This window comes from Methylobacterium thuringiense (assembly GCF_022179645.1).
In the GTDB taxonomy this organism is placed as follows: domain Bacteria; phylum Pseudomonadota; class Alphaproteobacteria; order Rhizobiales; family Beijerinckiaceae; genus Methylobacterium; species Methylobacterium thuringiense.
The window spans coordinates 1-40,839 of sequence record NZ_BPRA01000021.1 but is presented as its reverse complement, the minus strand read 5'-3'; the positions used below and the strand labels follow the sequence as shown (position 1 = coordinate 40,839).

The 40,839-nt window shown below is 63.2% G+C and carries 52 protein-coding genes and 1 pseudogene; 25 read left to right on the top strand and 28 right to left on the bottom strand.

The features are described from left to right. The 3 genes from MFF07_RS22785 to MFF07_RS19440 all read right to left on the bottom strand — a co-directional run. Nucleotides 1-593: DUF7146 domain-containing protein (locus tag MFF07_RS22785; protein WP_444543603.1), on the bottom strand; the 593-nt coding region annotated here is incomplete at its 3' end. Nucleotides 594-727: 134 nt separating this feature from the next. Then, a complete protein-coding gene (locus MFF07_RS19445; RefSeq protein ID WP_238232693.1) occupies nt 728-1,210 on the bottom strand; it encodes a hypothetical protein in 483 nt (160 codons plus the stop codon). Nucleotides 1,211-1,513: 303 nt separating this feature from the next. Next, complete coding sequence (locus tag MFF07_RS19440; RefSeq protein ID WP_238232692.1) at nt 1,514-1,786, bottom strand: hypothetical protein; 273 nt, start codon at nt 1,784-1,786, stop codon at nt 1,514-1,516. Nucleotides 1,787-1,951: 165 nt separating this feature from the next. On the opposite strand from MFF07_RS19440, the gene MFF07_RS19435 reads away from it, so the two are divergent. The 4 genes from MFF07_RS19435 to MFF07_RS19420 all read left to right on the top strand — a co-directional run bounded on the left by MFF07_RS19435 (nt 1,952) and on the right by MFF07_RS19420 (nt 8,138). Further along, nucleotides 1,952-2,548 (top strand): Arc family DNA-binding protein, encoded by a 597-nt coding sequence (locus MFF07_RS19435; protein ID WP_238232691.1) that lies wholly within the window; start codon nt 1,952-1,954, stop codon nt 2,546-2,548. A 315-nt stretch (nt 2,549-2,863) separates the two neighbouring features. Next, nucleotides 2,864-3,145 (top strand): hypothetical protein, encoded by a 282-nt coding sequence (locus MFF07_RS19430; RefSeq protein ID WP_238232690.1) that lies wholly within the window; start codon nt 2,864-2,866, stop codon nt 3,143-3,145. 554 nt (nt 3,146-3,699) lie between these two features. Next, on the top strand, nt 3,700-4,734 hold the full coding sequence (locus MFF07_RS19425; RefSeq protein ID WP_238232689.1) for a hypothetical protein: 1,035 nt from the start codon (nt 3,700-3,702) through the stop codon (nt 4,732-4,734). Then, a complete protein-coding gene (locus MFF07_RS19420; protein ID WP_238232688.1) occupies nt 4,731-8,138 on the top strand; it encodes a hypothetical protein in 3,408 nt (1,135 codons plus the stop codon). The genes MFF07_RS19425 and MFF07_RS19420 overlap by 4 nt, the downstream gene beginning before the upstream one ends. Nucleotides 8,139-8,434: 296 nt before the next feature. On the opposite strand, the gene MFF07_RS19415 is transcribed toward MFF07_RS19420, so the two are convergent. The 3 genes from MFF07_RS19415 to MFF07_RS19405 all read right to left on the bottom strand — a co-directional run bounded on the left by MFF07_RS19415 (nt 8,435) and on the right by MFF07_RS19405 (nt 10,349). Continuing rightward, nucleotides 8,435-8,935, bottom strand: coding sequence for a Ros/MucR family transcriptional regulator (locus MFF07_RS19415; protein WP_238232687.1), 501 nt, complete (start codon nt 8,933-8,935; stop codon nt 8,435-8,437). A 364-nt stretch (nt 8,936-9,299) separates the two neighbouring features. Continuing rightward, complete coding sequence (locus tag MFF07_RS19410) at nt 9,300-9,518, bottom strand: hypothetical protein (protein WP_238232686.1); 219 nt, start codon at nt 9,516-9,518, stop codon at nt 9,300-9,302. A gap of 108 nt (nt 9,519-9,626) precedes the next feature. Then, nucleotides 9,627-10,349 carry a Crp/Fnr family transcriptional regulator gene (locus MFF07_RS19405; RefSeq protein WP_238232685.1) on the bottom strand — a complete coding sequence of 241 codons (723 nt, stop codon included), beginning with the start codon at nt 10,347-10,349 and terminating at the stop codon, nt 9,627-9,629. 313 nt (nt 10,350-10,662) lie between these two features. On the opposite strand from MFF07_RS19405, the gene MFF07_RS19400 reads away from it, so the two are divergent. Next, nucleotides 10,663-10,800 carry a hypothetical protein gene (locus MFF07_RS19400; protein ID WP_238232684.1) on the top strand — a complete coding sequence of 46 codons (138 nt, stop codon included), beginning with the start codon at nt 10,663-10,665 and terminating at the stop codon, nt 10,798-10,800. Nucleotides 10,801-10,906: 106 nt separating this feature from the next. Here MFF07_RS19400 and MFF07_RS19395 read toward each other — a convergent pair whose 3' ends face one another. Continuing rightward, nucleotides 10,907-11,647 (bottom strand): hypothetical protein, encoded by a 741-nt coding sequence (locus tag MFF07_RS19395; protein WP_238232683.1) that lies wholly within the window; start codon nt 11,645-11,647, stop codon nt 10,907-10,909. Between the two features lie 386 nt (nt 11,648-12,033). Here MFF07_RS19395 and MFF07_RS19390 point away from each other — a divergent pair, with 386 nt between their 5' ends. Next, nucleotides 12,034-12,339, top strand: a complete 306-nt coding sequence (locus MFF07_RS19390; RefSeq protein ID WP_238232682.1) for a hypothetical protein — start codon at nt 12,034-12,036, stop codon at nt 12,337-12,339. Nucleotides 12,340-12,416: 77 nt separating this feature from the next. On the opposite strand, the gene MFF07_RS19385 is transcribed toward MFF07_RS19390, so the two are convergent. The 9 genes from MFF07_RS19385 to MFF07_RS19345 all read right to left on the bottom strand — a co-directional run bounded on the left by MFF07_RS19385 (nt 12,417) and on the right by MFF07_RS19345 (nt 18,034). Then, a complete protein-coding gene (locus MFF07_RS19385) occupies nt 12,417-12,860 on the bottom strand; it encodes a DUF6894 family protein (RefSeq protein WP_238232681.1) in 444 nt (147 codons plus the stop codon). A 266-nt stretch (nt 12,861-13,126) separates the two neighbouring features. Then, nucleotides 13,127-13,357: a hypothetical protein gene (locus MFF07_RS19380; RefSeq protein ID WP_238232680.1), complete on the bottom strand. Its 231-nt coding sequence runs from the start codon at nt 13,355-13,357 to the stop codon at nt 13,127-13,129. 139 nt (nt 13,358-13,496) lie between these two features. Then, nucleotides 13,497-13,877: an exopolysaccharide production protein YjbE gene (locus MFF07_RS19375; RefSeq protein WP_238232679.1), complete on the bottom strand. Its 381-nt coding sequence runs from the start codon at nt 13,875-13,877 to the stop codon at nt 13,497-13,499. Between the two features lie 161 nt (nt 13,878-14,038). Beyond that, entirely contained in the window at nt 14,039-14,548 is a 510-nt protein-coding gene (locus MFF07_RS19370; protein WP_238232678.1) for a ferritin-like domain-containing protein, read from the bottom strand. A gap of 984 nt (nt 14,549-15,532) precedes the next feature. Then, on the bottom strand, nt 15,533-15,784 hold the full coding sequence (locus tag MFF07_RS19365) for a 3',5'-cyclic-nucleotide phosphodiesterase (protein WP_238232677.1): 252 nt from the start codon (nt 15,782-15,784) through the stop codon (nt 15,533-15,535). Nucleotides 15,785-16,094: 310 nt separating this feature from the next. Further along, nucleotides 16,095-16,343: a hypothetical protein gene (locus MFF07_RS19360; RefSeq protein ID WP_238232694.1), complete on the bottom strand. Its 249-nt coding sequence runs from the start codon at nt 16,341-16,343 to the stop codon at nt 16,095-16,097. Between the two features lie 398 nt (nt 16,344-16,741). Continuing rightward, nucleotides 16,742-16,936: a hypothetical protein gene (locus MFF07_RS19355; protein WP_238232676.1), complete on the bottom strand. Its 195-nt coding sequence runs from the start codon at nt 16,934-16,936 to the stop codon at nt 16,742-16,744. A gap of 4 nt (nt 16,937-16,940) precedes the next feature. Continuing rightward, entirely contained in the window at nt 16,941-17,690 is a 750-nt protein-coding gene (locus MFF07_RS19350; RefSeq protein WP_238232675.1) for a TIGR02391 family protein, read from the bottom strand. Nucleotides 17,691-17,722: 32 nt separating this feature from the next. Beyond that, on the bottom strand, nt 17,723-18,034 hold the full coding sequence (locus tag MFF07_RS19345; RefSeq protein WP_238232674.1) for a helix-turn-helix domain-containing protein: 312 nt from the start codon (nt 18,032-18,034) through the stop codon (nt 17,723-17,725). Between the two features lie 102 nt (nt 18,035-18,136). On the opposite strand from MFF07_RS19345, the gene MFF07_RS19340 reads away from it, so the two are divergent. The 13 genes from MFF07_RS19340 (at nt 18,137) to MFF07_RS19280 (ending at nt 30,938) form a co-directional block, all read left to right on the top strand. Then, nucleotides 18,137-18,817, top strand: coding sequence for a hypothetical protein (locus tag MFF07_RS19340; RefSeq protein ID WP_238232673.1), 681 nt, complete (start codon nt 18,137-18,139; stop codon nt 18,815-18,817). A 97-nt stretch (nt 18,818-18,914) separates the two neighbouring features. Then, nucleotides 18,915-19,490 carry a hypothetical protein gene (locus MFF07_RS19335; RefSeq protein WP_238232672.1) on the top strand — a complete coding sequence of 192 codons (576 nt, stop codon included), beginning with the start codon at nt 18,915-18,917 and terminating at the stop codon, nt 19,488-19,490. 69 nt (nt 19,491-19,559) lie between these two features. Then, on the top strand, nt 19,560-20,681 hold the full coding sequence (locus tag MFF07_RS19330; RefSeq protein ID WP_238232671.1) for a hypothetical protein: 1,122 nt from the start codon (nt 19,560-19,562) through the stop codon (nt 20,679-20,681). Nucleotides 20,682-20,800: 119 nt separating this feature from the next. Beyond that, nucleotides 20,801-22,078, top strand: a complete 1,278-nt coding sequence (locus tag MFF07_RS19325) for a hypothetical protein (RefSeq protein ID WP_238232670.1) — start codon at nt 20,801-20,803, stop codon at nt 22,076-22,078. A 50-nt stretch (nt 22,079-22,128) separates the two neighbouring features. Continuing rightward, nucleotides 22,129-22,422 carry a hypothetical protein gene (locus tag MFF07_RS19320; RefSeq protein WP_238232669.1) on the top strand — a complete coding sequence of 98 codons (294 nt, stop codon included), beginning with the start codon at nt 22,129-22,131 and terminating at the stop codon, nt 22,420-22,422. A gap of 243 nt (nt 22,423-22,665) precedes the next feature. Continuing rightward, complete coding sequence (locus MFF07_RS19315) at nt 22,666-23,781, top strand: class I SAM-dependent methyltransferase (RefSeq protein WP_238232668.1); 1,116 nt, start codon at nt 22,666-22,668, stop codon at nt 23,779-23,781. Between the two features lie 113 nt (nt 23,782-23,894). Then, on the top strand, nt 23,895-24,917 hold the full coding sequence (locus MFF07_RS19310; RefSeq protein WP_238232667.1) for a hypothetical protein: 1,023 nt from the start codon (nt 23,895-23,897) through the stop codon (nt 24,915-24,917). Between the two features lie 485 nt (nt 24,918-25,402). Next, nucleotides 25,403-26,740: a DUF6492 family protein gene (locus tag MFF07_RS19305; RefSeq protein ID WP_238232666.1), complete on the top strand. Its 1,338-nt coding sequence runs from the start codon at nt 25,403-25,405 to the stop codon at nt 26,738-26,740. Between the two features lie 517 nt (nt 26,741-27,257). Then, nucleotides 27,258-27,911: an AAA family ATPase gene (locus tag MFF07_RS19300; protein ID WP_238232665.1), complete on the top strand. Its 654-nt coding sequence runs from the start codon at nt 27,258-27,260 to the stop codon at nt 27,909-27,911. Next, a complete protein-coding gene (locus MFF07_RS19295; protein ID WP_238232664.1) occupies nt 27,908-28,198 on the top strand; it encodes a hypothetical protein in 291 nt (96 codons plus the stop codon). The genes MFF07_RS19300 and MFF07_RS19295 overlap by 4 nt, the downstream gene beginning before the upstream one ends. A gap of 58 nt (nt 28,199-28,256) precedes the next feature. Continuing rightward, nucleotides 28,257-28,781 carry a hypothetical protein gene (locus tag MFF07_RS19290; RefSeq protein ID WP_238232663.1) on the top strand — a complete coding sequence of 175 codons (525 nt, stop codon included), beginning with the start codon at nt 28,257-28,259 and terminating at the stop codon, nt 28,779-28,781. Between the two features lie 368 nt (nt 28,782-29,149). After that, nucleotides 29,150-29,935 carry a DUF3102 domain-containing protein gene (locus MFF07_RS19285; protein WP_238232662.1) on the top strand — a complete coding sequence of 262 codons (786 nt, stop codon included), beginning with the start codon at nt 29,150-29,152 and terminating at the stop codon, nt 29,933-29,935. Beyond that, the gene (locus tag MFF07_RS19280) at nt 29,922-30,938 is read left to right on the top strand and encodes a site-specific integrase (RefSeq protein WP_238232661.1); all 1,017 of its coding nucleotides are present in this window, start codon (nt 29,922-29,924) and stop codon (nt 30,936-30,938) included. The genes MFF07_RS19285 and MFF07_RS19280 overlap by 14 nt, the downstream gene beginning before the upstream one ends. A 23-nt stretch (nt 30,939-30,961) precedes the next feature. On the opposite strand, the gene MFF07_RS19275 is transcribed toward MFF07_RS19280, so the two are convergent. After that, on the bottom strand, nt 30,962-31,366 hold the full coding sequence (locus MFF07_RS19275) for a flagellar biosynthesis repressor FlbT (protein ID WP_238232660.1): 405 nt from the start codon (nt 31,364-31,366) through the stop codon (nt 30,962-30,964). A 164-nt stretch (nt 31,367-31,530) separates the two neighbouring features. On the opposite strand from MFF07_RS19275, the gene MFF07_RS19270 reads away from it, so the two are divergent. Then, on the top strand, nt 31,531-32,367 hold the full coding sequence (locus MFF07_RS19270) for a flagellin N-terminal helical domain-containing protein (protein ID WP_238232659.1): 837 nt from the start codon (nt 31,531-31,533) through the stop codon (nt 32,365-32,367). Between the two features lie 156 nt (nt 32,368-32,523). Next, nucleotides 32,524-32,829, top strand: coding sequence for a flagellar biosynthesis repressor FlbT (locus MFF07_RS19265; RefSeq protein WP_238232658.1), 306 nt, complete (start codon nt 32,524-32,526; stop codon nt 32,827-32,829). A gap of 19 nt (nt 32,830-32,848) precedes the next feature. Here the strand turns inward: MFF07_RS19265 and MFF07_RS19260 are convergent, their stop codons facing one another. Then, nucleotides 32,849-33,043, bottom strand: a complete 195-nt coding sequence (locus tag MFF07_RS19260) for a hypothetical protein (RefSeq protein WP_238232657.1) — start codon at nt 33,041-33,043, stop codon at nt 32,849-32,851. Nucleotides 33,044-33,142: 99 nt separating this feature from the next. Here MFF07_RS19260 and MFF07_RS19255 point away from each other — a divergent pair, with 99 nt between their 5' ends. Both MFF07_RS19255 and MFF07_RS22580 read left to right on the top strand, forming a co-directional pair. Continuing rightward, complete coding sequence (locus tag MFF07_RS19255; RefSeq protein WP_238232656.1) at nt 33,143-33,766, top strand: hypothetical protein; 624 nt, start codon at nt 33,143-33,145, stop codon at nt 33,764-33,766. Nucleotides 33,767-33,774: 8 nt separating this feature from the next. After that, nucleotides 33,775-34,086, top strand: coding sequence for an HGGxSTG domain-containing protein (locus MFF07_RS22580; protein ID WP_283206833.1), 312 nt, complete (start codon nt 33,775-33,777; stop codon nt 34,084-34,086). Between the two features lie 18 nt (nt 34,087-34,104). On the opposite strand, the gene MFF07_RS19250 is transcribed toward MFF07_RS22580, so the two are convergent. Further along, nucleotides 34,105-34,857 carry a hypothetical protein gene (locus MFF07_RS19250; protein WP_238232655.1) on the bottom strand — a complete coding sequence of 251 codons (753 nt, stop codon included), beginning with the start codon at nt 34,855-34,857 and terminating at the stop codon, nt 34,105-34,107. 80 nt (nt 34,858-34,937) lie between these two features. On the opposite strand from MFF07_RS19250, the gene MFF07_RS19245 reads away from it, so the two are divergent. Further along, a complete protein-coding gene (locus MFF07_RS19245) occupies nt 34,938-35,663 on the top strand; it encodes a hypothetical protein (protein ID WP_238232654.1) in 726 nt (241 codons plus the stop codon). On the opposite strand, the gene MFF07_RS19240 is transcribed toward MFF07_RS19245, so the two are convergent. Next, the gene (locus tag MFF07_RS19240) at nt 35,638-35,829 is read right to left on the bottom strand and encodes a hypothetical protein (RefSeq protein WP_238232653.1); all 192 of its coding nucleotides are present in this window, start codon (nt 35,827-35,829) and stop codon (nt 35,638-35,640) included. The genes MFF07_RS19245 and MFF07_RS19240 overlap by 26 nt on opposite strands. A gap of 69 nt (nt 35,830-35,898) precedes the next feature. On the opposite strand from MFF07_RS19240, the gene MFF07_RS19235 reads away from it, so the two are divergent. Next, on the top strand, nt 35,899-36,171 hold the full coding sequence (locus MFF07_RS19235; RefSeq protein WP_238232652.1) for a PilZ domain-containing protein: 273 nt from the start codon (nt 35,899-35,901) through the stop codon (nt 36,169-36,171). Nucleotides 36,172-36,251: 80 nt separating this feature from the next. On the opposite strand, the gene MFF07_RS19230 is transcribed toward MFF07_RS19235, so the two are convergent. From MFF07_RS19230 to MFF07_RS19195, 8 genes and pseudogenes are all read right to left on the bottom strand, one after another. Further along, entirely contained in the window at nt 36,252-36,755 is a 504-nt protein-coding gene (locus MFF07_RS19230; RefSeq protein WP_238232651.1) for a DUF3429 domain-containing protein, read from the bottom strand. 69 nt (nt 36,756-36,824) lie between these two features. Continuing rightward, complete coding sequence (locus tag MFF07_RS19225; RefSeq protein ID WP_238232650.1) at nt 36,825-37,094, bottom strand: hypothetical protein; 270 nt, start codon at nt 37,092-37,094, stop codon at nt 36,825-36,827. After that, the gene (locus tag MFF07_RS19220) at nt 37,091-38,155 is read right to left on the bottom strand and encodes a hypothetical protein (RefSeq protein ID WP_238232649.1); all 1,065 of its coding nucleotides are present in this window, start codon (nt 38,153-38,155) and stop codon (nt 37,091-37,093) included. Before MFF07_RS19220 ends, MFF07_RS19225 begins: the two co-directional genes overlap by 4 nt. Beyond that, the gene (locus MFF07_RS19215) at nt 38,152-38,511 is read right to left on the bottom strand and encodes a hypothetical protein (RefSeq protein ID WP_238232648.1); all 360 of its coding nucleotides are present in this window, start codon (nt 38,509-38,511) and stop codon (nt 38,152-38,154) included. The genes MFF07_RS19220 and MFF07_RS19215 overlap by 4 nt, the downstream gene beginning before the upstream one ends. Before the next feature lie 13 nt (nt 38,512-38,524). After that, entirely contained in the window at nt 38,525-38,983 is a 459-nt protein-coding gene (locus MFF07_RS19210; RefSeq protein ID WP_238232647.1) for a hypothetical protein, read from the bottom strand. 16 nt (nt 38,984-38,999) lie between these two features. After that, nucleotides 39,000-39,254: a hypothetical protein gene (locus MFF07_RS19205; protein WP_238232646.1), complete on the bottom strand. Its 255-nt coding sequence runs from the start codon at nt 39,252-39,254 to the stop codon at nt 39,000-39,002. A 193-nt stretch (nt 39,255-39,447) separates the two neighbouring features. Then, the gene (locus MFF07_RS19200) at nt 39,448-40,659 is read right to left on the bottom strand and encodes an AAA family ATPase (protein WP_238232645.1); all 1,212 of its coding nucleotides are present in this window, start codon (nt 40,657-40,659) and stop codon (nt 39,448-39,450) included. Beyond that, a pseudogene (locus MFF07_RS19195) lies at nt 40,650-40,839 on the bottom strand (hypothetical protein); the annotation flags it as partial. The gene MFF07_RS19200 and the pseudogene MFF07_RS19195, both read right to left, overlap by 10 nt.

Genomic DNA, 40,839 nt, shown 5'->3' with positions numbered 1-40,839 from the left:
CCCGGTAGCACCGGGAACAGCGAGCCGAGCGCCCAGGCCGGCCTGATACCGAGTTGGCGCGCGGCAAGCACGGTCTCGATCCCCTCGCCGATCGCGAGCCCAGTGGTGATCTCCTCCTCGGCGTCGAGCATGACGGCGGCGCCGCCGGCCGTGCCGAACATCTTGCGTCCGAGCTTCGAGCCCTCGGGGGAGAGCGCCGTCCGGTGCACGGCGGTGATCGCGCCTGTCCGGACGCACCGCATGGCCGCGACCATGGCCGGCGCTGTGCCGGTCTCCCATGGGCAGCGCAGATGAAACCGGATCACGTCGCCGGCAACCTCCGGCGGCAGATCAAGGGCTCGAGATTTTAGGTAGCGCTCGACGACACTTCCAGCCGGATCGCCGGCCTCGTTCCAAATGGCGACGGCACGGCGCTGCAGGCGCGCCGTTTCATTTCGATCGCGGGCCTCAGCTCGCCTACGAGCCTCAAGGCGGCGCTCTACTTCGGCCTGGTCAGGCTCGCGTCGCTCCCGCCAACGATCCCGCGGCAGGCCAATCGCTTCGGCTACGAAATCTCGACAAATGCGGAAATCGTCGCCTGAGAAACTGTGCACCGTGAAGCCGTCCGAGGACGCCTCCGACAGTCGGATCGACAGGCTCCGATCCTTGCGGGAGTGACCGGGCCCAGGGGCTAGAACCTGCTGCCCAGCGATCTGCCCGTTCAAGGCTCGTGCGATTTCGGCAAGCGTTATTGCCACCAGTCACGTCCCTCATGTTCAAGGCGGGAGCAGATGTCGGCGAGCCAATCCCCTTGCCGGATCGACAGGCCCCGGCGCTCAGGCGCGATGCCATTGACGAAGGCGCGCTCGCGGTCGCTGAGCCGGGACGTCCGGCTCCGGCAGAAGGCGGCCATGTCCTCCTGGCGCGCTTCCTGGATGGGCGTGAATTTCCGGGGCCGGGCATCTCGAACCCAGGCGCCCCTCCAGTCGCCCCAGCGTGCCGGCCGCGGCGTCGAGGACCATGTCTCGCGGCGGTAGGGACGGTAGTCGCCGAGGCCGGGCTCCGGCTCCCGAGCCGGGATCGCGGCGGCGAGGTCGTAGTAGCTGGCGCCGCCGGCCTGCAGCACCCGCCCGATCGCGCGGGCGGCACCAAGTGCCTCCCCGTCGACCGGAGAGCCGAGCGTCGGAATGATCCGGCGGACCTTGTCGGGGATTGGCCGGGGCGCCGTCATGCTCGGCGCTCCAGCTTCTCCGGCACCGCGAACGCCAAGGCTGCGATTGTCGCGGCGAGCGCCGGGCTGCGAACCCGGCAGGAGACGCTGCGGAAGCGTAGATCTTCGGCGGCCGGGGCGTCGTAGCGGAGGGCGGGGACGGATTTCGATTGCCGATTATCGGCAGGTCGTGTAATTGAACGGGGCACAATTTAGACTTTCAATCGGCCCTTGCGCGACGGTCCTCCGTTGCCGGGGCCGTTCTTTTGCGCGGTGGGCTGGCTTCGGAAGCCAGCGGGCCGATGCCCGCCAGCGGTGGCGGGATCAGGCGGCGATTGGTTCGTCAGGGATGCCGAGCAGGCGACCCGCCACTCTGGCCGGAACGAGCACGGCCCGGCCGATCTTCACGGCCTCCACGTCCCCAGCCTCAATGGCTCCGTAGAGACCGCCACGGCTCATGCCGATGGCGTCTGCAAGCGCTGCGACGCGTACGTTTTTCCCTTCTCTGATCCTGCTCAGCAGCGCCGGCATCTCGTTGTGGCGCTCCCTCGCTTGAGGGGCGCGTGGCGGCGCCGTGGTTGTGTCCTGCATCTGCATGTCGGCCTCCGTCGGTCGGGCTGACGCAGGTTGTTTCACAGGGCGACAGGTAATGCAACCTATTATGCGACCATTATCCAACCAAGCTTGATTGACGGACGGCTGGGGGGTGCGCTACGGCTGTGGTCGCAAACGACAGAGACGACACGACGGACAGGAGTTGAGATGCCCGCGAAGCTGCCGGAAGGCGCTGGCAAGCGTCATGCAATCAATATTCGCACTACGCGCGAGCTTAAGGAGCGTATTGATAGGGCTGCCGCTAAGTCTGGCCGATCTGTTGCAAGTGAAGTAGAGGCGCGCGTCCAGCACAGTCTTTCTGTCGATGATTATGATGATGCGATAAACAATACTGAACTCGCCAATTCTATAGATGGTGAAACCGAAGAACTTATAAGCGCAATGAGAGCGGCTGCGGGTGCCGCTATGATGTATGTCGGAAATAAATGGAAGACCGATATATATGCCCGCGCCGCTGTCCGGGCGGCTCTTATAGCAGTAATGGATACTACTTTTACGAAGTATCCCTATAGCTCAGACCCGGATAAGATTGATATGCCGCGCGCATTGCAGGCGGATAAGTTCGGGCGTCTTGCCGGTAGAATGTTGTCGGCGGCTCAGAGTGATCCCGCTATGCGAGCTTGGGTTTCGGAAATGGCCGCAGCGTCCGAAGCGCTTGAGGGACTAAACGCGCATGACAATATGCCCGAAGGTGAGGAGCGTCGTTCTGTCGCACTAAAAGCTTTGATCGGAGCAGACGCCTAACCACGCAAACGACACAGTGCATTTTAGAAGAAATTTTGACTGTATTACATTCTATGAGCACTCGGCGTTATCCTCTCGACAGCTTCACGAGAGGACGCCATGCGCTCGGGCACGCTTTCCCGCACCCGGATTTTCAGAGCCGATCCTGCGCTCGATGCGGCCATTGCTGCTGCAGCCGAGCGTGAGGAGACCAGCGCCTCCGACTGGATTAGGCGCGCCCTCGCCAGCGTCGCAAAGTCTGCCTGCCCCAGCAGCTTGGGCGTGACGCACACGAGAGCCGGCGACGCCGCTGCCATCGCGGCACACGGCTGATCCATGCAGATCGCGACCGCACTCGAACCCATCATGACGCCGGGCCTCAAGGAGGCTGAGGTGCCGCGCGAGGCGATGTGGCGGCACTACCAGACCATCGCGCTCGGCGGCGCGGAGGCGGCCCGGCAACTTTCCGAGGAGTTGGTCGCGATCCTCTTGGGCCAGCGGTCCGACGACTTCGCCGCCTTCGTCCAGCACGTCGAAGCCCTCGGCGTGGTCCACCAACATCTCGCGGCAGCCGCCTCCGGCCTCGATGCCGTCCGCACCTCGCACGGAGTCGCATAATGTCCTTCGGCGCTCGGCCTTTTGGGTTCGGTCCTTTGCGCGATGAGGCTCCCGCCTTCACCGCCGACGACTTCGTTCGGATGCTCAGCCAGAGAACGCCGCCGACTCCGCAGGGCTTCGATGCGTCGGGTCCGGTAGCCGGCGCTCCACAGGCGGGTGGGCTGCCGGCTTTCGGGTTCGGTGCATTGCCGCCTAGTCTGGGGGCACCATCCGCCGGCAATCCGCCGGCCGCCGATTTGATCGCGCCCGGAGCCGTTCCCCTGCCGCCGGCTCGGCCGAGCGATGACGACCTGATCCAGGCGCAGCCTTCACCGTCACCGTCGTCTCGTCTGCCGGCCTTCGGGTTCGGCGGGGGCGTTCCGTCTGCGCGCGCCGCCGATCAGCCTCTTCCTGACGCTCAACCGATCATAGGCAGGGCGCCAGCAGACCTTCCGGCCACAACTACGCCGCCGGCCCTCGCCGCCACTGGTCCTGCCACCGGCGCGGAGCCGTCGCTGTGGGACAAGTTCGGATCGGGGTTCAAGCGGTTCAGCGAGAACGGCGGCGGCGACCTGATGACCAGCATCGGGGTCGGCTTGATGACGCAGAAGGGGCTCGGCCCTGGCCTCGCGGCCGGGCTGCAGCTCGCGCAGGCGCAGGAGGGTAAGCGGGCCGCGACGGACCTTGCGCGCGCCGAGTTCGGCCTGAAACAGCGTCGGGCCGCACAGGAAGCGGCCGGGCAGAACTCGACTGTCGAGATGCTGGTTCGTGGCGGGCATAGCCGAGAGAGCGCCCAGGCCATGGTTTCGGCCGGCGCTGCGGGCAACCGCGAAGCCCTGTCGAACGCCTTGCAGAACATCCAGCCGAAGAACGCCGAGGTCCCGTGGTCCTACCAGCGCAACCCGGACGGGTCCGTGCGCGCCACCCCTGGCGGCGCCGACGATCCGAACTCGCTCCGCGCTCGTGCACAGGCCCAGGCGGAAGGCGCGGCGGCCGGCAAGCCCGACGAGCCGTACAACTTGAGCGCCGGCCAGACCCGGTTCGACGCCAGCGGCAGCCCAATCGCCTCCGTGCCAGACCGCAGCAAGGCCATCGAGCAGTCGAGCAGCATCCGCAAGGAGATCCACACGCTGCCGAGCTACAAGAACTATTCCCAGGCGCTGCCGGTCTATTCGGGCATGCTGGAGACGGCGGATCGCGACACCAAGGCGTCCGACCTCAACCTGATCTATGGCCTCGGCAAGATCATGGACCCCGGTTCAGTGGTCCGCGAGGGCGAGCTGCGCCTAGCCCAGGACACCCAAGGCGTCGCCGATCGCCTGATCGGAATGTACAACGGTGTCATGGGCGGCGCGCGGCTCTCGCCGCAGGCCCGCCAGCAACTCCTCTCGGAAGCCTACGGCCGCATCCAGTCCTACGAGACCTCCTTCGGGCAGGACCGGAAGGGCTACGAGGGCATCGTCAGCCGTCAGGGCATGAACGTCGACGACGTGCTGCCGAACTTCGCTCCGGTGAAGCCGTACCAGCCGCCGCAGAAGGCGCCCCCAAGCGGGCCGCCCTCCCGCGCCGAACTTGAGGCTGAAGCGCGCCGCCGGAGGTTAATGCCATGAGTGCCGGACTCTCGCACCTTTCCGACGCCGAGCTGATGCAGATGCTGGGGCAGTCCGCTCCATCGCCGGCCGGTGCGCCGCCTCTCGCGGCTCCCGCCGTTGGTGGCCACACCGCACCCGACTCCTTGGCAATCAAGGTCCGACCGAACGACGCCGTGACCCAGCCCTCCAGCTTGGCGCATCTATCGGACGAGGATCTGATGAAGCAGCTCGGCGCCGCGCCTCCGCCTGCCGCGCCGCAGAGCACGGCCTGGGACGTGGCCAAGTCGATCCCTTCGGGTCTCGCCCGGGGCGTGATGGGCGTGGCTAGTATGCCGGCCGATGCGCTGAACCTTGTTGATCGAGCATGGCAGAACGTGGCGGCCTATGCCCTGGAGAAGACCGGCGCGCTGACGCCGGAGCAGGCGCAGGGCATCAAAGAGCCGATCGCGGGTCTTGAGGATACGCGGGCTCGTGGCCTGTTCCCGTCGTCCGGCCTGCTGAAGGACGCGACTGATGCGGGGCTGAAAAAGGTCAATCTGCCCGAGCTGTACAAGCCGAAAACCGTTCCGGGCGAGTACGCCAACACGGTTTCGGAGTTCGCTCCTGGCGGCCTGCTGTCGCCCGGGACTACGGCGCAGAAACTGATGCAGGCGGTGTTCCCTGCAGTGGCCAGCGAAACGGCCGGCCAGGGCGCTCGGCAACTCGCACCCGGCTACGAAGGGCTCGCACGCCTTGTCGGTGGTGTCGGTGGCGGCGTCGGGACGGCCATGGCTCAAGCCCCGAAGGGCGGATCGGGCTCCATGCAGAGCGTGCTCAAGGGCGTGTCGCCGGAGAAACTGGATGAAGCGGCGGCGCTGATCGAACGCTCGCGGGCACTTCCTGGCGGCGGGATCGGTGTCAGCCTCGACGAGGCCCTGAACTCGGTCACGGGCGGGCAGGCGACACGAGCATCCCAAATTGCCCGGGTGGTCTCGCATTCCGGAGGTGAGGGTCAGAACATCGCTAGCGGGTTCTATTCGAAGCGACCCGACGAGATTGAGCAGACCAGCCGCAAGATCTTCGACCTGCTGGCCAGTAAGACCGAGAGCCCGTCCGCGCTCGGTGCCTCGGTGCAGGACGCGGCTCGATCCGGGGTTGCCCAGACCCCTCAGGGGATGGCTCTGACTGAGGCAAGGGCCGCTGCTGGTCCTCGCGTCACGCCCGAGACAGCGGGCCTACAGATCCAGCCCGAGTTGCGCCAAGTCTACGATCGCCGCGAGGGGATGCGGGCCGCCCTCGCCGATCAGGATTACGCCGCGGCCCGGCAGGCGCCGGAGACCGTCGGCATCGAGCGCACCATTCCGGTTGAACGTGCCGGCGAGCCGGTCATCACCTATCCGCAGGGCCGACCGACCTTCACGGATCGGGCGCCTCGTCCGCTCGACCCGCCGCCGACCGCCGAAGCCGGCGTTTCGGGCGGCCTAGAGAGCTTGGCTCGCTTCATCGCGCGCCGCGGTGGCCTCAAGCTCGACGGCGAGGCGGCGGCGACGGACCTGCACAGCTTCAATATCCCTGGTGTCGGCAACGTGGCTCGGGCGGATGGGCGGTCGATCGACAACCATTGGCGCGAGTCGCTGATTGAGCACGGCTATCTCAAGCCGGACCTCGATGGCGGCGCAGCGCGGGACGTGACGTCGGAGTTGCTGCGCAAGCTCCAGAACGAGCAGCGCGGCTTCCTGAGCTATCCGATCGGCGCCGAGCGTCAGGCCGCCTCTGCGCGCGCCGCCCCCGGCCAGGTCGCGGACGAGTACCGCAATGCTCTGTCGCTGTCGGAGGGGCGGCTGGACGCGGATCTGCGCAGCGTCGGGATTGATCCCGGCACACTGCACCCGGAGATCCGGTCTCGCACCCTCGGCGCCCTGATGCGTGGCGAGCACGCCGACCCGCTCGACGCCTACGAGCGCACGATCGCAGGGATGAACGGCCCGCTCTCGCCCCTGTCGAAGTCGACGACGGTGGTGGACGAGATCTCGGCGCCGCGGTTCGGGCAGGCTAATCCTCAGCCCGTCATCGACCACGTCGACGAGGCGCTGCGCTCGGCCAAGGGGCCGGTAGCCTCGGCTCTGCAGCAGGCCCGCAAGACGCTGTTCGAACAAGATGGCAGGACGCCCGACCTGTCCGTTGCCGGCCTTCACGGGGCGCGCGAGGCGATCGGCGACCTGATTGCCAGAGCCGACCCGACGGCGCAGCGCGCCCTCATGGGGGTCCGCGAACGGCTCGACCGCACGCTGTCGTCCGTGCCTGAGTACGAGCATGCCCGCTCGGGGTTCGAGGCGGCATCCCGCACGCTCGATCCGTTCGACATGGCGCCCGGCAAGATCGTCGGCCAACGGCAGGAAACCGGACGGTTCACGATGCCGCCCGAACGTGTGCCCGGCGCCATCGACGAAGGTCCGACCGCGGCCCGTGCCTTCAACGAAGTCGCCTCGCCCGAAGCCCGACGCGCCTATGAGGGGCATCTCGGTACGCGCCTTCTGGACGCGGCCGAAGACACCGGTGGCAGCCTGTCGGCCGAGCGATTGCGCGCCGTGATGCGAAGCGAGGAGGACCAGCTCGCACAGTTCCCGGCCGTGCGGGAGCGTCTGGAGGGCATTGCCAGGGCGCGGGAGGCTCTAGGGGCCGTCGAGCGCACGCCTCTCGGGTTCGTCGCGGCCGAACCGAAGATCAAAAAGACGATCAAGGTGCTGTTCGACCCGAAGCCTGTCGCGGGCTCGGAGCTTGAGGTCGCGTCGGCGATGCACGCCATTGCGAAGAACAATCCGGAAGCCGCACGCCAAGTCGCCCGCGCCCATCTGGAGACGATGTTCGACGACGCGACTCGGGAGCGGAAGGGTCTGCCGGCGCAGTACGGCGGGGCCGGGTTCGCCTCCGCGGTCGCTGGCAACCCGCAGCAGGCTAGGAACCTCCGCTCGGTCGTACGCGCACTGCCGGACGGTGACGTGCTCTGGGGCGGCCTGGATCGACTTCTCGGCACGCTGAAGGCCACGGGCTACAGGCCACAGAAGGGCAGCGACACCTCGTTCAACCGCCGGATCGAGGCGGTGCTGGGCAAGGAATCCGGCTCGGTCTCGGGCGCGATCACGAGCGTGTTATCGGGGGCCGCGGCCGGTGGTGGGATCGGCGGCCTCGGCGGCGTGGCCTCAGGCGGCCTGCTTGGGGCGAAGCGCGCCGCATCGGAAGCGTGGACGCACATGCAGCTTCTGCGGAGCGGGAAGACGGTCGCTCGGTTCCTATTCGATCCCGCCGCCCTGCCGGAGTTGCGGGCGCTCTCCCGCTCGATCCCCGGTTCCCCCGAGGCGAGCCGTGCCACTTCCCGGCTCCTCACGGTCATGAACTCGGGGTCGGGTGGAGCGATGCAGCCAGGTCAGTCCGGCGCGCGATAGGTCCCAGCCCTTCGTCAGCAGGAAGGTGACGGCGATGGCAGCGCCACAGCCGACGATGAATGCGATGCCCAGTTGTTCGCGTCTTCCGAGCGCGATGGCGTCTTGATGCTCGATCAGCACGAAGCCAACCACGATCGCGCCCTGCAGGGCCATCCAAAGCGTGCGCGAAAACCAATGAGGCATCGGCTGAACATGGCGCGGCGGCGGGCTGGCGGCAATCGGATCGGTCGGCAGGCGGAAAGAGAGGGCCCGGCCAAGCGTTCGGAAACGAAGCTACCCGACGAGGCCCCCTTTAATCAGTCGGCCTTCTTCGCAGGCCGTCCGCGTTTTGGCTTATCAGCGACTGTGTCATCCGATGCCGTAGCCTTCGCTGCTGCCTGTGCACCGAGCTGGCCCAGCCCGAGGCTCTTGGCGAGTGCTGAACGCGCTGCTGAGTAGTTCGGCGCAACGGTCGGATAATCCGACGGCAGGCCATACCGTGCTCGGTAGGCGGCGAAGTCGAGCCCGCGGGTCGAGAGGTGGCGCTTTAGCGTCTTGTATGATTTGCCGTCGAGGAAGGAGATCAGGGCGTCCGGCGTGATCGACTTCTTGATCTGCGAAGGCGTCGCTTTCTCGGACTCTAGCTCTGCTGAAGCGGTAGCACTGCTACCGTTTGCGAGTGCGCTAACAGCGGCGTGAACGCTGATTAGCATTTTCGGAAGTTCGGAGGCAGGCAGCGAGTTGTTCGAGATGAAAGCAGCGACGATGTCAACACTGAGGTTGATCACGTCGGGGGTAGGGGTAGCAGTATCGTCCACGTGTTGATTCCTTTTTCAGATAATCGCTAAGACATCCAAATTGCGTTGCATGCAATACGCGCGGTCCAAGAAATGTCGAATAAGTGGCCCTGGTGGAGCGAATTACTCAAAGGAGCAAGACAGCGTTTCGATGTCAGATCGTACGAACCGCCGCATTTTCGAATTTGAGATCCGCCACTGCTCTTTAAAACCTAGCCGGTATCGCTGGACAGTCAGATCGAATGACGGTCTTTTCGTCGAGTGCGCGACCGAGTCGTATCCGGCACATCGCGCTGCGATCACTGCCGGGGAGGCGCGTGCCGTCGCGCTCAATGAGCGAAGTGCGCTGGGCTATAATCCCTGACTACGGGTGATGCGGTGTCACCTACCCCGCCCGTCGCCTCCGCTCCGCTTCAGCTCGCCATGCATCGCGCTCGGCACGAGCCTCGATGAGGTCAGCCTGCAGATCCTCCATACGAGCGTGCAGTTCGCCGGCATCCACGGCGGTCTCGACAAGGAGGTCTTGGGCCTCGGCGAGCTGTGCGCGCAGCTCGGCGTTCTCAACGACAACGGCGAGGATTAGGGCGGCCGTGTCGTCGCTCATGCCGTCCTCGACCACGCAGCCAGATTGCGACCATAGCCGCCTATCAGGCTGCGCCGCGACCCCTCGCGCGCCACGATGGCGCGCGTTGCGGATGGGTCGCCGGTAAGTTTACGGCTGCAAATAGGACGGGTCGAACAACGCCAGCTTTTCGAGTGCAGGCCGATCGGACATCACTAAGATTCCACGCTTCAATGTGATTAACCCGTACTCTCGAAGCTGCTTCAAGGCACGATTGACGTGCACACTAGTGATGCCGAGCGCGTCAGCGAGATCATCCTGAGTGATACGCAACTCGTAGCTGTCTTCGGTGGCTAGTCCGACGTCTGCCAATCGCGTCCGCAACTCGCAGAACAGATGCGCCAAGCTCTCAATTGCTGATCGCCGGCCTAGGCTGACCATCCATTCGCGTGCGATAGCCTCGTCACGGCGCAACCGGATCAGGAGCGCCGCCAACAGTTCTTGGTTCAGTGGCTTAGCATCACAGATCGGATCGGCAGGGAGATGACCGACCAGACACCGTGTCAGTGCCCCCACAGCATAATCGGCACGACCGCGAAGGCCGGCCTCAAGGTCGCACAAATCGCCTGGGACTAGAATAGCAGTAATCTGCCGTCGGCCATCTCCCAGCATCCGGTAACGACAGGTGTGCCCAGCAATGAGGACGTGCAGTCCTTCTGGGACTTCTCCGAACCGCAGAACGTCCTGCCCCTTGTCAACTTGGTGCTCACGGAACTTGGCACCTACTAGCGTGCCGATCCCGTCGAGCGCACTGATAACGGCTAATTTGGGTGGTGGTGAAAGCGGTAGCTTGCCTTTGTAGATGCTCTGCATAGTGAAGCTCTCATGTGTCTCCGATTTTGGTAGACACGTGGCTTCACATAGATTTCTAATCTAGGATAGACGATGCCAAGCACTGTTCGCTTGCGTACGGTTTATTCCTGTAAGATGAGCGACAATAAATGTCGGATACCCGACATAAATTAGAAGTTAGATTTTTCTTCCGACGCCGATCTGACCGTCTTCTGGCTTGCTTGGGCGCAGATGCCTAAGGGACAATGCTCTCTTGTCTCAATGGGGCTGAGCCGACGACATGCCACTTTTCCGATTGCGAGGAGCCGTCCGTCAGGACGACAGCGAGATTGGCATGCCTAAAATCGACGAAACGTTCGAAGCAGCCAATTCTCAAGAAGCCATGCTTTTCGCTCGGAACCGCGCCTTCGGAGAACACGAAGCCGTTGTGAACGCGATCTGGCTTACGGACACCGAGAACAACACGCTGTGATCGCTCCGTATTGGCGACAGGGCATAGGTTGGCTCGCCGCGCATCGAACTTGTCGCGTCCGTCATGCCGAACAGCCCCAGACCGTCACCGCATAGCTCGGCGGCTTCTACCAGCCGCTCGGATTTCGATCTGCTCTCTGGTCGTGGCGTCGCCCGCCGGTTCCCGGCAGCCCTTTTTCGGCTTCCGTTGATCTCGAACAAGCAGATTTAGAACTGGGATATCCGTGGGGTGAATCTTTCTGCACCCTATGCGTCCCGGCCAGTCGAGATGCGAAACCGTTTCGCTTTTGGGTCTGGCCTCGCTCGATCCATTGCCGCCACTCGTGGCTGATGATGCGGACGAGGTTCGGGTCGTTCTTTCGACCCTCGTGGCGTCGCTCTTGGATGACAAGCAAGCCGTCGCCCTCGGCCTCGCGGATCGCGCCTTGCGCCAACCTACGGCACACCCCGGCCCTAGCGGCGATTGCGTCGATGCAGAGGCCGCAGACGCCCTTCGTGGCGACTTCGTCAGCGACGATGCGCAGGACCGAGATCTGTCCGACCGTGAAGCGGCTGGCAAGCGCCGGCGGCATCGGCCCGGATGCAGCGAGACGTCGACGGCGCGATAGGGCCTCCATGCGATCAGGAGCCCGCTGAGGGCGCTTAGAGGGGAATAGGCTGCGACGGCCCACCGGAACGCCAACGGGCTTCAGGGAGCCTCTAATCACGCCCCGACGGAGATGCAGGGCCTCGGCGAGGGTCTGGGCCCCGTCATCATCAACCGCACCGCCAGCATGGGCCTGCCAGATCGTCTTCGACAACTCGTCCATGCTGGCGAGCGTGCGCGCGCCGTCGATCGCGGCGAGCATTCGCGCGTGAAACATCGTCCCGGTCCCTCACGGGCCGCGGCTTGGGGTCCAGGCACGACTTCATCGCTCCGGGAATTGGCGTTCCCGTTGACTCCCGGCGGGAGCTATGGCTGATGGGGGATTGCAGATGGGCCCCCAAAGGCCACTTCGATTTCGCGGGCTTCCTGATTGGCGTCAGGGAGCCCGTAGTCGTTTCAGGGTTTAGCTCGCGGCGCTGATCTCCTTTTCCGGCTCACGACTCGCGATAGACGAGCCCGACCGGAACGAGGCATGTCGGCCGGGCCACACGGTTAAGTCAACGTTAGGGATCGGCTATCAGCGTCGATGCGTTGGTCGATCCAGTCTGCCCTTCATGGCTGGCAGGCTGTAGGTCGAGCGAGATCCAGATGACCGCCATGCGCGAGATCTACGCCAGCGGGAACGGCGACACCTGGCATTTGCTCTGGGATTTCGAGACGGGTCATACCTTCGTCCGCCATACCGCCAACGAGCCCTCGGGCGGTAACGTCGTCGATATCAGCCTGCCGGTGTTCCTGAGCCTCGGCCGCGATGGCCCAGAGCATCAGGCCCTATGGGCGATGATCGGCACGCTGGTGGACGGCCACTTCTCAGCCGAGGCGCTGAGTTCGCCTCCATCACCGGAGGCCGGCGCCGCCGCGGCGGAACCGTTGCCGGGCAAGGGTATCCTTTGAGACGAGGGCGTGATCGCGGCACTGAAACTATTGCCCGCATCCCCCTCGACGTACCGACAACATGGCTTCCAGTAGGCTCAGCTGAGATCCAGAGCCGCACGCATTGGCACGTAGGCCAGCGCCTGATCGCCCTCATCAGCGATCTCAATGTAATGGCGACCGATGGGACGTCCGTTCCGCACCCGGTCGGCAAGGATGCACCGCGCGCTTTCCATGGCTTTCGCCCAGGCAGCATCGAGGTTGGGAAGTTCGCTACCGTCTAAATCTGCAACCCGACCCGTGCTGTCGTGAACGTGCAGGAAGTATTTTGGCATCGGTTGACGATCGCGAACGGAGCCTAAGGTCCCATGGTGCCCGACGAAGCCGTGCCGTGGCTCGCGCCGTTGTCCAGCATAGGTCAGTGCGAGCCCAGCGCCATTCGCGCATCCTCGGCCTGCCACAATCACATGGCAGCGGGGCTGCATCCCATCTTCCAGCGCAGTGCTCCCCACTTCACGGGGCGCGTCCGCCTTGCCCGTCATGCCTCTTCGCGCCGATCCAGGCCGTACCAAAAAGGGGCCTTTTGCAGGTCGCGGAAATCGGCGCTACTCCCTGGGGCATCCCTCATTTCCGAATAAAAAATGGGGTGCTTTTCAAGGGACGCACAACAGCAGGGCGTCGAGCCCTCGTCGTGGGCCTTCGGTTACCCGGGTCCTGTCACCCTGACGGCTCGCTGGTGAGATAAACGACCTCCCCCGCCAGCCCGTGATCAGATCGGGCGGCGGGGTCGAGCCGGTGACAGCCGGCATTAGGTGCGTTGCTCCGCTGGCAACTCAGGCTGCGACCAGTAGGCGAAGGTCGCTCCCTCGATACGTTCGCCATCGCTGGTGATATCGATCTGTCCATCCAGGCGATCGGTTGCGAGCATCCACCGCGCGATACCAGCTGCAAAACCGCGGGCCAGATCGATCGAGGCAAACTCAGCAGGACCGATCGCGATGACAAGGCCGGTCGCGTCGCGGGCTTTGACCTCATACATGTCGCGGGCCTTAAGCTGTTGCTGGCAATCCACATGTCCGGGCAGCGAGCGCTGGGCGACCCATATCGGGGGCCGTCCGGTTGATGGCCCGCCGGCGGTTGCCAGACGGGCCAAGCGTTCAGGTTATGGCACTGCCCGATCAGCAGTTGTCGTCTTTGCCAACGCCCTGGTTGGCACCGGCGTTGTTCATCGCCCCGACCGTACCGGGGGACGCCGGCTGGTTCCCGCCTGCAGTGTTCTTGGAGGCTGGATCTTCCTTGGCCTTATCGGCCGAGCCCTGCTTGCCGACGTCCTGATTGGCGCCCGCATTGTTCATGGCGCCCACGGTACCGGGCGAAGCCGGCTGAGCGCCCCCAGCCTCGTTCTTGCTCGACTTGTCGACAGCGGAGCTTTTGTCGTTCGAGGCGGACTGCTCAGGCGTCTTACCTTTCGCTGCACCCGTATTGCAGGGCGCGGCGGTCACGACAGAGACAGAGAGCAAGAGCGCGGCCGCAGCAGTGCTGATCGATGCGAACTTCATGGATTCCTCCGGTTTGTTTTTTTTGGCGCGGGAGAAAGCGGCAGGTGAGAGTAGGAGTTCCCAGAAGTTCGGGGCAGCTGTGCACGAAAATAACCCGCCGCAGCTGGTCGCCGGGCGGGATCAGTCGAGGGAGGACGCTCCAACGTGATCCTCCTATGACCCTAGCGGTCAGCTTTTTCGCCCGCGGTCGTGAGTTCGATGTACCGGCGTGTCGTCGGTCCCACGAGATCGCGAACCTTCTGCGCCATGCCTTGCTCCTCTTTCAGAGACTGCTGGAAGCCGCTCGTATGGCCACTCTGTCCGGCGGCATCTGCGATCACGAGCAGTGACTCGTAGGCGGCGATCTCGAAATTCTCGAAGGCGTGATTGGCGAAGGTGTTCTTCAGGATCTCGTCCTGGGCCGGCGCATGGCCGAGCGCCATCATGTTGCCGACGAAGCCGAGGAAGCCTTCCTTGATCGTCGAAGGGCTGTCGCCGAGGCTCTGCATTGCCTCCTCCAGCCGATCCCGCTGCCCGTGGGTTTCGTCGACGTGACGGCGAAGTGCTTGCTCCATCTCGGGATAGTTTTTCAGCCGCTCAATCTGCCGCTCCATGATCTGAAGGGCCTGCATCTCAATCGCATGCGTGTTCTTGAGGGCGGTGACGTAAATCTCGCGTGTATCGATCGCCATGGCGTTTGCCTTTTCTCACCCGAGCACGAGGCTCGATATGTAAGGCAACCTTCCGGTCGTACGGCCAAGTTCCGACCTGGCTCGAACCCCCAAAGTTCGGTCGGAACGCCCTCGCGATGCTTTCGGTTGGCGTGCTGTCACATCCCAGTGGCGCATCGATACGGAGGACCTCGTGAGCCAGCGTGAGACGGGAACGGAGGCAAGGCAGGCAGAGCGCGGAAAGCCTACGCTCTTCGCCTTGATTGTGGGTGTTGTTCTAGCGCTTGCGGCCGGTGCTGCGATCCTGACCTACCAGGGATCGAAGGTACCATCCGACCCGTCGAGCCAGAGCCTGTCAGGCGCGAGTTCGGCCGGTACAGGCGGTTCTGCTTCGCGTGAGCAACCAGCCAATTCGAGCAATCCAGCCCCTGCTCAGCCTAAGCCCTAAGCGACCTAATTCACGGCCCCTACGCCTGAACCTGAGCGTAGGCGGGTCAGTGACACCAGGACGCAAGGCCACACCAGCGCCCCTTGGGAGGTGCAAGTGACCCGGTCGTAGCAGGGTCGATGCCCCGCGCGATCGAAGCTTTGTTTTGCGCTCGATGATCGGCGCCGATGAGGGCGGCACCAAGCCCGGCACAGACAAGGGTGGCCGCTGCCCAGCCAGCTACCTTGCCAGTGCGTCGTACATACTGAGGCATGTCCGACAGGGTGATGGGTAGGGGTTAGCGCTTTGCTAATGATGCGTGCGCGATCAGTCGCGCCGCTTTGAAGCGGCCCCCTCCGCGCCCAGGCGCTTCATGCACTCGTGGTAGAGTTGTGCGCCCAGATCAAACGGGGACAGCCCTTTGGGGTTGGGAGCGCCCAGTAGGCGATTTCTCGCATCCTCGCGGCAGGTAGCGTCCTCCGGACCCTGGATCGGAGGTTGGCTTTGAGCGAGTGCGGCCCCTGTCAAAGTGGCTGCGATAGTGATGGCGAGAACGATCCGACGCACGGGTAAAGTCTTCACTTGCCGCCTGAAGCCTCGTAGGCGGTGATCGCACGACGGCAGTTCTCAGACAGCTCGGCGCGATGCGTCTTGAAGCAGGCGTCCATCTCCTTGCTGTCCGGATCGTTGCCGCTGCAGAATGTGACGGCGTCGCCGGAGCAATACTTTTTCAGATCCGCGTTGCCTCGCTTGCTGTCCTGCGCGATGGAAGCCGAGGCGACGACAAGCGGCACTGCGAGAAGCAGCGCAAAGGTAGCGAGGCGGGGCATTGTTGGCTTCCTGAGCCCATCATGGGCCCGCAGGAATGACTGAGGGGCGAGGATCGTTCCTCGGGCCCTGGTGACAGCGTTGCGATCTCCTCGACGACCGACTTGAACATTGCCGGCGAGCGCTGGGCGACCTGTTTCGCAAGCCGCACCCTTTAAGTTGAAGTGGCGCTGGCACTCATAAAAAGTCCGGCTTACCGTAACGGCAGCCGGGCTAAGTTAGGTCACATGGCCTTCGGAGGCCAATACGTTGGACGGGCAGGAAGAGGGTTTAGTCCACCCGCCCCCTCATCGGTCGCGTAGGACGTTCGAGCTAGGCTGCCGACAGGCGCTTCGAATTGGTGGCCACATGCTCGCGGTACCGGGCGATGACAGCCTCAGGTGAGCCGCCCCACATCAGCATGCTGGTGGCCTCGATGCTCGCGTGGATCTTCTCGACCACCATCGACTGCATCTCGGCCACGCTTTCACGGCCGCCCCAGGCAAGCCGCACAAGACGAAGCTCGACCACTTTTTGGGACTCCAACGCGAGCATCATCGACGAGAAGAAGGGATTGTACATGGCACTCTCTTCGCTACGAAAATTCAGCTTCACGATCCGGGTTTCTCATCCTCATCCAGCCGGTCACGGGCGGCACGGGCCATGGAAATGAGATCGTGTGCGGTGAACCCGCGAGGGGCTACGCTGACCGTCTCTGACGGGGATGCAATCTGGCGCTTCCTGTCCTGAACGGGGATGGTGATGTCCGCTTTTCGACGTCGCTTCCGAGGCGAACCATTCATGGATTCTCCCTGCCCGTTGATGGGCGGTCGAGATACCAATTCGCACCTGCTTCGTGCTCGACCGAGACGCTGGGCGGCCATGCGATCGACCCTGTCAGCGCGGAAAAAGCTCTTGACGCCATCCTCAGGTGGCCGCCCGGCCCCGTGAGCCCGTCAGCGCCCTGCCAGACCGGTCGGTCACGTCATGATCCACGGCTCGCGCTCTTCCGGCTCCGCCTCGTCGGCGCTCGCCTTGGCCGAGCGATCGGCCACCTCGACCGACGCCCCGTCTGCGGTGAGGACGACGCGCAGGATCTCAAACCCCTCCTGCTTGAGGGCTCGGATCGCTCGACGGATTTCGGACTCGGTCACCTTGGCGGAGCGGCGCAGCATCGGTCTACGCTTTGCCGTAGATCAGATCATGCGAAATGCGGCCGTCCACGATCCGCAGGAGGTGGTTCGCCAGCATAATGATCTCGGCCGCCTCGCTCGGGTCATCGAGAGCGACGTGTCTATGTGACTGCGGGTTTTTGTAGGATCCGATCGCGCCAGCAAAGAGGGCAGATCGTGCCTCGCGCTCCCCTTTTTCGGCCCCGCCGTCCGTGAGAGGGCCGCCTTGCGGATTGAATGCCTTCCGCATCAGGTCCGTGCCGTAATCCGCGTTTGTCAGGCCAGCGGCCTCACGCACCGCCACCTCAACCGCCTTCATCGCCTCGAACACAGCCGTGTCGTACTTTCCGCGATGGAACAGACCCCACACGTCCTCGCGAATGACGGGATGAAGGATCGCCTGCGGCAGAAATCTTGATCTCGAAAGGTCGCGATGATCACGCGCCTGGGCAATTCGGCGAGCCCGCCGGCTAAGTACGCGCTGCATCGTATTACCGACGAACTGCCGGTCAGGCAGCAGCAATCCCTGCCCTTCGAGCCAAGCCCACGCCTCGCGGCAGGCTTCTTTCAACTCGCCGGTTCGATGGGGAGCGAAGTTGCCTGGGTTGTTGATGTGGGCGGCTTCAAACGTCCCGATGTCGATCTGTTGCCGCTGTTGATGCCAATCCTTGATTGAGATCAGGATGTAGACACCGAGTTCGTCCGGCTCCAGCGCTAGAGCGGTATCGGCATCATGAAGAAGATCGGAAATATGCACACCTAGCTCTACAGTTATGTTGGTGCTGAGACTTATCCAGCTACGCCGCCGTCATTCTCGGTCGTGAGCTGATCCGGCCGCAGGCCCTCGTCGAGCTTGGCGTCGTTCCGCCTCCGAAGTCGGACGCCGGCCCCTCCTCCGTTCTCGGGGATGAAATCGACGCCGGCCGCCCTGAACGCCCTCTCCAGCACGTGGAGAGTCGCCGTCTTCGTGGACATCAGCGGTCCGTCCATCTTCTCCAGCCGCTTGATGGTCTCGATCGAAACTCCAGCGTGGTCCGCGATCGTGGCCTGATCCCATCGGAGCAGGGCTCGCGCGGCTCGTAGCTGCTCGGCTGACAACATAAATGCACCTCAGGGGTAATGCGATACTCCTGAGGTGTTGACACCTTGCAGGGCTCCCGTTACATCTCAGGTGTAACACGGAACGCCGCAAGGGCAAATCAGATGACCGCCCCGAACTTTCTCCCCTCGAATGCCCTGGTCGCCGCCTTCCCGCAGACCCCTCGCCGGCAGATCTGCATCCGCCGGCAGGAAGGCCGCGAGCGCTGGGCCGCTCGCAAGGCCGAGATCGAGGCGTCTCGCCCGGTCAGCTTTCAGCCCCGCATCGAATTCATCCCGCCGACCCGCGCTGGTCTCATCCTCGGTGAGAAGCCGGTCCACCGCCTCACGGGGCGATCGGGTGAGCGCCACACCTTCGTGCGAGTGTCGAGCGTCGATCGCGCCGCCCTGGTCGCCGGTCCGGTCGTCCTCGTCGCCATCCGCCGCATGCCCGGCCGGGTCGATACGCTCGGCGCCGAGGCGTTCGAGCCCGAGAACGCCGCCCGCCTCAACGCTTGGATCAGCCGCGCCACCGCTGCTCGCGATGTCGAACTGCTCGCTTGCAGCACTATCGGCAGCCGCATCGAGCGCGCCACGGTAGCCGCCGACCTCACGGACAAGCCGGTTCGCGCCACCGCCTTCGTCTCCGCCGGCCGCTTCGACCTTCGGGCCATCATGGCCGCCGCCATTGCCACGGCGAAGACCATCCGCAAGGCGACCGGCTTGGCTTGGGGCGTGTGCCTCTCCGCTGCTCTCCGCGATGCCTGGCAGGCCGCCAAGGCCGCCCGTCTCGCTGCCGCGCACTGACGCCGCCATGAGCCGCGCCCGCGCTTCACCGGACTGACCAGCCCCCCTCCCTTTCGAAATCCCGTCTTGCCCTCACGAGCCCTCTGGAGCCCGAACGATGTCGCTCGCCCTGATCCCGAATTTCTCTGTCCCGCTTGTGCCGATCCACGAAGACGGCGACCGCGTCCCCTTCCACGCCGATCCGATCCTCGCAGCGATCGAAGCGCACGAGGAAGCCTGTGCGGTGTTCCAGGCAGCTGCGAAGGGCGGCCCGACGCTCCGCGCCTTCGAGAGCATGGAGATCGCGCTGGAGATCCTGCTCGGCACGCCGTGCGCTACGCGGTTCGGCGGGTTCGCCCTGATCCGGCACCTGCGCTGGTGGATCGAGGCCGAGGCGCACCACGCCAGCGACTGCGAGCCCGGCTATTCGATCGCCCAGGCCCGCGAGGCCGACCTAACGCGGTTCCTCGGCTCCGATGGCGTCTCGCGCATTGGCACCGCCATGCCGTCCGGCCGCCTGCCGGTCTCGGTGTCTGCGCCTCGCCCGACGCGCATCGTGATCGAGGCCGGCCCGACCCCCTCGCCTGCCCTGGTCCGCCTCGGCCGCGCCGTCGCGTCTGCAGGCGACCTGCTGGCCTGCCTCGTCCTGATCGCTGGCGGCTGCGTGCTGACCGGCCTCGCCTCCCTGATCTGAACCGTCGCTTTAGAGGTAAAGCAATCTGTATATCGAGCTATCAATCTATCAAGCATTGGAGATCACAAGATGCGCAATCCTCTGAAGCGTCTGGCCCGCCCGGATCAGCCCAAGCGCCTCCTGCGCGAGCGACTGGCTGGGGCCAAGACCAAGCTCGTCGCGGTTCGTGAGAAGTACGGCCGGACCCTGCGCGTGCATCGCGCGCTGAACGCGCCGCTGCCGATCCCCGCACCGGCTGTCGATCGCGCCGCCTTGGTGAATTACGCGACGTTCCTCTGGCACGAGCATCGTGCCGTCTGCGGTGAACTCTATCCGCACCTGGGGCACCGGGCAGGCCAGTTCGTGCGCTCGATGAACGAGGCGTGGGGCTTCTTCCACGACGGCAACAACAGCACGAGCCCTCGAAAGGGGATGCCGCCGGCTTCGACGCGTGCCGTACAGGTCTTGGATCTCGCGGGGGTCGATTGGCGGAAGGACTTGGCCAGGATCACCCTGCCGACCGAGGACTCGACGTATATCGATAGCGGGGAGCGCCCGTCGCTGCCGTTCGGGTGGCCGGCGGCCGATGCCGTCCTGACCGAAGCCCTCGATGATCTGCGTAGGCTCGATGCCGGGCAGGAGGCCATGCACTCCGGCAATCCCCATCGGAACGGCGACACGGTGCCGGGATACGACGCACTGGAAGACGCGCGCGACAACGCCCTCGACCTCATGGCGAAGACCCGCGCCGAAAGCCTGACCGGCCTTCAGGCGAAGGCGGCGGCCATCCTGACCAAGTCCGTGTCCGACGAGGGCGTGCACGTTGAAGGTATCGCCGCCTCGCTGGCTCGCGACCTGATCGGCGCACATCAATCCGCGCTCGACCAGAACCGGCCCGATCCGATCTTCGCCGTGATCGATGAGGCGAAGCGCCTATTCATCGACTGGACCGAGACCGGCAAGCTGCCGCTGCACACTGGCTCGATCGACCCCCGCCCCGAGAACGTGGCGGCACAGGAAGCCTTCCACGACTACGTCGATGACGTCCTGCTGGAAACGGTGCCGACGACGGCGGCAGGCTCGAAGGCGCTGGCGCGGTACGCGGTCGAGTTCATCCGGGCCGAGAAGTTCACCTTCGACGAGACCAGCGAGAAGGGCGACGAGAACGTTCGCCTCCTCGACCTGATCGCGCGCTCGCCGCTGCGCGCCTGACCTCGCCTCGCGGCGGGTCTCGCCTGCCGCCCTTCCCTGCATCCTGTGATCCTTGGAGGCCGCCTGTGCCCTCTCTCCGCTTGCCCAATCCGTTCCGCCGGGGTGCTGATCGCCCCTCCTTGAAACAGCGTGCCGCATCGCTGAAGGCCACGGCCGGGCGTGTGATCCGCTCGCCGAAGTCGGGTTCGCCGAAAGACCTCATCGCCAGAGCGAAGCAGCACCCCGGCATGATGGCCTATCCGGCGGAGCGCCCGACCTCGCTTGTCGCGGTTCGCTTCGGCTTGCGTCTGGAGGCGCAACGCCTGCTGGCCACGGCCCTCGACGAGTTCGCCCGTCTCTACGAGGCGCAGAGCGAAGGTGCCGGCGAGGCAACCTGTCGGACGATCGAGGGGCGGCTGAAGCGCGAACTGCGGATCGATGCCCTGCGGGTCGCCGCAGAGGATGCCGACCCCGACGCGACGGCTGGGCTGATGCTCGACCTTCACGCCATGGCCGGCGGCGTGATCCACGACGATGGCAGGGTGTCGTTCTGCGACGCGGATGGCAGGGTCCTGCGCAAGCCGGTGACGGACTGGATCGGCTTCACGGCCTCGCGCCTCTACGCGTCGGCTCGCAAAGAGATGGCGCGACAGGTCAACGACCCGGCGCTCGACGACGCGGGCCGGAGCGTGCTCTCCCTCAAACTGCGGCGCGATCTCCGCCTCGATGCCCTGCACGTCCTCGCCTTTCGCTCGGCCGAGGCGTTCGACCTGACCCAGGCCAAGGCCGGTGCGGCCGAGGGTGCCGTGATCCCCGAGCCTCGCATGTACCGCGCCGGGCCGGCGTCGATGGATCTGCAACGAGCGATCGAGGCGCACCGCGAGGCCGTGCAGATGGCGGCGTTCGATCCCGTCGCCGATGCCTATCGCGGCGAGGCCCGTCGCACCCGTGTCCGCGCCCTTGCCGACGCGGTGCGCGAGATCCCGGCCCGGTCGCATGCCGATCTCCGGCTCAAGGTGCTGTACCTCTGGCCCGGCAACGTCGAGGGCGAGACGGTCGGCGAGGACCTGTCCGAAACCCTCCTCTCGTTCCACGACGACGTGATGCGGCTGGGGTCGGAGCCAGCCGTCGAGGCCGAGGACCCAGCGTTGACGGCCATTGCTGCGAGCCGCGCCGCCGAGGCCGAGATGGCGGAGTGGCAGACGCAGGCCAGCGCACGGCCCAGCCGTCTCACCGAACCGATTTTTGCGGAAGAGCACCAGCTTTGCATCGTGCAGAGCCGGACCCGCGACGCTGCGCTCTCGACGGTCCCGACGACCCAGGCCGGGCGTCTCGCCCTCGTCGAATACGTCCGGTTCGTCATGGACCTCTACGGCATGGGCGAGCAGGGCGAGGGCGCGGACAACCTTCATGTGTGAAAGCAGACGCACGCGACCTTGATGGCTGCGCTGGTGCAGGAGGTCTGACGGTGGCCAACGTGATCCCCTTCCGACGACGGACCCGCCCTGCCGCCGGGCGGCTGGCGCCCTTGGATCAGGTCGCGGTGCGAGCCGAGATCGAGGAGGCGGCCCAAGCCGCGCTCGACACGGTTGATCACCTCCTCGCGATCCTCGACGGCATGGAGCCCCGGCCTGACGACGAGGACGGTGGCGATGCCGAGCCGGACCTCGGCGCACCCGAGGGGCACGAGAGCCAAGTCGTCTGGCTGCGCGGCACGACACGCGATCTCGAACTCGACCAGTACCCGGAGTTCAGCCTGTAAAATCCCGCCTGACGATGCGAACCGCCCTCGCCTTCGGTCTGCCGCCGGAGGCCAGGAACATCGGGCGGGCTCGGCGGTGGTCGCGTACTCTTCTCGACCGGGCCGAGGCCATGGCCGTGAGGATGCCGGGCACGGCTGCTCTACGCATCATGGCGAAGCCCTGCTTATGACACCTGCCGATTTGCCAATCGACCCGAATTTGGTGATGGGTAGCGCGCTGTTGCACCTGCGATTGGGAAAGTCATGAGCGAAAACTCAGGCGAAGTGAAGACGCCGGACACGCAGATGATCCTGCATCAAGCTCGGGCCGCCTTCCTGCGCAATCTACCAAAAGGCGCGGAAACCTTTTTGAGCGCGGGATGTGCCGGTCGTTGGTTCTTCGATTGGATAGAGTGGACGTACGGCAAAACAAAAACTCATATTGGGGTTGAGTTTTATTGCCCTAAACCTGATGATCTTCAGGATAACGTCACATGGATAGCAAACACTTGTTCAGACATGTCGGATGTTGATTCAAAGAGTTGCGATATTGTATTTTCAGGACAGAACTATGAGCACCTTTGGCCGAATGAACTAATAGGCTTTATGCTTGAGGCGGCTCGGATCACCCGTGAGGGCGGCTTACTGGTGATAGATAGCCCCAACCGCGAGATCACGGAGGCGCTCAACTGGACACATCCAGAACATACGGTTGAGGGCACCCCCGATGAGGTGGTGGAGGCCATGCATTACGCGGGCTTCGACGTGACCGCCAAGAAAGGCATTTGGTTGTGCCGAGATGGCGAGGCCGGGCGTACTCTCACTTTTGGGGCCTCCGAGCAGTTTGGGTGGAGCGTAACCGAACGACTTGTTGCGGCCGTCGAGCGGCCACAGGATTCCTTTATCTGGTGGGTCGAGGCTCGGCGCAGCGGACGTGATCCCGATAGACAAAAGCTGGCCGACCTGCTGAACGGGGTCTTCCAGAAGGCATGGCCGCAGCGTCTTCGGCGAACACAAAGCGAGATCGGATCGAAGTGCGATAAGGATGGAAACCCCTGGTTCCAAGCGCCTGCCGGAACGACTGGTGCTTTGATGTATGGTCCGTATGCCCCGCTGCGACCTGGCCGTTACGTCTGCACGTTCGAGGTGGACGTCGCCAACACTAAGAATGGCCAAAGCGCCCTAGTGTGTGAGGCATTATCATTCAGTCGCACAACGAAACTGGCTCAACAGGAGGTTTCCACAAATGGCCGAAGATTGGTAAAGCTAGATTTTACTATAGACGATCTACTTTTTGGCGTAGAGTTTCGATGCATTACCAATGGGTCGGCTGATGTTTCTTGTCGAGCTTATGTTGATTTAGTTGAGTATATAGCATGATTTATAATTTCTAATTTTGACCGTAAATAAAACCTAATAGATCGATCAATTGAAATTCAATGATGGGATCGCTCCAAGGCAATGAGAGCACTTACAATGAATGAGATTGCCATATGACATTTTCAAATATTTCGAATAATATTTTATTGGAAGTTGACAAATTTCGCGTTGAGTTCTTTTTCAATTCGATCGAGAAACATGAAAGAATTGCTTTTGTTTTCTCTAATCATGGAAACACCAGCCTGGACGGAATGCCGGACGGTGGATCAACGCTCTACGGAGCCGGATACGATGTAATATGCTTCAAAACTACAGCAAATGATTGGTATCAGACGTTACCATTTGAGATATTCGACAAAATATCTCAATTAATCTACGAGCGATCATACCAAAGGGTGGTTGGTTACGGATTTTCGATGGGAGGTTTTGCGGCAGCAGTATTCTCTAAGCTGCTCAGTTGCGACACCGTTCTTCTTTTATCGCCACAATATTCAGTCCGCGACAGCTTTGATACACGCTGGCACTACGCAGTTCCGCATGTTAATTGGCGCTATGAGTTGACGGACGAAAGTATCAGTAAGACCACAAAGTTTTTAATTTTTTATGACAATAAAGATATCGACAAATTTCAAATCGAGAAGTTTATAAAACTTATACCATCTGATAATCTTACCTTAAAATCGGTACCCTATTGTGATCATACATCGATTGCGTACCTAAAAGAAATAGGAATACTTCGAGATGTTTTGCTAAAATCATTGGACACCGGACGCTTTCCGGAATTGTCTTATCAATCAGGGCGGAGAAATTCGAGAACATATCTGCATACACTGTCATTGCATCTGTATATTAAGAATAAACTTAAGTGGGCTTTGGGCGTCAATGACATCGTTCTTAGGATAGAGCCAGGCAACATCGCAAACTATCAAACACGCTGCATGATACTCGAAAAGGCCCTAGCGCAGTCTCAAACATCTCACCACGCTGAGAAGCGAAACCTAGCAGAACCTGAAAATAAAGATCTCAAACCTCACACTGACAAGCACATGCCGAGCCTCTTCTTGAAATTACGCGCCGGCGCGTTTGTGACTGACGCTTATCGTCGAGCCAAGGCGATCATGACGTTCAGGGGCTGACACGCAAAAAGCGCCTCAGCACCCTATTGAATGAACGCCGGGGCGCTGCCGCATCGTGACGGCTGAGATCGGTCTTACGGCGGCGGCCGGCTCTGAGCCTCGACGCGAGGGAACATCACTGCTCTCCCACACGATGCCGAGGCACAACCTCGCCCCGAACGAGATCTTACTCGCATTCTCGGAACAAAATCCTCGGATGAGCAACAGCATGTCGTCGCTCTGCCGCAGGGTTTGATCGACCTATGCGGGTCTGGGCATAGGATGCTACGCGGTGAACCGGCTAAAGACCGCAGCAAGACGGATCCGACCAAATTGGTCCCCTGGCTTTGCCTGAATCACCAGTGGATCTAGAAAGGCAGGTCACTGGGCCGGGGCATGGGCCTGAGTTCGTTTTGTTTTTCCGCCCGGTGTCATCGACGCCGACAAAGGCCTGGGCTGCGATCCACTGATTTGCAACCAACTTTGGCGCACCTGAGGATCTAAGAATGAACGTCCACGCGTATGGAGCGAGCAACGTGAACCGCTTCGGGCTCGAAACGAAACGCGACATTATCGTAAGAGCTATTGGCGCCGAATTGAATTCTGGTGCGGCCGCACTGGGCTATCAAGATTGTCTGTTCACCAACGGTCGCGAAGGCGTTGTCGCACAATGCTCGATTTCAGAGCTGCGCGAGCGATATTACGTGATCGACGTCGTGGGTAGCGCGTTTTCAGCGTCGGGCCTTGAAGATTGCGTCATCACAATCGCCCGTGCATCCGACGGCGCCATTTTGAAGCAACAGAGCTTGCTAAGCTGCCTTCGCACCGGAAACCGCGCCTGTTTTTCGGCGATATTCGACAACACCAATCCCAATGACGGGATCAAAGTGTCAATTACGGCTTCGGCCGCGGCGCAATTCCGCATTGACGCAATAGAGTTATCAAACGCAGACTATCTTTTCAATTTCGCAATCGTAAATAAAAGCTACATTAAAGACCTGCCTTGGACGATTGTGCTCTACCGGTCTTGGGCCCGTTTCTCGCAAGTCGATTGCCCATTCTATATCGTCGTACCGAATCAGGATCTGCCAGCTTTCGTTGAGGCCTTCCGCTCAGAACTGGACGCCGGCCGGATAGCCCGGATGCCCAACCTCGTCACCGAGGAATGGGTTTTCGATATCGGCGCAATCACTATCCCCGAGCATTTCAGCGGATGGCAAACCCAACAAATCGTCAAGCTTGGCTTCTCAAAAACGCGGATCGCTCGTCAGTACCTCACGGTCGACAGCACCATGCTCTTCACGAAGCCATTCGATTTCCGTCGCCTACTCAAGAGCGGTATCATCTATACGGCCGCGAATCGCACGAACCGTCACGACTTTTTCGAGTATTTCCGCCGCGTCGACGAGAAAGGTTGGCTGAACGGCAACCTAGTCAACATCTCGGAATCATTCAACGCGATCTGCGAGTTCATGGGCAACACAACAAACGATACCAATGCCTACGTCTCGTGTACCGGCATGTTTAACTCCGAACTCGCAATCGAATTAGAGAGCTACGCGCGCGGCAGGGGCGCCAATGGCTTCGTCGGACTGATCCTGATCGCGCCCTACGAGTTCGCTTGGTTCGGCGAGTTCGTCTTCTCACAGCGGCGCGAGCAGTTTATTCCGCACGACCCGCACCTAATGACGCTCGGTCACTCCGAGGAGCATGCTCGCACCCTGTCTGAGGGGACGATGCGGAGCGAAGATTACCACATGGGGATCATGCTGCAGCCCCCGGCATCAGACCTCTGCGATCCGGAAAGAATTTTTTCCATGGTTGCTGAAGGCCAAATTAGGTAGCTTCTACCTGGTGACGAATGATCGCCCCTCGCCGTCAAAGGTGGGTCGCGGGTCTCCACCTTGCGACAGAGGGTACGCGTTCCGTGCGTACCCTTGCGGCGTCCTCGCCCCAGCTTTTGGCGAACCATCACCTTCATGGTGATGGTCGCACGTCGCGAATGGCTCAACCGGCGCATGACGCAACTGACGGCCCGCCTCGCACGGCGGCCGAGCGACCGGGATCAAGCTCGCCTACTGGCCGGCGCTCGCGCGTGGCTCCGCTACACCGAGCGCATCGCGGCCCTCGCGGGGATCCCCGAGCCGGAGGAGACGGCAGAACTGCGGACGATCTTCGCTGAACCGCATGATCCGCCCCTTCGTAGAGACAGGTCGCCAACTTGATAGCTTGATCGCTTGCGGTCGAGCGATCTCGCAAGCATGACCGCGATCAATCCTGCGTTCGTGGGATCTCGTTGACAGGATGGTAAGCGATCTCGTTCAAGAGCAATCGAGCGGTCTAGCTTCTGAGGGATCGAGCGTGCAGATCATCACGATAGCGGCCCGGAAAGGCGGCGTCGGCAAAACGACGCTGTCGATGCACCTGAGCGTTCTGGCATCCGCGCCAGGGGCGCCCGCCCTCCTCCTCGACACTGATCCGCAGCGCTCGCTCGCATGGTGGCACCGCCTACGAGAAGCCGACGTGCCAAACCTGATCGAGGCGGACGCGCGCGAACTCCCCGACCTCGTCGCGGCTGCGAAGCGCGAGGGCATCAAGCGCATCATCATCGACACCCCGCCGCATGCCGAGGACTCGATCCTGGGCGCCATGCGCGTCGCCGATCTCGTAGTGGTGCCGACCCGGCCAGGTCCGCTCGACCTCGCGGCCGTGGCAACCACACTCGAATTGGCGGAACGCGTCGGGAAGGTGCCCTTGGCCGTCATCAACCACGCGCCACCGCGCACGGGCTCCGCTGAGCCTGCGATTGTCGCGGAAGCCCGCGCGGCGCTGATCTCCATGGGGGCGACCGTCGCGGAGACCGTCGTTGCGAACCGCGTGAGCATGTCCCACGCAATCCTGACCGGCTCGACCGTGAACGAGCACGAGCCCGGCGGGAAGGCGGCTGCCGAGGTTGAATCCCTCTGGAATGAAATCAAAGCTCTGTTGGACCGACCGGCGAGGAAGGCACGATGACCGCGCAGAACAAACGCCCGACGTTGGACAGCCTGACCAGCCGCTTCGCCAAGAAGGAGGGGGCGCCAGCCGCAGCCCCTGCGTCTGCGCCTGTGGCCGAGACGAAGACCGCCGAGGCGTCGAACCCTGCCCAGGTTGGCAAGAAGGACGACCGGGTTCAGATCCTAACCCGTGTCGATGCGCCGACTCGGAAGAAGCTGCGGATGATCGCGCTCGAACAGGACCGCACCGTGCAGGACATCTGCGAGGAGGCAATCCGCGACTTCGTCGTTCGGCATTCTCGATAGCGTTACATCACGTTCCCAAGCTTGCGAGCTATCAAGCTCACCTGATCGGAGGATAGCGATGGCTGGTCCCGAGTCCGTCAACTCGACGCTCTTGGGGGCGGCGGCAGAGCACTACGTCATGTGCCAGCTTCTTCGGCAGGGGAAGGTTGCCGCGCTCGCACCGGCAGGGGTGCCCGACGCCGATATCATCGTCTCGGATCGCCTGGGCAGCGCACTGGCGGCAGTTCAAGTGAAGGCGCGTCGGGCGATCGGCTCTGACAACGGCTGGCACATGAAGGCCAAGCACGAGGAGATCGTTCGCGACCTCCTGTTCTACTGCTTCGTCGATTTCGGAAGCGGCCTCGCCGACCAGCCGAAGTGCTGGGTGATACCGAGCGCCGTCGTCGCCTGCGTCCTAACCACGAGCCACCGGAACTGGCTGGGGGCGCCGGGCAAGAAGGGCCAGCCCCACAAGGATGGGCCGATGCGTCGGATGCTGCCGGACTACTCGCGGCACGGCATGAAGGACCATGGCCTCGGCTGGCTCGACGGCTACCTCGACGCCTGGGGGCTGATCGCACCACCAGTCATTCAATCCAGCTAACTTGCTATCAAGCTACAAAGATCGCTTGCTCCCGAGTCTACCTAGCTGTAACTTCCGATAAGTGGTGTTCTCGGAAGTTTTGAGCAGGGCAGGTTCGATGGTCCGTGAAGAAATGAAGCCTGGGCTATCTTGCGATAGCGACCCGTTCGCAACGCTGCGCGACGCGGCTTCGGCGGCAGCCCGAAACCTTGGGCTCGATGCCGACGCACAGCATCTCTCTCCGGAGCATTGGCAGAGGGTGCTTGCAGCCGTCGAGGCTCGGATCCGAATGCGCGGCCTCGAAGTACCGGCAGACTGGCGCGAAGATCTGGCCATGCAGATGGGTCGCGCCGGGCTCGACACTCCCAACGAACCGGAGAGCTAAGGCGATGGATGCGCTGACAGCAGACCTTTCCGACCCATACGCCCCAAAGCCGGCGGTGCCGTTCGACTACGGCCTGATGGAGCCCGCAGCGGCCGATGAGGCGCGAGCGGTTGCCGAGCGGTATCGCGCCCGGTCGAAGTCCTACGTCATGGATACCGGCCGCGACCTCCTAGCGATGAAGGAGCGACTGGATCACGGCCTGTTCCTGAAGTGGGTCGGGTCCGAGATGAGCCTGACAGCCCGCACCGCCCAGAACTTCATGCAGACGGCCGCGCAACTCGGGAGCAAAAGCGAAACGGTTTCGCATCTGCCTCCGACGACGCTCTACAAGCTGGCCTCGCCTTCATTGCCGGACCCAATCCGCGAGGAGATCGTCGGGCGGCTCGATGCCGGCGAGGCTCTGACGCCCAAGGCGATCGACAGCCGCATCTGGGAAGCTCGCAAGGAAGCCGAGCGTGAGGCCGCCGAGGCGAAGCTGACCCCGGATGAGCGGAAGCGGCAGGCCAAGAGCAAGCGCGATGCCGATGCCCGCCGTCGCCGCGAGCATGAGCGCTGGCAGGCCGAGCAGGCCGAGGAACGCGCGCGGAAGGGCGCGGCGACCAAGGAGCTTGCCGAACTGCTGGCCGCGCGCCTCGACGATGAGAGCTATACGGCGGCGTATCGGCTCCTGCGCGATTGCGACCTCTTCAACCTACGGCACGACCTTGCGAGCGCCTACGGGCCGACCGCCGAGGCTCAGGCGCATAGCGCCGCTCTGGTGCGCGATCTCGACGCCCATGCCGACGCCTGAAAGTCCGACGTCTGCCGTCGAGGTTCTCGCCGGATCTGGCGGAAACCTCCCTGCCGAGGCCACCGCGATCGTCCGCGCCTACCAGCGCGCCTCGAAGGCTGACGCGACGGTGCGCGCCTACACTACTGACGCGCGAGTGTTTCAGGACTGGTGCGCCCGGTACGGGTTCCGCTCACTGCCGGCGACGCCGGAGGCCGTGGCCGCGTTCCTCGTATCCGAGGCGGAGGCCGGAAAAGCAGCCTCGACGATCGGTCGGCGCTGCGCTGCGATCAGCTACGCCCACAAGCTCGCCAAGGCGCCCGATCCGACCGATGACGAAGAGGTGAGGGCGACGATGAAGGGCATCCGGCGCCGGGTCGGAGTTAAGCCCGAACAGAAAGCGGCGGCCACCGACGACGTCATCATCTCGTTGTTGCGGGCCACGCCCGACACGCTGACCGGCAAGCGGGATCGTGCCCTCCTGGCGCTCGGGTTCGCGGGTGCGTTCCGGCGCTCCGAACTGGTGGCGCTCGACGTCGCGGACCTCGTCGAGGACAAGGATGGGCTGCGAGTCCGCATCGCCAAAAGCAAGACCGACCAAGAAGGGCAGGGGGCCGAGGTCGCGATCCCGCATGGTCGATACATCCGGCCGGTGGCGCTGGTGCGGGACTGGCTCGAAGCCGCCGGCATCATGGAAGGGCCGGTGTTTCGGCCTATCTCGCGGTCGGGGAACTTGCGGCGCCGGGGTTCGACGGACGTTGGGGGATTCGAACCTTCCGAGCCCCGTCTGACAACGCGGGCCGTCGCGGACATCATGAAGCTGTACTGCCGGGCGGCCGGGCTCGACGCCTCGACCTTCGGGGCGCACTCGTTGCGCGCCGGCTACATCACGACGGCCGCAGAGAGGGGTGCGGACCTCGCGCGAATCATGGATCAATCCCGCCACCGCGATCCGCGAACGGTGCTCGGCTACATCCGGCGGGCGAACGCCTTCAAGGATCACTCAGGGAGCGGGTTTTTATAGCAGCTCATGAGCCAGTGCCGACGTCAGGCTGCGTTTGCGTTGGTTGCGGCCCGCTCAAGAAGGCTGCGTTCGTATACGATCAGTTCTCGCCCCATTTTGATGGCGGCGTGAAAGCGTTTCACCTCCAGCTCCTTTTCGATTGCAAGAAGGTATGGGGCGGTACTTGGTGCAGCTCGCATTAATTCTGCTGCTTGAGAGTAAAATAACTCCAATACTTCAGAAGGATCATCATTCAAATATATAACTTGAAGGGTGACGCAAATCATTTTCGCGGCAGTGTCGGCGTCACTCTCATGAATTATCTCACTTTCGCGCAGGAATTTACAGTGAGACTCCAATAGGAAGTCGGCATTCCTGTTACCATTACGGATCGAAGCGCCGTTGATGATAAGCCGTTCATTTGGCTTGAGCGTGATGCGCAGAGGCATTTTGATCCCTTCCCGACCAGCCCCCTATGTAAAATGCAATGTATTAATATATTGGAAACGATTAGTTCAAATCGATCGGGAATTTAATTCCTTAGAAAGGCAATCACCTGTATCCGTTGTGAAGCCGAAAAAAGCGGCGCTACATCCAATAGGGATATAAAGTAATGTCGAGCAACATCGCACTCACTGCCAATATTCGTTCCAACCTCCTTTCGCTGCAGGGTACCGCAAGCTTGATGGAGACGGCCCAGAACCGGCTGTCGACGGGCAAGAAAGTCAATAGTGCACTCGACGATGCAGTGAGCTTCTTCACGGCTCAAGGCATGTCGGACCGGGCTTCCAGCCTTAACTCGCTTTCGGACGGAATCAGCACGGCTCTCCAGACCGTGAAAGCTGCAAGCTCGGGCCTCGATACGATATCGGATCTAGTGAAGCAGGCTAAAGCTGTCGCAAAGCAGTTGAAATCTGCTGATGCCGCGGATACCGGCCTCACCGACGGTCTCAAGGAGCAGTACACGGAAATCAAGAAACAGATTGACGCAGCTGCGAAAGACTCCAGCGTCGATGGCGTGAATTTGCTCCAAAAGTCCGATGCAACTGATGGTGTCTCCCTGAAGGTTGTATTTGACGAAAAAAATGCTGATAGCAATACGCTGCTCAAGGGCAAAGACTTCTCGTCTGGAGCCGATGGCCTTGGCCTCGGTACCCTTACGGACGCAGCATCTGTCGAGGCCGAACTGACTGCGCTCGACAAAGCATCGGCCTCTATCCAGGCTCAGCAGAGCAGCCTTGGCACCAGCCTTACGGTTCTGAAAAGCCGTGATACGTTCGGTAAGTCGCTCGCAAACGTCCTTCAGGTCGGTTCAGACAACCTCGTCAACGCTGACACCAATTTGGAAGCAGCCAACGTGCTTGCTCTCCAGACGCGGCAGTCGCTGTCACAGTCGGCTCTTTCGCTCGCCAACCAGGCGAACCAGGGCGTGCTCCAGCTGCTTCGCTGATACGCTTTCGATCCATACCGAACTGGCGGCCGGAGCAATGCTCTGGCCGCCTTTTGCGTTAAGAACACATTAAATACGTTCCCAGATACTCATCGCCATCTGGGACGATGGCGATCCAAAATGATCATGTGCGAAAGCGAGACTGAGAGCAGCGACATGGGTCGCTTTTTCCTCGCTGACCACGATGCCGATACGGTCTGCAAGACGATCTATGTCCTGCTGCAGCGCATGTACCGAGACGGCAATCATCAGGCTCACGAGGATGCGTTTTTGCAGCTCGCAAACAAGCTGATGTCCGTCACAAGGACGTACGGTACGTTCTTCCTCGCACTCGACGATCGAATTCAAGAGCGTGATTACGCTGGTGCCCTACTGGTCGGGCAGGCTCTCCTTCAGCACGAAGCGATGCTGCATGACATCGCCGCCGGTAAGCCAATTCGGCGCAGTGCGACGCTCAACTGATCGAGCCCGCGTGTTCAATTCAATGCGCGGTGACGTGCCGGGCGACCCAATCCGATTCCGACATCTCCGATCCCTCGGTGAGGTAGAGGATGCCGTTCAGGGATGAGGCGCGGCCCTGGGCGACACGGACGCGCCAGTCGACGAGGAGGCGTTGCTGGCTTTGATGCAGCCGAGGTGCAGATGAACAGCGCATCTCAACAAATGCGATGTTCATGCCTCCTCAATCCCTACCCGACGCGTTACTATGAAACCGTGAAATCTTGCTCGCTTGGAGCCGCGGTTTATGACGCAACGACAGAGGGCCGGCGACGCGATGCTAAGCGCCGCTCGCGTGAAAGCCGAGGAGCGCGGTGGGCCTTCGGGCCTCGCCGATCGCCTTGAGGACAAGGCCCGCGCGCCGGTGCCGGCAGAGACGCCGCGCACCGTGGGCGGCGAGATGATGCCTTCGGACGATTTCGTGGAGAAGACGCTGCCGGCGATCCTCGACACGCTGGCGAGCCCGGATGCGGTGTCGGCGGATGCGAGCCGCGACAGGCTCGACCTGGCGCAGCAGGCCGGATCGCTGGAGATGTCGCTCGACACGGCTGACTCGATCCAGGCGGCCGATGGGCTGGAGCGGATGCTGGCGCATCAGATGGCGACGGCGCACGTCGCGGCGATGAAGGCGGCGGGCGTGATGAACGGCCTGCTCGACTATGCCGGGAAGACGCGGGGGGCGGAGCAGCAGGCGGCTTGCATCGAGGCGAACAGAATGGCGGGCGCCTATGCCCGGCTCACGGGCTCGTTCCAGGCCGGGATGCAGACCTTGCAGCGGGTTCGGTCGGGTGGCCGTCAGGTCGTCGTCGTGCAGCACAACCACATCAACGAGGGCGCGCAGGCCGTCGTCACCGGAGCGGTGGGGGGAGGGGCTGCGCGTCGAAAGAGGGTGAGGGGGTAGGTCTCGATATGTGCGACGGAGCCCATGCACCGTGCCGGATCGCCTTCGCACAAGCCGCGCCGCGCTGCGGAGCCAAAACGCGCGAGGGGATTTCCTGCCGGTCTCCGGCCATGCCGAACGGCCGGTGCCGGATGCACGGCGGGGCGAGCACCGGGCCGAAGACGGCGGAGGGGCTGGCCCGTTCGAAGCGCTCGACATGGAGGCACGGGCATCGCTCGGCCGAGCGGATCGCCTTGCGTCGGATGATTGCCGAGAGCGGCCGGCGGCTGCGGGATCTGAATGCGCTCTCACGGATGATGCTGCGGAACGCGGGGCGGTAGCTCCGGCCCGGCACGGCATCAATCGAATGCGGTCGTAAGGTCTGGCCGGAATTTGAACCGTGGCGGGGCATAGCGCAGCGCGCGGGCGAGCGGTGCCTTCGGGTCTCGGGACAGGGGCAACATGATCGAGAAATTCCGCATCACGACGTGGGCGACATCTCTATCGATGCTGGTCTTGAAGGGTTCGCTCCAGTAGGCCCGCGCCTCCTCGTCATACTCAGCACGGCCTTCCCCGGTGAGGACCATTTGATATCCAACCGGGAATTCCTTGAGGAACGAGTTGGGGTTGAAGAACTGCATCCTCATCAGCAGTCCGGTTGGAAGCAGTGCGATTTGATATCCGTACTCACGGAACAGGCCGAGGTACCCTGCCGCGACCAGGGCCATGTGATGCCGTGCATGGAATTGTTTCTTGAGAACATCCGGCCTTAGTGCTTCCCGGATGAACCGATCGTAGTGTTTACCCTTCCAGTTGTTACACCCCTGACCAGGGATGCTCTTCTTCTCGAAGACGAGCGTGCGATTGCAGAGCAGTGTCATCCCGCTACGCTCATTCTTCGGAACGGCCGCCCGAGCGAGAGCCGGATCTTCGGCCAAAGCCTGCTGCGGGATGATGTGCTCCAGCGAGAAGCCCTCGTATTTGAAGGCGCGGCAGCAGGTCGGGCACAGCAGCAGGTCGTTGTCGGCGAACCACGGAACGAGAGACACCAGGTCGTCCCGCATCTTGTGCCAGAGCCGGTCCTTGAGCCCTGGCAGATCGATCTCGCCCATCAGCATTCCTGAGGATCACCCGTCGCCAGGGTGCGCAGCCGCAACTTCCCAGAGGTCGGGGCCGGTAGCATAATCAGCGAATGACCAACGAGAAGTCGAAAGTCGATCCGGCCTATCCCTCCAGCGACGGACTATCATCGGCCGGCGAGGCGGCGATGGGCGTGCTGGGCGCGGCGGCAGGCCTTGCAGTGCCGGTCATCGGGCCAGCCGTGACGCAGGCAATCCTCAAGAGGGCGATCAAGCTGCCGCTGGAGCTACGGCGGTCCAACTGGTTCAACAGCCTGGGCGAGGGCCTGCGCGAACTACAGGACCGGTTCGAGGGCTTCGACCCCGACACCCTCGGCGAGAACGAGGAGTTCGTGAGTACGGTCGCGGAGACCACGCGGATCGCGATGGCGACACACCGGGAAGAGAAGCGCGAGGCGTTGAAAAACGCGGTCCTCAACACTGCACGCGGGGGCTCAATAGACGATGTGGTGCGAGGCTCGTTCCTTGGCTACATCGATCGCTTTTCAGGCTTACACCTTCGCGTTCTACATGCCGAAGCCAACCCAAACTCCGACGAATATCGAGCGGCGGCTGGCAACATGTATATGGGGTCTCGCCATGTCATCATTCGGAAGATGATCCCGGAGCGGGATGCCACTGACGACAGCCTGAAGCGTGTCTATGAAGATCTGAGGCGAGAGGGCCTGACGCAGGGGAACGAGCAATCGGGCCTGTCGTCCAGTGGGCTCTTCAGCCCGAACACCACGCCGATCGGCGACGCGTTCCTGCGCTTCATCTCTGATCCGCCGGAGCCGTAACCGCCGCCTTCAGCCCCTCGGCCAGACCGCGAAGGGCTGCGGCTGCCGCTTGCTGGCGAACCGCTCGGGCGTCGTCTCGGATCTCGATGGTGACGGCCGCGATGCGCGCCATCTCGGCGGCGTGGGCGACTCCGGTGTTGAAGGCTGCGGTTTCTCTCTGGGTCATCCAACGATTGCTCCTTGCTCGGCAACAGATGCTTCAGAGATAGCCGTTTAGAGCTACGTGCAGTTGCACTTGCTGAAGATTGCCATGCTCGATACGCGTGTGAAGCCGAGGCGGCCCGTCAACCGCGCGGGAACGATCAGCGTCAACAGCGTGACGACCCTCGACTGTGTCGTGCGCGACTACTCTGCGAGCGGCGTCCGCCTGGAAATGGTCAGTACGGCAGCGGTGCCGGCCGAGTTCGTGCTGACGCTGGATGGTGTAACGGCCCCCAGGCTGTGCCGGCTGATCTGGCGTAGCCAACAGGCCATCGGCGCTAGCTTTATCGAAGGCGCTTCTGCGTAGCAGCGTCTCTAATCCGGTAGTTGAGCGGCAGCGTAAGAGGCTTGCCGTTTTCATCTGCGGTGTCGGTACAGCGCCGCCCGTCAGACGTGACCGGAGACCAGCGCCAGGATCAGCATGGCGGCGAGGCTCGCGATTGCCAGCGGGATCTGAACGGGCCGTAGCCGCGCGAAGAACAGCGGCGCCTCGCCACGGCGTGCAGCAATGGCGTCGAGCACAGGCATCGTGATGTAGGCAGCGAGCAAGACGCTGAGGGCCGTCGTCATCCAGCCGAGGTAGGTTGCCCCGAGTGCTACGAGTCCGGTGCCGAAATAGCCCAGCATCGTCATCATCTGAGCGAGCGTCGCACCGCCTTCCGTCCGAAAGCTGACGCCGCGTCTCACCCCAGACAGGAACAGCAGGATGGCGCATGACCACAGGGCCGTAGCAATCAGGACTGCGTTGCCGGCGTCCCCACGCAGCCACCATGCGAGCGCAGCCCCTCCGACGAACGGCATCATTGGGCCAAAGCCGAACACGATGCTGAGCCAGGGGATCTCGCGCGGCTCCTGCGCGGTGACCGTTCGTCCCGTCGCAGTTTCGCGCATCGGCAGTGATTCCTTTATCCAGCCGGCCAACAGGTGCCTGCCGACGATGTTCCTGGCTGCGCCTTCTGCTCATAGACGCCATCCCGGTAGGTCGGCCCATGCCGCATCGAGGTGGGCCGCGCGGCGCTCGTTCCGGTCCTCACCGATACCGCAGACGAGTTCGTGCACATTCTGAAGGGTGATGCCGTCGCCGGCCTCGGCGATCTCGCTTCCTTTCCTGCGGAGCGCGGCCCTGAAGGCCGCGGCCGCCGGATCGGTGGGATCCCGCTCCAACGAGTCCAGGATGGCGTCGATCGCCTTTGCGGCACCGTCGATGACGGTGGTGGCGGGCTTGGTCATGCGAGCGATCTCCGGATGGTGCCGACAGTGGTAGGGGAGACGCCTGCCCTGCGAGCAATCTCGCGATCGGTGAGGGCAATGCCGGAATCCTCGGCATTGAGCAGGGCCAGCACATCGCGGCGCTTGTCCGCGTTCGTGCGGTGCCGGTGTCCAAATTGGACGGGGGCATTTGAGGTCCCCGAGATGGGGGAGCGCAAAGGTGTCACGGAAATCGTGATGCCTTCGGCGGGGGGCTCACACGATGCTTGTCCGGCGCCGTGTCCAGATTGGACGGCCTCGGCATCCTGGTCGCGAAGACGGGCGCCCATGCGCTCGATGTCAGCGCGAAGGGTGGCGAGGCGCACGGCGTCGTTGTCGTGGGTCCACTGGCATTCCAGGCTTCTCAGGTGCTCCAGCCAGGACATGCGGGCGCGGAGGTCGTTGAGAGACTTCGCGGGTTGGGTATCCAGCACTTCTTCGAGCGCGTAGCGCCGGGCCTCCACCCATCGGTGCGGCGTGTATCCCGGTTCGAAAGCGCAGCGATCGTCGTCCAGTGCCTCGGCCGCCTCGTACTCGCTCCAGGCAGCCGCAACCGTCTCAGGCCAGGGCCAGCCGCTCATCACGGCCTCCCGAACTGCGGTCGGCATCGAGTCCTTGCCGCCGTGGTCGGTCCACCCCGCGAAAGCGTAGAACCCCTTCCAGTCCGGACGGGTATCCCAGACGACCAGGGGCTCGCAGGCCATACGCAATGCGGCCTCGCGCTTGGTGTCTGCGAAGACGGCTTCCTCGTTGGCATAGCGCTTCAGCAGTTCGCGGGTCTTCTCCAGTCGGACAGCCTCACGCTCGGCCCGCTGGGCTCGCATCTCGGGCGTGTGGAAGAAGTCGCTGAACGCGTTGGCCGCTGCCTGCGCCTGGGTCTTCGGTTTCGGCGCGTCCAACTTGGACACGGCCTGCTCGACGCTCATCCCAGCCTTGCGGGCGAGTGTCTTCATCCGAGCGGCGGCGCTGGCCTTCTCGCCGGGGATGGTAGCCCGGTCGTGAAGGGCGCGGACCTTGGCGAAGGTTTCGAGGCCGGCGGTCATGCACGCACCTCATCTGCCTCAGGCTCCGCGCTCAGGATCTCCAGCACCATCATCTCGGCTTCGTGCTGGATGTTGGCTCGAAGCGTCTTCGCAAAACCTCCCGAGGCGTACTTCATCGGCTCCGGGTACATCTCACGCATGTGGAACAGCACGCTCCCTGCGATGGCATGCCCGACGTCCTGCGCCGCCTTCTCTCGGGCGTGGAGCGGATTGCGGCACGCCTCGCCCTTTCGAGCAAACCAACCGCACTGGCACTTCGTGTGGCAGTCGCAACCGACGCGCGTGGAGGTGCTGCAAACGGCGCAGCGGAGGTCAGCCTGGTCAAAAAGACGATCGATCGGGCGCAGGGCGCTCATGGATCAAATCCTCTCAGGCTGCGGCGCGGGAGGACAGAGCACGCTCGCGCTCGGCCTTGAAGGCGGTGACGTTCTCGTACCAGCCGTTGGGGCCAGCGCAGGGACCGTTGGGCTGCTGCACGACGAAGGAATGGTCGAGACCACCCGTAGGCTCGCCTTCGACCGTGATGGGCACCGGCCCCTTGTCCCCGCTGGCGATGCGGAACGCGATCACCGGGCTCTCGCGGTAGAAGACGCCGTGCTCCTCATCGCCGGAATGGGGCATCACGGCTTCGATCAGCATGAAGCCTGGGAGTGCCGGGACGATCGTGCCCGCGGCCTGCTCGAAGTGATCCAGCGGAAGGTTCACGAAACGGGTCGAGCCATCGGTAAACTTCACCTCGCACCGCTCGCCTTTCGAGACAGGCGCGCAGGGGTCGACGCTCACGATGTGGTCGGTGTTGAGAACGCCGGAGTAGGTCTGCATCAGCATCGGGATATCCTTGGTTTCAGGCGGCGGACAGGTGGACGTAGGCGGCCAGCAGCCGGCGGCGGTCGAGCGCACCGAGCCTGCCGAGAGCGTCTAGGGCTGGCTCCAGCGCGGCCGGGCTGGTCTCGGCCTGAGCGAGGTACTGGCAGAGGGGAGCGGCGCGCGGGCCGACATGGGCGCGGGCCAGGGCGCGCAGGGCACGAAGGCGAGCGCGGTATTCAGCGGCGTCGAGGTTGTCCGCGAAGGGTCCCCAGCGATCGGCAGAGGCGATCATCGGGCGCCTCCGAAAATGTCACGGCCAAGGTTCTCGAAAATTGAAATCCGAAAATCAGCCCCGCGTGACAGGCGTGACACCGGAAGCCCCCCCTTTAGGGGGGTGCTTCGCGTGTCACGGCGAATGTCACGGCAGAGGGGGGCGTGACGGGCGTGACAATTGGCGGATGTCACGCTTGTCACGGATGTCACCGCTACGCTTTCCATAGCCACTCCTCCCCGCCCCAGACGCCGGTTCTGAACCCGTGCTTGGTGCAGGCGGCGAGGCCGCGCTTGAGAGCTTGGCGGACCGTATTGGCGGCCTTGTCGGAGTCGATCTCACCGGAGGCATAGCGGCGCCGGAACTCAGGCCGGATCTGCTCGACGGTGACGGCGCGAATGATGGGGCCAGACGTGTCGCCCATCACGAAGACGTCTCGGCCGTCGTTCATCATGGCCTCGTCGAACGCGCCTTTGAGCGCGACGATCGCGGCCGGGTCCCTTACGGGCGCTTTGCGGGTCGATGGCGGTGGCGCATCGAGTGCTGGCTCGACGACACACGCCCCGAAGGCATCGCCGTCCTCGTCGATGCCGAGCTGCACGAACCGAAGCGAGAAAGCTGCGACCGGCCCTTCTTCGCCAGAGCGGCTTTTGGCGAGGTTCAGTGATCGCTCGTTGACCTCGCCAGTGACTTGGTTGCGATCGGCCAAAACGCTGAGCACAGCGTCGGCTCCGCCTCGATAGGCGGACGATCCGCGCAGGCCCGTCTCCTCCGTCTTGCCGTAGTGGTGCACCGGCATGACGAGCGCGCCGATTGGGTCGCCGAGCATGCGCAGATGCCGAAGAGCCTGCTGCGCCTCGGCGGCGTCGTTCTCGTCCTTCAGCGCGAAGGCCGCCGCGAGCGTGTCGATGCCAATGAGACCGAGGCGGACCCCGAACTCTTCGCGCATTCGCTCGTCGATGGCGCGGATCTTCGGCTGAAGCGCCTTGACCTCCTCGAAGTCGGCAAGATTTGGCACCGCGCCCATCCACGCGATCGGAAGCCTCTTGCCGTCTGCTTTGACGCCTCGTGCTGCCTCGATGCGGCCGGGCAACGTGCCCGCGCCCTCGGCGGCGAAGATGAGCGTGCCAAACGGCTCGACGATACGGCGCCCGAAGAACGGGGCACCCCTCGCGCCGCAGACCGCCAGATCGATGAGCGTGAAAGTCTTGCCCGCCCCCGATTGACCGCCGAGCATGGCGACGCCTTCAGCGGGTACGAGATGCTTGACGAGATAACGGGGCGGGTCCGGCGGTGTATCTCCGTCGAACGTAAAACCGAGTAGCGGATCGCCGCCGGCCCATGCCTCATCTCGTTCGTCGCCCGGTGGGTTGAATGACTCCCGCCAATACGGGGCGTGGTGCTCTGATCCGTTATTCAACGCCATGTCGCGGCGCCCTCCCGCAACACGTCATTCATGTCCGTTCCGACGCGCGGTCGCACGATATCGACGACGCGGCCGGCGCGGTGCCAGGTGGTGCCGACGTCGCGACAGGCGCGCTCGCTGGCGCCCTTCTCGTCGTTCTCGGCGAGCACCGTCAGGGTCCCGATCCCCGGTAGCACCGGG

What these genes read in the sequence shown, in the direction of transcription:
- MFF07_RS19445 (WP_238232693.1), bottom strand. Translation starts at nt 1,210, where the DNA reads ATGACGGCGCCCCGGCCAATCCCCGACAAGGTCCGCCGGATCATTCCG.
- MFF07_RS19440 (WP_238232692.1), bottom strand. Translation starts at nt 1,786, where the DNA reads ATGCAGATGCAGGACACAACCACGGCGCCGCCACGCGCCCCTCAAGCG.
- MFF07_RS19435 (WP_238232691.1), top strand. Translation starts at nt 1,952, where the DNA reads ATGCCCGCGAAGCTGCCGGAAGGCGCTGGCAAGCGTCATGCAATCAAT.
- MFF07_RS19430 (WP_238232690.1), top strand. Translation starts at nt 2,864, where the DNA reads ATGCAGATCGCGACCGCACTCGAACCCATCATGACGCCGGGCCTCAAG.
- MFF07_RS19425 (WP_238232689.1), top strand. Translation starts at nt 3,700, where the DNA reads ATGACCAGCATCGGGGTCGGCTTGATGACGCAGAAGGGGCTCGGCCCT.
- MFF07_RS19420 (WP_238232688.1), top strand. Translation starts at nt 4,731, where the DNA reads ATGAGTGCCGGACTCTCGCACCTTTCCGACGCCGAGCTGATGCAGATG.
- MFF07_RS19410 (WP_238232686.1), bottom strand. Translation starts at nt 9,518, where the DNA reads ATGAGCGACGACACGGCCGCCCTAATCCTCGCCGTTGTCGTTGAGAAC.
- MFF07_RS19405 (WP_238232685.1), bottom strand. Translation starts at nt 10,349, where the DNA reads ATGCAGAGCATCTACAAAGGCAAGCTACCGCTTTCACCACCACCCAAA.
- MFF07_RS19400 (WP_238232684.1), top strand. Translation starts at nt 10,663, where the DNA reads ATGCCTAAAATCGACGAAACGTTCGAAGCAGCCAATTCTCAAGAAGCC.
- MFF07_RS19395 (WP_238232683.1), bottom strand. Translation starts at nt 11,647, where the DNA reads ATGCTCGCCGCGATCGACGGCGCGCGCACGCTCGCCAGCATGGACGAG.
- MFF07_RS19390 (WP_238232682.1), top strand. Translation starts at nt 12,034, where the DNA reads ATGACCGCCATGCGCGAGATCTACGCCAGCGGGAACGGCGACACCTGG.
- MFF07_RS19385 (WP_238232681.1), bottom strand. Translation starts at nt 12,860, where the DNA reads ATGACGGGCAAGGCGGACGCGCCCCGTGAAGTGGGGAGCACTGCGCTG.
- MFF07_RS19380 (WP_238232680.1), bottom strand. Translation starts at nt 13,357, where the DNA reads ATGTATGAGGTCAAAGCCCGCGACGCGACCGGCCTTGTCATCGCGATC.
- MFF07_RS19375 (WP_238232679.1), bottom strand. Translation starts at nt 13,877, where the DNA reads ATGAAGTTCGCATCGATCAGCACTGCTGCGGCCGCGCTCTTGCTCTCT.
- MFF07_RS19370 (WP_238232678.1), bottom strand. Translation starts at nt 14,548, where the DNA reads ATGGCGATCGATACACGCGAGATTTACGTCACCGCCCTCAAGAACACG.
- MFF07_RS19365 (WP_238232677.1), bottom strand. Translation starts at nt 15,784, where the DNA reads ATGCCCCGCCTCGCTACCTTTGCGCTGCTTCTCGCAGTGCCGCTTGTC.
- MFF07_RS19360 (WP_238232694.1), bottom strand. Translation starts at nt 16,343, where the DNA reads ATGTACAATCCCTTCTTCTCGTCGATGATGCTCGCGTTGGAGTCCCAA.
- MFF07_RS19355 (WP_238232676.1), bottom strand. Translation starts at nt 16,936, where the DNA reads ATGCTGCGCCGCTCCGCCAAGGTGACCGAGTCCGAAATCCGTCGAGCG.
- MFF07_RS19345 (WP_238232674.1), bottom strand. Translation starts at nt 18,034, where the DNA reads ATGTTGTCAGCCGAGCAGCTACGAGCCGCGCGAGCCCTGCTCCGATGG.
- MFF07_RS19340 (WP_238232673.1), top strand. Translation starts at nt 18,137, where the DNA reads ATGACCGCCCCGAACTTTCTCCCCTCGAATGCCCTGGTCGCCGCCTTC.
- MFF07_RS19335 (WP_238232672.1), top strand. Translation starts at nt 18,915, where the DNA reads ATGTCGCTCGCCCTGATCCCGAATTTCTCTGTCCCGCTTGTGCCGATC.
- MFF07_RS19330 (WP_238232671.1), top strand. Translation starts at nt 19,560, where the DNA reads ATGCGCAATCCTCTGAAGCGTCTGGCCCGCCCGGATCAGCCCAAGCGC.
- MFF07_RS19315 (WP_238232668.1), top strand. Translation starts at nt 22,666, where the DNA reads ATGAGCGAAAACTCAGGCGAAGTGAAGACGCCGGACACGCAGATGATC.
- MFF07_RS19310 (WP_238232667.1), top strand. Translation starts at nt 23,895, where the DNA reads ATGACATTTTCAAATATTTCGAATAATATTTTATTGGAAGTTGACAAA.
- MFF07_RS19305 (WP_238232666.1), top strand. Translation starts at nt 25,403, where the DNA reads ATGAACGTCCACGCGTATGGAGCGAGCAACGTGAACCGCTTCGGGCTC.
- MFF07_RS19295 (WP_238232664.1), top strand. Translation starts at nt 27,908, where the DNA reads ATGACCGCGCAGAACAAACGCCCGACGTTGGACAGCCTGACCAGCCGC.
- MFF07_RS19290 (WP_238232663.1), top strand. Translation starts at nt 28,257, where the DNA reads ATGGCTGGTCCCGAGTCCGTCAACTCGACGCTCTTGGGGGCGGCGGCA.
- MFF07_RS19285 (WP_238232662.1), top strand. Translation starts at nt 29,150, where the DNA reads ATGGATGCGCTGACAGCAGACCTTTCCGACCCATACGCCCCAAAGCCG.
- MFF07_RS19280 (WP_238232661.1), top strand. Translation starts at nt 29,922, where the DNA reads ATGCCGACGCCTGAAAGTCCGACGTCTGCCGTCGAGGTTCTCGCCGGA.
- MFF07_RS19275 (WP_238232660.1), bottom strand. Translation starts at nt 31,366, where the DNA reads ATGCCTCTGCGCATCACGCTCAAGCCAAATGAACGGCTTATCATCAAC.
- MFF07_RS19270 (WP_238232659.1), top strand. Translation starts at nt 31,531, where the DNA reads ATGTCGAGCAACATCGCACTCACTGCCAATATTCGTTCCAACCTCCTT.
- MFF07_RS19265 (WP_238232658.1), top strand. Translation starts at nt 32,524, where the DNA reads ATGGGTCGCTTTTTCCTCGCTGACCACGATGCCGATACGGTCTGCAAG.
- MFF07_RS19260 (WP_238232657.1), bottom strand. Translation starts at nt 33,043, where the DNA reads ATGAACATCGCATTTGTTGAGATGCGCTGTTCATCTGCACCTCGGCTG.
- MFF07_RS19255 (WP_238232656.1), top strand. Translation starts at nt 33,143, where the DNA reads ATGCTAAGCGCCGCTCGCGTGAAAGCCGAGGAGCGCGGTGGGCCTTCG.
- MFF07_RS22580 (WP_283206833.1), top strand. Translation starts at nt 33,775, where the DNA reads ATGTGCGACGGAGCCCATGCACCGTGCCGGATCGCCTTCGCACAAGCC.
- MFF07_RS19250 (WP_238232655.1), bottom strand. Translation starts at nt 34,857, where the DNA reads ATGGGCGAGATCGATCTGCCAGGGCTCAAGGACCGGCTCTGGCACAAG.
- MFF07_RS19245 (WP_238232654.1), top strand. Translation starts at nt 34,938, where the DNA reads ATGACCAACGAGAAGTCGAAAGTCGATCCGGCCTATCCCTCCAGCGAC.
- MFF07_RS19240 (WP_238232653.1), bottom strand. Translation starts at nt 35,829, where the DNA reads ATGACCCAGAGAGAAACCGCAGCCTTCAACACCGGAGTCGCCCACGCC.
- MFF07_RS19230 (WP_238232651.1), bottom strand. Translation starts at nt 36,755, where the DNA reads ATGCGCGAAACTGCGACGGGACGAACGGTCACCGCGCAGGAGCCGCGC.
- MFF07_RS19225 (WP_238232650.1), bottom strand. Translation starts at nt 37,094, where the DNA reads ATGACCAAGCCCGCCACCACCGTCATCGACGGTGCCGCAAAGGCGATC.
- MFF07_RS19220 (WP_238232649.1), bottom strand. Translation starts at nt 38,155, where the DNA reads ATGACCGCCGGCCTCGAAACCTTCGCCAAGGTCCGCGCCCTTCACGAC.
- MFF07_RS19215 (WP_238232648.1), bottom strand. Translation starts at nt 38,511, where the DNA reads ATGAGCGCCCTGCGCCCGATCGATCGTCTTTTTGACCAGGCTGACCTC.
- MFF07_RS19210 (WP_238232647.1), bottom strand. Translation starts at nt 38,983, where the DNA reads ATGCTGATGCAGACCTACTCCGGCGTTCTCAACACCGACCACATCGTG.
- MFF07_RS19205 (WP_238232646.1), bottom strand. Translation starts at nt 39,254, where the DNA reads ATGATCGCCTCTGCCGATCGCTGGGGACCCTTCGCGGACAACCTCGAC.
- MFF07_RS19200 (WP_238232645.1), bottom strand. Translation starts at nt 40,659, where the DNA reads ATGGCGTTGAATAACGGATCAGAGCACCACGCCCCGTATTGGCGGGAG.